General features: G+C 68.4%; 44 protein-coding genes. 35 read left to right on the forward strand and 9 right to left on the reverse strand.

Features of this window, described 5'->3' with window-relative positions:
• Nucleotides 1–186: 186 nt before the first annotated feature.
• Nucleotides 187–1,026, forward strand: a complete 840-nt coding sequence (gene pyrF, locus Tther_RS04085) for an orotidine-5'-phosphate decarboxylase (RefSeq protein ID WP_143901217.1) — start codon at nucleotides 187–189, stop codon at nucleotides 1,024–1,026.
• Between the two features lie 49 nt (nucleotides 1,027–1,075).
• Here pyrF and Tther_RS04090 read toward each other — a convergent pair whose 3' ends face one another.
• The 4 genes from Tther_RS04090 to sucC form a co-directional block, all read right to left on the reverse strand.
• Nucleotides 1,076–1,759 (reverse strand): FHA domain-containing protein, encoded by a 684-nt coding sequence (locus Tther_RS04090; RefSeq protein ID WP_143901219.1) that lies wholly within the window; start codon nucleotides 1,757–1,759, stop codon nucleotides 1,076–1,078.
• Nucleotides 1,747–2,508 (reverse strand): Stp1/IreP family PP2C-type Ser/Thr phosphatase, encoded by a 762-nt coding sequence (locus Tther_RS04095; protein ID WP_143901221.1) that lies wholly within the window; start codon nucleotides 2,506–2,508, stop codon nucleotides 1,747–1,749. Before Tther_RS04095 ends, Tther_RS04090 begins: the two co-directional genes overlap by 13 nt.
• 106 nt (nucleotides 2,509–2,614) lie before the next feature.
• Entirely contained in the window at nucleotides 2,615–3,508 is an 894-nt protein-coding gene (sucD, locus tag Tther_RS04100) for a succinate--CoA ligase subunit alpha (protein WP_143901223.1), read from the reverse strand.
• Nucleotides 3,509–3,535: 27 nt separating this feature from the next.
• Nucleotides 3,536–4,702, reverse strand: coding sequence for an ADP-forming succinate--CoA ligase subunit beta (gene sucC / locus Tther_RS04105; RefSeq protein WP_143901225.1), 1,167 nt, complete (start codon nucleotides 4,700–4,702; stop codon nucleotides 3,536–3,538).
• A 255-nt stretch (nucleotides 4,703–4,957) separates the two neighbouring features.
• Here sucC and argC point away from each other — a divergent pair, with 255 nt between their 5' ends.
• The gene (gene argC / locus Tther_RS04110; protein ID WP_143901227.1) at nucleotides 4,958–5,878 is read left to right on the forward strand and encodes an N-acetyl-gamma-glutamyl-phosphate reductase; all 921 of its coding nucleotides are present in this window, start codon (nucleotides 4,958–4,960) and stop codon (nucleotides 5,876–5,878) included.
• A 14-nt stretch (nucleotides 5,879–5,892) separates the two neighbouring features.
• On the opposite strand, the gene Tther_RS04115 is transcribed toward argC, so the two are convergent.
• Nucleotides 5,893–6,843, reverse strand: a complete 951-nt coding sequence (locus tag Tther_RS04115) for an alpha-E domain-containing protein (protein WP_143901229.1) — start codon at nucleotides 6,841–6,843, stop codon at nucleotides 5,893–5,895.
• Nucleotides 6,844–6,859: 16 nt separating this feature from the next.
• Nucleotides 6,860–8,308 (reverse strand): circularly permuted type 2 ATP-grasp protein, encoded by a 1,449-nt coding sequence (locus Tther_RS04120; RefSeq protein ID WP_143901231.1) that lies wholly within the window; start codon nucleotides 8,306–8,308, stop codon nucleotides 6,860–6,862.
• Between the two features lie 64 nt (nucleotides 8,309–8,372).
• Between Tther_RS04120 and Tther_RS04125 the strand changes: the two genes are divergently transcribed.
• From Tther_RS04125 to ggt, 3 genes are all read left to right on the forward strand, one after another.
• Nucleotides 8,373–9,119 (forward strand): proteasome-type protease, encoded by a 747-nt coding sequence (locus Tther_RS04125; RefSeq protein ID WP_143901233.1) that lies wholly within the window; start codon nucleotides 8,373–8,375, stop codon nucleotides 9,117–9,119.
• Nucleotides 9,120–9,364: 245 nt separating this feature from the next.
• Nucleotides 9,365–11,245 (forward strand): methyl-accepting chemotaxis protein, encoded by a 1,881-nt coding sequence (locus Tther_RS04130; protein ID WP_143901235.1) that lies wholly within the window; start codon nucleotides 9,365–9,367, stop codon nucleotides 11,243–11,245.
• Between the two features lie 105 nt (nucleotides 11,246–11,350).
• Nucleotides 11,351–13,192, forward strand: a complete 1,842-nt coding sequence (gene ggt / locus Tther_RS04135) for a gamma-glutamyltransferase (RefSeq protein ID WP_143901237.1) — start codon at nucleotides 11,351–11,353, stop codon at nucleotides 13,190–13,192.
• 19 nt (nucleotides 13,193–13,211) lie between these two features.
• Here ggt and Tther_RS04140 read toward each other — a convergent pair whose 3' ends face one another.
• Nucleotides 13,212–14,174 (reverse strand): MBL fold metallo-hydrolase, encoded by a 963-nt coding sequence (locus tag Tther_RS04140; protein WP_143901239.1) that lies wholly within the window; start codon nucleotides 14,172–14,174, stop codon nucleotides 13,212–13,214.
• A 118-nt stretch (nucleotides 14,175–14,292) separates the two neighbouring features.
• A complete protein-coding gene (locus Tther_RS04145) occupies nucleotides 14,293–15,987 on the reverse strand; it encodes an AMP-binding protein (RefSeq protein ID WP_143901241.1) in 1,695 nt (564 codons plus the stop codon).
• A 190-nt stretch (nucleotides 15,988–16,177) separates the two neighbouring features.
• Between Tther_RS04145 and Tther_RS04150 the strand changes: the two genes are divergently transcribed.
• The 8 genes from Tther_RS04150 (at nucleotide 16,178) to Tther_RS04185 (ending at nucleotide 24,556) form a co-directional block, all read left to right on the forward strand.
• Complete coding sequence (locus tag Tther_RS04150) at nucleotides 16,178–16,876, forward strand: GNAT family N-acetyltransferase (RefSeq protein ID WP_143901242.1); 699 nt, start codon at nucleotides 16,178–16,180, stop codon at nucleotides 16,874–16,876.
• Nucleotides 16,877–16,967: 91 nt separating this feature from the next.
• Nucleotides 16,968–17,828: a CorC family transporter gene (locus Tther_RS04155; RefSeq protein WP_246098905.1), complete on the forward strand. Its 861-nt coding sequence runs from the start codon at nucleotides 16,968–16,970 to the stop codon at nucleotides 17,826–17,828.
• Nucleotides 17,825–19,486, forward strand: a complete 1,662-nt coding sequence (lnt, locus tag Tther_RS04160; protein ID WP_143901246.1) for an apolipoprotein N-acyltransferase — start codon at nucleotides 17,825–17,827, stop codon at nucleotides 19,484–19,486. The genes Tther_RS04155 and lnt overlap by 4 nt, the downstream gene beginning before the upstream one ends.
• A 49-nt stretch (nucleotides 19,487–19,535) precedes the next feature.
• The gene (gene glyQ / locus Tther_RS04165; RefSeq protein WP_143901248.1) at nucleotides 19,536–20,459 is read left to right on the forward strand and encodes a glycine--tRNA ligase subunit alpha; all 924 of its coding nucleotides are present in this window, start codon (nucleotides 19,536–19,538) and stop codon (nucleotides 20,457–20,459) included.
• Nucleotides 20,456–22,582 (forward strand): glycine--tRNA ligase subunit beta, encoded by a 2,127-nt coding sequence (gene glyS / locus Tther_RS04170; RefSeq protein ID WP_143901250.1) that lies wholly within the window; start codon nucleotides 20,456–20,458, stop codon nucleotides 22,580–22,582. Before glyQ ends, glyS begins: the two co-directional genes overlap by 4 nt.
• Before the next feature lie 15 nt (nucleotides 22,583–22,597).
• The gene (gene gmhB / locus Tther_RS04175; protein ID WP_143901252.1) at nucleotides 22,598–23,188 is read left to right on the forward strand and encodes a D-glycero-beta-D-manno-heptose 1,7-bisphosphate 7-phosphatase; all 591 of its coding nucleotides are present in this window, start codon (nucleotides 22,598–22,600) and stop codon (nucleotides 23,186–23,188) included.
• Complete coding sequence (locus Tther_RS04180) at nucleotides 23,185–23,946, forward strand: lysophospholipid acyltransferase family protein (RefSeq protein ID WP_143901254.1); 762 nt, start codon at nucleotides 23,185–23,187, stop codon at nucleotides 23,944–23,946. Before gmhB ends, Tther_RS04180 begins: the two co-directional genes overlap by 4 nt.
• Nucleotides 23,915–24,556 (forward strand): M48 family metallopeptidase, encoded by a 642-nt coding sequence (locus Tther_RS04185; RefSeq protein WP_143901256.1) that lies wholly within the window; start codon nucleotides 23,915–23,917, stop codon nucleotides 24,554–24,556. Before Tther_RS04180 ends, Tther_RS04185 begins: the two co-directional genes overlap by 32 nt.
• 10 nt (nucleotides 24,557–24,566) lie before the next feature.
• Here the strand turns inward: Tther_RS04185 and Tther_RS04190 are convergent, their stop codons facing one another.
• Complete coding sequence (locus Tther_RS04190; RefSeq protein WP_143901258.1) at nucleotides 24,567–25,514, reverse strand: prenyltransferase; 948 nt, start codon at nucleotides 25,512–25,514, stop codon at nucleotides 24,567–24,569.
• A 136-nt stretch (nucleotides 25,515–25,650) separates the two neighbouring features.
• Between Tther_RS04190 and Tther_RS04195 the strand changes: the two genes are divergently transcribed.
• The 22 genes from Tther_RS04195 (at nucleotide 25,651) to Tther_RS04300 (ending at nucleotide 56,595) form a co-directional block, all read left to right on the forward strand.
• On the forward strand, nucleotides 25,651–26,073 hold the full coding sequence (locus Tther_RS04195) for a MerR family transcriptional regulator (RefSeq protein ID WP_143901261.1): 423 nt from the start codon (nucleotides 25,651–25,653) through the stop codon (nucleotides 26,071–26,073).
• 38 nt (nucleotides 26,074–26,111) lie between these two features.
• Nucleotides 26,112–27,293 carry an isovaleryl-CoA dehydrogenase gene (locus Tther_RS04200; protein ID WP_143901263.1) on the forward strand — a complete coding sequence of 394 codons (1,182 nt, stop codon included), beginning with the start codon at nucleotides 26,112–26,114 and terminating at the stop codon, nucleotides 27,291–27,293.
• Nucleotides 27,293–27,955 (forward strand): carbonate dehydratase, encoded by a 663-nt coding sequence (gene can, locus Tther_RS04205; RefSeq protein WP_143901265.1) that lies wholly within the window; start codon nucleotides 27,293–27,295, stop codon nucleotides 27,953–27,955. Before Tther_RS04200 ends, can begins: the two co-directional genes overlap by 1 nt.
• A 33-nt stretch (nucleotides 27,956–27,988) precedes the next feature.
• Nucleotides 27,989–29,878 carry a bifunctional isocitrate dehydrogenase kinase/phosphatase gene (gene aceK, locus Tther_RS04210; protein ID WP_143901267.1) on the forward strand — a complete coding sequence of 630 codons (1,890 nt, stop codon included), beginning with the start codon at nucleotides 27,989–27,991 and terminating at the stop codon, nucleotides 29,876–29,878.
• Nucleotides 29,875–31,062, forward strand: a complete 1,188-nt coding sequence (locus Tther_RS04215) for an acetyl-CoA C-acyltransferase (RefSeq protein WP_143901269.1) — start codon at nucleotides 29,875–29,877, stop codon at nucleotides 31,060–31,062. Before aceK ends, Tther_RS04215 begins: the two co-directional genes overlap by 4 nt.
• Nucleotides 31,063–31,104: 42 nt before the next feature.
• Complete coding sequence (locus Tther_RS04220; protein WP_143901271.1) at nucleotides 31,105–32,232, forward strand: acyl-CoA dehydrogenase family protein; 1,128 nt, start codon at nucleotides 31,105–31,107, stop codon at nucleotides 32,230–32,232.
• Between the two features lie 114 nt (nucleotides 32,233–32,346).
• Nucleotides 32,347–33,000, forward strand: coding sequence for a hypothetical protein (locus Tther_RS04225; protein WP_143901273.1), 654 nt, complete (start codon nucleotides 32,347–32,349; stop codon nucleotides 32,998–33,000).
• Nucleotides 32,987–34,741: a type I secretion system permease/ATPase gene (locus Tther_RS04230; protein WP_143901275.1), complete on the forward strand. Its 1,755-nt coding sequence runs from the start codon at nucleotides 32,987–32,989 to the stop codon at nucleotides 34,739–34,741. Before Tther_RS04225 ends, Tther_RS04230 begins: the two co-directional genes overlap by 14 nt.
• Entirely contained in the window at nucleotides 34,738–36,477 is a 1,740-nt protein-coding gene (locus Tther_RS04235; protein WP_143901277.1) for a type I secretion system permease/ATPase, read from the forward strand. The genes Tther_RS04230 and Tther_RS04235 overlap by 4 nt, the downstream gene beginning before the upstream one ends.
• A 3-nt stretch (nucleotides 36,478–36,480) precedes the next feature.
• Nucleotides 36,481–37,896: an HlyD family type I secretion periplasmic adaptor subunit gene (locus Tther_RS04240; protein ID WP_246098906.1), complete on the forward strand. Its 1,416-nt coding sequence runs from the start codon at nucleotides 36,481–36,483 to the stop codon at nucleotides 37,894–37,896.
• Between the two features lie 4 nt (nucleotides 37,897–37,900).
• The gene (locus Tther_RS04245; RefSeq protein ID WP_143901281.1) at nucleotides 37,901–39,310 is read left to right on the forward strand and encodes a TolC family outer membrane protein; all 1,410 of its coding nucleotides are present in this window, start codon (nucleotides 37,901–37,903) and stop codon (nucleotides 39,308–39,310) included.
• Nucleotides 39,311–39,339: 29 nt separating this feature from the next.
• Nucleotides 39,340–40,803, forward strand: coding sequence for a mannose-1-phosphate guanylyltransferase/mannose-6-phosphate isomerase (locus Tther_RS04250; protein WP_246098907.1), 1,464 nt, complete (start codon nucleotides 39,340–39,342; stop codon nucleotides 40,801–40,803).
• Nucleotides 40,804–40,840: 37 nt separating this feature from the next.
• Entirely contained in the window at nucleotides 40,841–41,995 is a 1,155-nt protein-coding gene (locus tag Tther_RS04255; protein ID WP_143901283.1) for a glycosyltransferase, read from the forward strand.
• A gap of 44 nt (nucleotides 41,996–42,039) precedes the next feature.
• A complete protein-coding gene (gene gmd / locus Tther_RS04260; protein WP_143901285.1) occupies nucleotides 42,040–43,092 on the forward strand; it encodes a GDP-mannose 4,6-dehydratase in 1,053 nt (350 codons plus the stop codon).
• A gap of 109 nt (nucleotides 43,093–43,201) precedes the next feature.
• Nucleotides 43,202–43,972 carry an ABC transporter permease gene (locus Tther_RS04265; protein WP_185975002.1) on the forward strand — a complete coding sequence of 257 codons (771 nt, stop codon included), beginning with the start codon at nucleotides 43,202–43,204 and terminating at the stop codon, nucleotides 43,970–43,972.
• Complete coding sequence (locus Tther_RS04270; RefSeq protein ID WP_185975003.1) at nucleotides 43,962–45,179, forward strand: ABC transporter ATP-binding protein; 1,218 nt, start codon at nucleotides 43,962–43,964, stop codon at nucleotides 45,177–45,179. Before Tther_RS04265 ends, Tther_RS04270 begins: the two co-directional genes overlap by 11 nt.
• Before the next feature lies 1 nt (nucleotide 45,180).
• Nucleotides 45,181–46,143, forward strand: a complete 963-nt coding sequence (locus tag Tther_RS04275; protein ID WP_143901291.1) for a class I SAM-dependent methyltransferase — start codon at nucleotides 45,181–45,183, stop codon at nucleotides 46,141–46,143.
• A gap of 46 nt (nucleotides 46,144–46,189) precedes the next feature.
• On the forward strand, nucleotides 46,190–48,406 hold the full coding sequence (locus Tther_RS04280) for a glycosyltransferase (protein WP_143901293.1): 2,217 nt from the start codon (nucleotides 46,190–46,192) through the stop codon (nucleotides 48,404–48,406).
• 16 nt (nucleotides 48,407–48,422) lie between these two features.
• Complete coding sequence (locus Tther_RS04285) at nucleotides 48,423–49,403, forward strand: acyltransferase family protein (RefSeq protein ID WP_143901295.1); 981 nt, start codon at nucleotides 48,423–48,425, stop codon at nucleotides 49,401–49,403.
• Nucleotides 49,404–49,429: 26 nt separating this feature from the next.
• A complete protein-coding gene (locus tag Tther_RS04290) occupies nucleotides 49,430–51,451 on the forward strand; it encodes a DUF4214 domain-containing protein (RefSeq protein ID WP_185975004.1) in 2,022 nt (673 codons plus the stop codon).
• Nucleotides 51,452–51,553: 102 nt separating this feature from the next.
• Nucleotides 51,554–53,407, forward strand: coding sequence for a DUF4214 domain-containing protein (locus Tther_RS04295; protein ID WP_143901299.1), 1,854 nt, complete (start codon nucleotides 51,554–51,556; stop codon nucleotides 53,405–53,407).
• Nucleotides 53,408–53,640: 233 nt separating this feature from the next.
• Nucleotides 53,641–56,595 carry a DUF4214 domain-containing protein gene (locus Tther_RS04300; RefSeq protein ID WP_185975005.1) on the forward strand — a complete coding sequence of 985 codons (2,955 nt, stop codon included), beginning with the start codon at nucleotides 53,641–53,643 and terminating at the stop codon, nucleotides 56,593–56,595.
• Nucleotides 56,596–56,869: the final 274 nt, after the last annotated feature.

Here is a 56,869-nt window from a genome sequence, read left to right on the forward strand (position 1 = left end):
TGACCCGGTTTGGCTTTCGGCGCACGTATGAGCTGTGCCTGCTGGCCCTTATGGTCGGCGGGTTGCTCGGCGGACTGGCCGACCGGTACGCGCTGGTGCTGACCGCGCGGCTGGCCGAGGGGTGGGCGGGTGGCGTCTCGGACATGCCCGCATGGTAGCGACAGCGCACCTCCCTACAATGCCGCCATGGACTTCATCGAGATGCTGCTTCGCGCCGAGCTCGGCCAGCGCTCGCGCCTGTGCGTGGGACTGGACCCGGAACCGTCTCGGCTGCCCGCGCGCTGGCGGGGTGATGCCGCGCGCCTGTACGACTTCTGTGCGGCCATCGTCGATGCCACGGCGGACCTGGTGTGCGCCTACAAGCCACAGATCGCCTACTTTGCCGCGCACCGGGCCGAGGACCAGCTCGAGCGCCTGATGGCGCACATCCGCGTCACCGCGCCGCAGGTGCCCATCATCCTGGACGCCAAGCGCGGCGACATCGGCAGCACGGCCGAGCAGTACGCCAAGGAGGCCTTTGAGCGCTACGGGGCCGACGCGGTCACGTTGTCGCCGTTCATGGGCTTTGATTCGGTCGAACCCTACCTGCGCTACCCGGGCAAAGGGGTGTTTCTGCTGTGCCGCACCAGCAACCCCGGCGGCGATGACTTGCAGGCGCGCCGGCTGGCCGACGTGCCCGGGCAGCCGCTGCTGTACGAGCACATCGCCGCGTTGGCGCAAGGGCCCTGGAACCGCAACGGCCAAATGGGGCTGGTGGTGGGCGCCACCTACCCGCAGGAAATCGAGCGCGTGCGCGAACTCGCCCCCACGGTGCCGCTGCTCATCCCCGGCGTCGGCGCCCAGGGCGGCGACGCCGCCACCGTGGTGCGCGCCGGCTGGCGCGGCGATGCCGATGGCCGCACCAGCGGGCCGGTGGTGGTCAATTCCTCCCGCGCCATCCTCTACGCCAGCAGCGGGGACGACTTTGCGGCCGCCGCGCGCGCCGAAGCCGAACGCACGCGGGCAGCGTTGTGGCCGCAGGGGTAGGGTGGCGTGGGCCTTGCCCCATGGCCGGGCAGCGCCCCAGGAAGGTTGTTCAGTCCGTTTCGAAGCGGATGCGCGTGCCGGCCAGTGCGATCACGTCGCCGGGCTGCAGCGCCTGCCCCTCGGCCGGCAGCGGGTGGTCATTGACCGTCACCGCCCCCGCACCCGCGACGCGCGCCAACCGGTAACCGTCCGCGGTGCGCTCGACGCTGGCCACCGCGACGCCCGGGCGGCCGATGGTGGTGGCGGCTTTGGTCAACACGAGCATGCGGCTGGCCGCCGGGCCATCGAGCACGCGCAGCCGCGCCGTGGCCACGCCCGACGGGGCGGGCGACGGGGCAGGCGACGGGGCAGGCGGCGGTGCAGGCGGCGGTGCAGGGGGCTGTGGCCCGCCTGCCGGAGGCGCTGCTGACATGGTGGTGCTGGCCACGGCCGGGGCTGCCGCATCCTCCACCACCACCCGCAACTGGTAGCGCGCGATCTCGATCAGGTCGTCCGGCCCCACCGGTGCCGACACCACGGCGCGGCCGTTGACGTAGGTGCCGTTGGTGCTGTTGAGGTCGAGCACCTGCACCCCGCCGTCGGGCGCCAGCACGAAGACCGCGTGCTCGCCGCTGACCGCCAGGTGTTCCATCACGATGTCGTTGTACGGACGTCGGCCCACCGTGGTGCGCGGTTGGGTCAGCGGCACGCGTTGCAGCTCGCGCCCGTCGCAGGCAATGATCAGCGTGGGCATGCGTCATCCTCTGGTGGGACAGCGGGCACGCAATGGATCAGCACCACCGCGATGTTGTCGTGCCCGCCCGCGGCGTTGGCGGCGTCGATGAGCGCCTGCACCGTCTGCGCCGGTGGCCCCGCGCGGCATAGGATGCGGGTGATTTCCGCGTCCGTCAGGCCGTCGTGCAGCCCGTCGGAGCACAGCAGGTAGGTGTCCCCCGGTGCGATGACGTGCTCGGTCAGCGTGATGTCCACCCAGGGCGCAACGCCCACCGCCCGGGTGACCAGGTTGCGGTGCTGGGCGGCGCGCGCCGCCGCCGCGCTCAACACGCCCGCGTCCACCTGCTCCTGCACCAGCGTGTGGTCGCGCGTAAGGCCGACCAGTTGCCCCTGGCGCAACCGGTACAGGCGCGAGTCGCCCACGTGCCCCACGGCCAGGCGGGCGCCGTCGATCAGCACCGCGACGACGGTCGTGGCCATGCCCCGGTAGGCGGGGTAGTGCCGCGCGTGGTCGTAGACGGTCTGGTTGGCCGCTTCGATGGCGCGCCGCAGCCGCTCGCCCAGCGCCGCGCCGGCCGGCCCGTCGTCGGCACGCAGCGAGGTCTGCACCGCCTCGCAGCACAGCCGGCTGGCCACCTCGCCCGCCTGGTAGCCGCCCATGCCGTCGGCCAGCACGGCCAGGCCGAGCTCGGCGTCGGTGAGCACGGCGTCTTCGTTGTTGGGGCGCAGCCGCCCCGTGTCGGTGGCCGCGGTGAACAGCAATCGCATGGCGTGGCGGTGGGCAACAAGCCCACGCAGTGTAGCGCCCCGCGGCCCGCCAAACGACACGGCCCCGCCGTGGCGGGGCCGTGCTGATGTCACGTTGCGCGGGGCGTCAGAGCAGGCTCTTGAGCAGCTTGCCCATCTCGGAGGGGTTGCGCGTGACCTTGAAGCCGCACTCCTCCATGATGGCGAGCTTGGCCTCGGCGGTGTCGGCGCCGCCGGAGATCAGCGCGCCGGCGTGGCCCATGCGCTTGCCGGGGGGCGCGGTGACGCCGGCGATGAAGCCGACCACCGGTTTTTTCATGTGCTCTTTGCACCAGCGCGCGGCCTCGGCCTCGTCCGGGCCGCCGATTTCGCCGATCATGATCACGGCGTCGGTGTCCGGGTCGTCGTTGAACATCTTCATCACGTCGATGTGCTTGAGGCCGTTGATCGGGTCGCCGCCGATGCCAACCGCCGAGGACTGGCCCAGCCCCAGCTCGGTGAGCTGCGCCACGGCCTCGTAGGTCAGGGTGCCGGAGCGCGAGACCACGCCGATGCGGCCCTTGCGGTGGATGTGGCCGGGCATGATGCCAATCTTGATTTCATCCGGCGTGATCAGGCCGGGGCAGTTGGGGCCCAGCAGCAGGGTCTTCTTGCCGCCGGCCGCCTCCTTGGCCTTCATCTTGTTGCGCACCATCAGCATGTCGCGCACGGGGATGCCTTCGGTGATGCAGACCACCAGGTCCAGGTCGGCTTCCACCGCCTCCCAGATGGCGTCGGCGGCACCGGCCGGCGGCACGTAGATGACGCTGACGGTGGCGCCGGTTTCGGCCGCGGCTTCCTTGACCGAGGCGTAGATGGGGATGTCAAAAATTTTCTCGCCGGCCTTTTTGGGGTTGACGCCCGCAACGAAGCAGTGCTTGCCGTTGGCGTATTCCTGGCACTTTTCGGTGTGGAACTGGCCCGTCTTGCCGGTGATGCCCTGGGTGATGACCTTGGTGTCTTTGTTGATCAGGATGGACATGGTGCGGTTTCCTCTCGGCGCAACGGATCAACGGCCGGCCACGGCGGCGACAACCTTTTGCGCCGCCTCGGCCATGGTGTCGGCACTGATGATGGGCAGGCCCGACTCGGCCAGCATCTTTTTGCCCAGGTCCTCGTTGGTGCCCTTCATGCGCACCACCAGCGGCACGTTCAGGTTGACGGCCTTGCACGCGGTGATGACGCCGGTGGCGATCACGTCGCAGCGCATGATGCCGCCAAAGATGTTGACCAGGATGGCCTTGACGTTGGGGTTCTTGAGCATGATCTTGAACGCCTCGGTCACCTTCTCGGCCGTGGCGCCGCCGCCGACGTCCAGGAAGTTGGCCGGCTCACCGCCAAACAGCTTGATCGTGTCCATGGTGGCCATGGCCAGGCCCGCGCCGTTGACCAGGCAGCCGATGTTGCCGTCCAGGCTGATGTAGGCCAGGTCGTATTTGGAGGCCTCCACCTCGGCCGGGTCTTCCTCGTCCAGATCGCGCAGGGCGACGATCTCGGGGTGGCGGAACAGTGCGTTGCTGTCGAAATTGAACTTGGCGTCCAGCGCGATCAGGTTGCCCTGGCTGTCGCGGTTGAGCGGGTTGATCTCGACCAGCGAGGCGTCGGTCTCCATGTAGCAGCGGTAGAGGTTTTTCAGCAGCGCCACCGCCTGGTCCACCGTGTGCCCGCTCATGCCGATGCCTTCGGCCAGCTCGCGCGCCTGCGCATCGGTCAGGCCCACCAGCGGATCGACGAAGACCTTGACGATCTTCTCGGGCGTGCGCGCGGCGACTTCCTCGATGTCCATGCCGCCTTCGCTGGAGGCGATGATGGCCACCTTCTGCGTCGCACGGTCGGTCACGACCGAGACGTAGTATTCTTTGCCGATGTCGGCGCCTTCTTCGATGTAGAGCCGGCGCACTTTTTGGCCTTGCGGGCCGGTTTGGTGCGTCACCAGCTGCATGCCCAGCATCTGGCTGGCCAGCTCGCGCACCTGCTCGATGCTCTTGGCCACCTTGACGCCGCCGCCCTTGCCGCGGCCACCGGCGTGGATCTGGGCCTTGACCACCCAGACCGGGCCGCCCAGCTTCTGGGCCGCTTCGACCGCTTCTTGCACCGTGAATGCCGCAATGCCGCGCGGCACGGGCACGCCAAACTGACGCAAGATCTCCTTGCCTTGATACTCGTGAATCTTCATGTGGTTCCTGTCTGAAGTGGCGTCTGACGGGAGGTCCGCCCGGCGGCAGACGCAACGGCCAAGCCGCCGCTGCCGCCGCGTGCACGAGTGCGCAGCGCCCCACGACAGGGCGCCGCGGCTGGCGGGCCAGCGCGGGACAGCGCGAACTGTATCATGGTGCGTCGCACAAACCTTGTGCAAAGCTGACGGACGCCGCGGCGGCGGTGTCCACATTGTGACGTTGTCAATGGGGTATAACCCCCACGGAGTATCGCCATGGCCCAGGTTTTCATCGACGGCGAAGCCGGCACCACCGGATTGCAAATCCGCGAACGCTTGGCCGGGCTGGATGGGGTGTCGCTGCTGTCGATCGACCCCGCGCGCCGCAAGGACCCGCTGGCCAAACGCGCCCTCATGGCGCAGGCCGACCTGGTCATCCTGTGCCTGCACGACGACGCGGCGCGCGAGTCGGTGGCCATGATCGAGTCGCTGCGCGCCGACACCGGGCGCGCACCGCGCATCATCGACGCCTCCACCGCGCACCGCGTGGCGCCGGGTTGGGTCTATGGCTTTGCCGAACTGGCGCCCGGCCAGGCCGAGGCCATCCGCAGCGCCGAGCGCGTCGCCAACCCCGGCTGCTACGCCACCGGCGCGATCGCGCTGATTCGCCCGCTGGTCGATGCGGGGTTGATCCCGCCCGACCACCCGCTGTGCCTGCCCAGCGTCAGCGGCTACACCGGGGGCGGGCGCACCATGATCGAGGCGTACGAATCCGGTCGCGCCCCCGCCTTCGAGCTGTATGCCCTGGGGCTGGAGCACAAGCACCTGCCGGAAATCATGGCCTACACGGGGCTGCGTCGGCGCCCGCTGTTCGTGCCGTCGGTGGGCAACTTCCCGCAGGGCATGCTGGTGCAGCTGCCGCTGCACCTGGACACGCTGCCCGGGCAGGTGCGCACTGCCGACCTGCACGAGGCGCTGGCCGCCCACTACGCCGGCAGTGCCTGGGTGTCGGTGGCGCCGCCCACCGCCGACGGCAAGCTCGACGCCGTGGCCCTGGCCGGCAGCGACCGGCTGGAGCTGCGCGTGTACGGCAACGAGCAGCACCGCCACGCCGTGCTCGTGGCCCGGCTGGACAACCTGGGCAAGGGCGCCAGCGGCGCCGCGGTGCAAAATCTCCGCTTGATGCTGGGGCTGTAAGGGCCGCCGTGGCGTTAGCCTGCGGCCGGGTCCTGGTGGCGCCAAAAGTACTGGCGCGCCAGTGCGTCGTGGAGCGCCGCCAGGTCGCGCTGGATGCCGTCCATGCGCGCGTGCAGGCCGCTTAGCGCCGCCTCGTCGCGCTCCAGCGCGCGCAGCCGGCGCCACAGCGTGCGCGCCACCGCCAGCGGTCCGTGGAAGTCCGGCAGCTGTGCCAGCCCGGTCTCGAGCTCGCCCAGGCAATGCGCCACCGCGCGCGGAAAGCGCGTGTCCAACGTCAAGTAGCCAAGCACCGCCTCCGGCTGGACCCGCACGCCGACATGCTGGCGGTACATCTGCAGCGCCGAGAGCGCGTGCAGCGTGCACAGCCACAGGCGCTCGCGGGCGATTTGGGCGCCGGCCGGGTCATCCGGCAGCCGCACCGCCGAGTTGACGTCCAGGATGCGCGTGGTCATGTCGGCGCGCTCCAGGTGGTGCCCCAGCGCGATGAACTGCCATGCCAGGTCGCGGCTCATCGAGCCCTCCAGCAGCCCGACCACCGACTGTTGGCGCTCGACCACACCGTTGAGCAGCTCCCAGCGCGCGCGGCGCCCGTCGCAGGCTGCCGACGCCTGCGCGCGCACCAACAGGTGCAGCGCGTTGATGCGCTCCCAGATTTCCATCGGCAGCACCTCGCGGAAGGTGCGGGCGTTCTCGCGCGCACGCTGCACGCTGGCCACGATCGAGCTGGGGTTGTGTTCGTCGGCGATGAGGAAGTGCATGATGGCGTCCTCCTCGGCCGTGTCGCGGTGCGCGGCGTAGCGTTCGTCCAGCCCGGCGGCTTTGAGCAGCACGTCCCAGCCAAATGCGGCGCCGCGCGGCAGGTCCAGCAGCATCTGTGTGACGCTGTTGATGAAGCGGGCGGTGTTTTCGGCGCGCTCCAGGTAGCGCGCCATCCAATAGAGGTTTTCTGCGACGCGGGACAGCATGGGATGCTCCTTGGGGTCAGGCCCCGGTGTCGACGATCCAGGTATCCTTGGCCCCGCCGCCCTGCGACGAGTTGACCACCAGCGAGCCGGCCTGCAGCGCCACGCGTGTCAGCCCGCCAGTGGTGACGTGCAGCTCACGGGCCTGTAGCACGAATGGGCGCAGGTCCACGTGGCGCGGCTCCAGGTGGTCGTCGATCCAGGTCGGCGCGGTCGACAGCGTCAGCGTTGGCTGCGCCATGTAGTTGCGCGGGTTGGCGCGGATCAGCTCCGCGAAGCGCGCGCGCTCGGCCGCACTGGCGCGCGGGCCGATCAGCATGCCGTAGCCGCCGGACTCGTTGGCGGGCTTGACCACCAGGTCGTCCAGGTGCGCCAACACGTATGCGCACTGCTGTGGGTCCATGCACAACCAGCTCGGCACGTTGGGCAGGATCGGCTCCTCGCCGAGGTAGTAGCGGATGATGTGCGGCACGTACGCATAGACCACCTTGTCGTCGGCCACGCCGGCACCCGGCGCGTTGGCGATGGCGACGTTGCCGGCGCGCCAGGCGCGCATCAAACCGGGGACGCCAAGCACCGAATCGGGGCGGAACACCTCCGGGTCGAGGAAGTCGTCGTCGATGCGGCGGTAGATCACGTCCACCCGGCGCAGCCCGGCCACCGTCTTCATGTAGACGCAGTCGTCGGCCTGCACCGACAGGTCGCTGCCCTCCACCAGCACCGCGCCCATCTTTTGCGCCAGGTAGGAGTGCTCGAAGTAGGCCGAGTTGTAGATGCCGGGCGTCAGCACCGCGATCACCGGCCGCTCGCCTTGGCGCGGCGACAGCGCCGCCAGTGTCTCATGCAGCCGTTCGGGGTAGTCGTCCACCGGCAGGATGTCGCTGGCGCGGAACAGCTCCGGGAACAGTCGCTTCATGAGCTGGCGGTTCTCGAGCATGTAGGACACGCCGGAGGGCACACGCAGGTTGTCCTCCAGCACGTAGACGGTGCCGTCGCGGTCGCGCACCAGATCGGTGCCACAGATGTGCGCCCACACCCCAAAAGGGGGCGAAAACCCCCGGCAGGCAGCGCGGAAGTTTTTCGAGCTGGCGAGCACCTCGGCCGGGAACACGCCGTCGCGCACCACCCGCTGGGCGTTGTAGAGGTCGTCGATGAACAGGTTGAGCGCGCGCAGCCGCTGCCGCAAACCGTTTTCGATGCGGCGCCATTCGCCCAGTGCCAGCACGCGTGGCACGATGTCGAAGGGCCAGGCGCGGTCGATGTTGCCGGCGTCGCTGTAGACCGTGAAGGTGATACCGGCGGCCATAATGGCCGCATCCACCGCCTGCCGCCGTGCTGCCAGCTCCGCTGGCGGCAGCCGTCCCAGATGTTCCAGCAGGGCGCGCGCCGCAGCCCGCGGTTGCCCGTCCGGGCCGATCAGCTCGTCATAGAATCCCGCCCCTTGATAGGGGTGCCACAGCTCATTCATGGTTCACCTCGTGGCCCGATCTTTGCAAGGACCGTGCCCGACCTATCCCGATCGAAAGGCAACGATGACCTACTGCGTGGGCATGCTCATGGACGCCGGCCTGGTGTTCCTGTCCGACACCCGCACCAACGCCGGCGTCGACCAGATCAACACCTTTCGCAAGATGGTGGTGTTCGATCACCCTGGCGAGCGCGTGATGGTGCTGCTGTCGGCCGGCAACCTGGCGGTGACGCAGGCGGTGGTGACGCTGCTGAGCGAGCGCATGGCGCAAGACGGCGACAGCTTGCTGCGCGCGCCCAACCTGTTCGAGGCGGCGCGCCACGTCGGCGATTGCGTGCGCGAGGTGCACCGGCGCGATGCCGAGGCGCTGCGCGCCTTCGGCATCGACTTCAACGTCAGCCTGATCTTTGGTGGCCAAATCGCCGGAGAGCCACCACGGCTGTTCAACGTGTACGCCGCCGGCAACTTCGTCGAGGCCACGCCCGATACGCCGTACTTCCAGATTGGCGAGTCCAAGTACGGCAAGCCGATCATCGACCGCATCTTTCGCCACCACACGCCGCTGGAGGAGGCGGCCAAGTGCGCGCTGATCTCGATGGACTCGACGCTGAAATCCAACCTGTCGGTGGGCATGCCGCTGGACCTGGCGATCTTGCCGCGCGACGAGTTGCGGCTGGCCTGCCATCACCGCATCGAAGTTGATGACCCGTACTTCCAGCGCCTGCGTCTCGCCTGGAGCGAGCGCATTCAGCAGGCCTTCAACGCGCTGCCTGGTCTGAACCAAGCCGACTGGTGCGACCGGCGTGGCTGAGCCGCCCGCCACCGTGCCCGGCCCCACGCCCTACAGGTTGGTACGCATCTTGCCGACGTGTGTCGGTTGGTACGCATCTTGCTGACGTGTGTTAGCAGGAGGTGCCCGATATGTCGTCCAACCCGCCCCTGGCGGTCCACCGCACAGCCCCGATCGCTCCGCACGAGCCACCGATTCCGGCCAGCTTGCCCCTGCCGCGCACGGCTTTTTCTGCCCACGGCATCATGGCGCCCGGCGTGCTTGTGATGCGCAACCTTCCCTTCGCGCCCAAGATGGCGCTGTTGGGCGCGCTGCTGTTGGCGGCGGTTGCGGCATTGGCGCTGGCGTACTACAGCACCATGCTGGGCAACATTGCCTTTTCGGCCAAGGAACGCGACGGCGTGCATGACCAGCAGCGCATATACCCGGCGCTGCTGGTCGCGCTGGATGTGCGCCGCGAGGCCACCGCCCATGCCGCCGGTGATGCCGCTGCAGACCCACAGGCTGCGCAGGCGCGGCTGCAGGCGGCCCTGCAGACGCTGGTGCAGCAGGCGGCCGTGCGTGATGGGGGCTCCCAGCGCGCGCTGCAGGCCGTGCAGCAGGCGGCCCAGACCCGTGCCAGCGACGCGGTCACGGCATTGGATGCGCACAGCGCCATGCTGCGCGCGCTGGTGGCGCTGGCCGCGCAGGTGTGCGACGACTCCAATCTCACGCTGGATCCGGGTGTGCACACCTACTACATCATGGATGCGGTGTGCTTTCGGTTGCCCGACACCATCGACCGTGCCGGCGCTACCCAGGCCCGCAGCCTGGCCATTTTGCGCGCGGGCGAGCGCACCCCGGCACTGGCAGAGCCGCTGGTGCGCGACGAGGCGCTGGTGACGTTCCACTTCGAGCAAATGCAGGCCGGGCTGGCCAAGACGATCGGTGCGCGGCCCGAGACGGCATCCACCATTGCGCTGCAGCAGGCGCTGGCACCGGTGCGCGCCTTCTACCAGCGCATCGGCCAGAACGTGCTGCACGCCGAGGCGCTCGATTCGTCCCAGGTCGGCGCACTTGCGCAGGCGGGCCACGCCGCCGTGCAGGCGCAGGCTGAGCTTGCGCAGCGGCTGCTGCCGCTGCTGGACGCGCTGCTGGCCGAGCGCCTCGACGGCATGAAGCGGGAGATGTGGATACGCACGGCCGTGATCGCGACCCTCGTGGTGGTTTCGCTGTACTTTGGCGTCGCGTTCTATCTCGTCAACCGCGGCGGCACGCGCGTGATTCAGGAGCACCTGGAACTGATGGCGCGCGGTGACCTGCGCGAGGCGCCCCCCAAGCCCTGGGGCAAGGACGAGCCGGCGCAGATCATCGTCAACCTGCGTGTGGCCTACGACGCGTTGCACGCCCTCATCCGCAAGGTGCGCCATGCCGCGCGCGACCTGGCCAGCGCCAGCGAAGAGATCGCGCACGCCTCGCGCGACCTGGGAGCCCGCACCGAACAGGCCGCGGCGACGCTGGAGGAGCAGGCCAGCGCGATGGAGCAGATCGGCTCGCAAGTGCAGGCCACCGCGCAGCGCGCGCACGAGGCCGCGCAGTTCGCGCAGACCAACGCGCGGGTGGCGGAGGACAGCCGCGGCGTGGTGGACTCGGTGGTGGGCACCATGCGCGACATCCAGTCCAGCAGCCAGAAGATCGCCGACATCACGCAGGTGATTGACAGCATCGCGTTTCAGACCAACATTCTGGCGCTCAATGCTGCGGTGGAGGCCGCCCGCGCCGGCGAGGCCGGCCGTGGCTTTGCGGTGGTGGCCGGCGAAGTGCGCTCGCTGGCGCAACGCAGCGCCGAGGCGGCGCGCCAGATCAAGGCGCTGATCGAGGAGAGCTCAGGCAAGGTGCAAGCCGGCGTGCAGGTGGTGGAGCAGGCCGGCACCACGATGGGGAGCCTGGTGCGCAACGCCGAGACGATCAACGGCTACATGGGCGAAATGGCCGCTGCGGCGCACGAGCAAAGCGACGGCGTGGCGCACAGCGTGCAGGCGATTCAGCACCTGGATGCCAGCACCCAGCAAAACGCGGCGTTGGTGGAGCAGACGTCGGCAGCGGCCGTCGCGCTGGAGCAGCAGGCCCAGCGGTTGATGGACGAGATCGGGCGCTTCAGGCTTTGACGCGACGGCAGTGCCAGCCCAGCATTGTCGCCACGCCGTGCCCGTGGCCCGGCTGGACAACCTGGGCAAGGGCGCCGGCGGCGCTGTTGTGTAGAGGTGTAGAGTATGCGTGTGATTTCCATCCCGCACACCACCCCCCGCCATACGTCGGCAGTCCCGCCCCAGGGGTGGCGGGCGCGCCTGCTGGCCGCCCTCGGCGGTCTGGCGCTTGCGGCCGGGCTGGTTGGCTGCGCCGGACCCACTCCGGCGTTCGACTACCGCATCCCCGCCCAGCCGGAAGCCGCGACGGGCACCAGCGCCAAGCCCGGCTGGGCCACGCAGCGCTTTGCGGTGGCCGCGGCCAACCCGCTGGCCACCGATGCGGGCTATCAGGTGCTCAAAGCCGGTGGCAGCGCGGTGGACGCCGCGGTGGCCGTGCAAATGGTGTTGACGCTGGTGGAGCCCCAGTCCAGCGGCATCGGGGGTGGGGCCTTCCTGTTGCACTGGGACGGGCGGCAGATCCAGGCCTACGACGGGCGCGAGACCGCCCCAGCAGCGGCCGATGAGCGTTTGTTCCTCCAGCCCGACGGCAAGCCGATGGCCTTCGACGACGCGGTGGTGGGCGGGCGCGCGGTGGGGGTGCCGGGCACGCTGCGCATGCTGGAGCTGGCGCACCGACGCCATGGCCGCCTACCCTGGGCCACGCTGTTCGAGCCCGCCATCCGGCTGGCGGAAGAGGGCTTCCCCATCGGTCCGCGCCTGCACGGCTTGCTGCGCCAAGAGGCGCACCTCAAGCGCGACCCGGTGGCGGCGCGCTATTTCTACCAACCCGATGGCCAGCCCTGGCCCGTGGGCACGCGTGTGCGCAACCCGGAGCTGGCGGCGGTGCTGCGCGACGTGGCCACACGGGGCGCGGATGCGTTCTACCGCGGCCCGATCGCGCGCGACATCGTGGCCAAGGTGCAGACCCACCCGACCAACCCCGGCCGCCTGAGCGCCGAGGATTTGGCCGCGTACCGTGCGCGCGAGCGCGAGGCGCTGTGCGCCGATTGGCGGCAGTACCGCCTGTGCGGCTTTCCGCCTCCGTCGTCGGGCCATCTGGCCATCGTGCAGATGCTGGGCATGCTCGAGCACACGCCCGTGTCCACCCCGCTGGCCGATGGCGTGCCGAGTGCGGACTTTTTGCACGCCTACACCGAGGCCGCGCGGCTGGCCTTCGCCGACCGGGCGCAGTACGTGGCCGATCCGGATTTCGTCGCGGCGCCGGGCGGCGACTGGCGCACCCTGATCGATCCCGCCTACCTGCGCCAGCGTGCGGGGCGGATCGGGGCACGGTCGATGGTGCGTGCCCAAGCGGGTCAGCCGGCGCCGCTGCGCGTGTCGCAGGCCGCGCAACCGGATCAGCCGGAGTACGGTACCTCGCACATCTCGATCGTCGATGCCGAGGGCCGCGCGCTGGCCATGACCACCACCATCGAAGACCAGTTTGGCGCGCGCCAAATGGTGCGCGGCTTTTTGCTCAACAACGAGCTCACCGACTTTTCGTTCGTGCCCACCGACGCGACGGGCGCACCGATCGCCAACCGTGTGCAGCCAGGCAAGCGCCCGCGCTCCAGCATGAGCCCAACCCTGGTGTTCGACCGCCGCGACGGCCGCCTGGTGATGAGTGCCGGCTCGCCCGGTGGCGCGCTCATCATCCACTACACCGCCAAGACGCTGCTGGGCACCCTGGCGTGGGGACTCAACGCCCAGCAGGCCATCGATCTGCCCAACTTTGGTTCCACCAACGGCCCCACCCTGCTGGAGAAGGGGCGCTTCCCCGCCAGCACGCTCGAGGCCCTGCGGGCGCGCGGGCACGAGGTGCGCGAGATGGACATGACCAGCGGCCTGCAGGCCCTCCAGCGCACCGGTACCGGCTGGTTCGGCGGGGCGGACCCGCGCCGCGAGGGCGTGGTGATGGGGGATTGAGGCGGGTGGTTGGCGGCCATCACCCGCCGTCCACCAGCCACTCCCCCTGGCGCCGCGCCGCGCCGCTGGCGCACAGGTCGTCGATCAGGTCCTGCAGCCAGGTGTCAAACGGTTCGGCCCCACCGTGGCGGGCGTGCAGGTGTACCAGATACGGGACACCGCGCGCCCATTCGTGCAGGTCGGCCAGCGGCTGCCGCTGCCACTCCAGCAGCTTGAACTTGAGCAGCACCTTGAGTCCGTAGCGCCGGTGCCGCGCGGGGTCGGCTTGAAATTGCGCCAGTCGCTGGCGCGCCAGCGCCAGCGCGGCGGCCACCTCGGGCGCCGGCTGGGTGGCGTCGGCGTGGTCGGCATCCCCAAACGGGCTGCCGTGGCCGGGGATCACCACCGCCGGCGCCAGCCGCTCGATCAGCGCCAGCGTGGCCCCCACGGCGTCGAAGCCGGGCTCGCCCGCCAGCTCCGGGAATACCACGCCAAACCCATGCTGCCACAGCGCATCGCCACTGATCAGGGTGCGCGAGGCTGGCTCGAACAGCATCACCGCGTCGGGGTCGTGCCCGGGCGCCGCGTGCACCTGCCAATCGCGCCCACCCAGGGGCACCATGTCGCCGGGCGTGAGCAGCGCATCGTGGCGAAAGCGCGCGCAGCGCTGGCCGGTGGCGCGGTAGCTCAGGCGGTCCTCGTCCCAGGCCTGCACGGCGTCGGCCTGGCCCGGCGGGATGGCGGTGTGCAGGCCGGGGTAGCGCGCCTGCAGCGCGGCGTTGCCGCCGCAGTGGTCGCTGTGCAGGTGGGTGTTGAGCAGCCGCTGCAGCGGCCGCCCGCCCAGGGCGTGTTCCACCAAGGCCAGTGTCTGCGCCGCATGCGCCACATAGCCGCTGTCCACCAGGGCGGTGCCGTCGGGGCCGTCGAACAACACGTTGTTGGCCGACAGCCAGCCGCGCTCGAACACGCGCACGCCGGGCGGCAGGCGCGTCGGATGTTTCATCTCGAACGCGCGGGCAAGCCGTCGCTGTCGGCACCCAAACCGAGCATGGGGGTCATCAAGTGGTCTCCTCGTGTCCGTCGCGGGTTGACCAACCGCGGGCTTGCGTTGCGGCCGCTCGTCAGGCCTTGCCGCGCAGTTCGCGGCGCAGGATCTTGCCGACGTTGCTCTTGGGCAGCTCCTCGCGGAACTCGATGTACTTGGGCCGCTTGTAGCCGGTCAGGTTGTCGTGGCAGAAGCGCATCACCTGCTCTTCGGTCAGCGTCGGGTCGCTGCGCACCACGTAGAGCTTGACCGCCTCGCCGGAGTGCGGATCGGGCACACCCACCGCGGCGCACTCCAGCACCCCCGGGCAGGTGGACACCACGTTGTCGATCTCGGTCGGGTAGACGTTGAAGCCCGAGACGATGATCATGTCCTTTTTGCGATCGACGATGCGGATGTAACCACGCTCGTCCATGATGCCGATGTCGCCGGTGCGCATGTAGCCGTCGGGGGTGAAGACCTTGGCCGTTTCCTCGGGCTTGTTGTAGTAGCCCTGCATCACGTTGGGCCCGCGGATGCAGATTTCGCCCGTTTCACCGGGTGCCAGGTCGCGCCCCTCATCGTCTTTGATGGCAATCTCCACACTGGGCAGTGGCAGACCGATGGTGCCGGTGAATGCGGTGTTGGTCACCGGGTTGTTGGTGCCGATGGCGCAGGTCTCGCTCATGCCCCAGCCTTCGATCATGGCACAGCCGGTGACCTTTTGCCACTGGCGCGCCGTGCCTTCCGAGGCGGCCATTCCGCCCGCCTGCGACAACACGAGCGAGGAAAAATCCAGCTGCCGAAAGCGCGCATTGGCCAGCAGTCCGTTGAACAGCGTGTTGACCGCCGGCAGCACGTGGAACGGCCGGCTCTTGAGCACCTCGACGAACTTGGGGATGTCGCGCGGGTTGGGGATGAGCGTGGCGTGCCCGCCCTGGCGCATGACCAGCAGCATGAGCGTCAGCGCAAAGATGTGGTAGAGCGGCAGCGCCATGATGTGGTTGGTGCGCCGCGGATCGCCCACCTTGTCCAGCGCCGGGGCAAACCACGCCTCGGCCTGCAGGATGGCGGCGATGATGTTACCGTGGGTGAGCACCGCCCCTTTGGACAGCCCGGTGGTGCCACCGGTGTACTGCAAAAAGGCGATGCTGTTGCGGTCCACCGTTGCGGGCTTGAGCGTGAGGGCCTGGCCGGCTTCGAGCGCGCGGCGAAACGGCACGATGGTGCGCACCCCGTGCGGCCCCTGCAGCGGCAGTTTGAAGGCGGGCACCAGCTTGGCCACATGGCGCACCAAAAAGGTCATCCAACGCCCGTACCACGGCCCCAGCAAATCGCCAAAGCTCGCCACCACCACATGGCGCACGGGCGTGTGGTCGATGACTTCCTCCAGCGTGTGGGCGAAGTTTTCCAGGATGACGATCGCCTCGGCCCCCGAGTCGGTGAGCTGGTGCTCCAGCTCGCGCGCGGTGTAGAGCGGGTTGACGTTGACGCAGGTGTAGCCAGCGCGCAAGACGGCGGCCATGGTGACCAGAAACTGCGGCAAATTGGGCAGCATGATGGCCACGCGCGCACCGGCGGGCAACCCCAGCGACTGCAGGTAAGCCCCCAGCGCCGCGCTGTAGCGGTCGAGCTGGCCATACGTCATCCAGCGGTCCATGCAGACCGACGCCGGGTCCTGGGGATGGCGGCGAAACGCCTGCTCCAGCAGTTGCACCAGCGAGGGGTACTGGGTCGGGTCGATGTCGGCGGGCACGCCGGGTGGGTAGCTCGAGAGCCAGATTCGTTCCATGGCAAGGTCGCAGTGGGCAAGGCCACCCATTGTCGGGCAGGCCGTCGCGCGTCCGCTCAGGGGATGCCCCTAGAAGCTGTCGCGCACGGCACAATTGACGCCCCCTTGGGGCCGCGCGGCGGTCGCTTCGGCGGTGGGGGCCATTCGGGAAAACCCTGACAAGCGGCGGCCATTCCCGTATCATCCCGTCATGATCGCGCCCGCTGCGTCCCCCAGCACCGTGGCGCCCCCGCGTGGGGCGCGCGTGCCGGTGCGCGACCTGCCCGCCGCCACCGAGCCCGGACCGGCGCGCCGGCGCGCGCGGGCCCCCATCCGCACCCTGGACGCCAGCCACCGCGACGCCATCCTGCGCCATTTGCTGGCCCTGGGCGAGCGCGACCGCTACCTGCGCTTTGGCTACGCGGCGCAGGACGAGCACATCCGGCGCTATGTGGAGGGGCTGCGCTTCGGCCTGGATGAGGTGTTTGGCATCTTCAACCGCCGGCTCGAGCTCATTGCCATGGCGCATCTGGCCTACCTGGTCTCGCCCGAGCGGGGCAGCGACAGCGCCGAATTCGGGGTCAGCGTCAGCGCGCACGCGCGCGGCCGCGGCTACGGGCATCAGCTGTTTGCGCGCGCTCTGGCGCATGCCCGCAACCATGGGGTGCGCTACCTCTACATCCACGCGCTGAGCGAAAACGGCCCCATGTTGCGCATCGCGCGCAGCGCCGGCGCCACCGTGGTGCAGCACGCGGGCGAGAGCGAGTGCCATCTGGAGGTGCCACCGGCGGATTTCGAATCCCACCTCAGCGAGTTCTGGGAGGAGGAGGTGGCGCGCACCGATTACTGGATCAAGGCCCTGCGCCGCTGGGGCCGGCGGCTGCTGGATCTGTTGCGCTGGCGCCGCTGAACGCGCGGCCGCCGATGGCGGATGGCCGCGCATGGCACGGCCGGCGCTGCCCTGTTGTATCCTCCCCTTGTCGCAACCCTTGCCCACACCCGTGGCCGATCCTTCCCCTACGCCATCGCCGCACACCAGCGTGCGGCCCGAAGACAAACGAACCCTGCTGCAGCGGCTGGTGGAGTTTCTCCACCCCGGGCCCGACTCCAAAGACGAGCTGATGGAGGCGCTGGCCGACGCCGAGGACAATGCCGTCATCGACGCCGAATCGCGCGCGATGCTCGAAGGGGTCATCCGCATCGCGGACATGACCGCGGGTGACGTGATGGTGGCTGCCCCGCGCATGGATGCGCTCGACATCCAGGCGCCCTACGCCGAGCTGCTCAACACCGTGATCGACACCGGCCATTCGCGCTTTCCGGTGTACGAGGGCGAGCGCGACAACATCATCGGGATTTTGTTGGCCAAGGATTTGCTCAAGCTGCAGCGCGCGCCCGAGCTCAACATCCGCACGCTGCTGCGGCCGGCCGTGTTCGTGCCCGAGAGCAAGGGCCTCAACGACCTGCTGCGGGAGTTTCGCGGCAACCGCAACCACCTGGCCATCGTCATCGACGAGTTTGGCCGCGTGGCCGGCCTGATCACCATCGAGGACGTGCTGGAGGAAATCGTCGGCGAGATCGAAGACGAGTTCGACGACGAAAGCGACACCGGTGACATTTTTGCGCTCGCCGACGGCACCTGGCGTGTCAGCGGCGACACACCCATCGAGCGCGTCAACGACTGGTTCCAGGTCGCGCTGCCCTGCGAAGACTTCGACACCATCGGCGGCTACATCGCCCATGCCATGGGCCATGTGCCGCGGCGTGGGGAGTCCTTCGAGGTCGCCGGCCTAGTGTTTCGCGTGCAGCACGCGCGCGCCGGTGCGGTGCGCTGGTTCAAGGTGACGCGCGCGCCGGCATGAAGGCGTGGGCGCGCCCCGCCGCACGCGCGGCCTGGGTCCAGGGCGGTGGCCCGCTGGCGCTCGTGGCGCTGGCGGGTTGGGGGCACGCCGCGGCGCTGGCGTGGCCCTGGCCCTGGACGCTGGCGCCGTGGTTGCGCCCCGGCCAACCCGTGGCGTGGCTGCACGGTCTGAGTCTGGCGCTGTTGGTGTGGGCGCTGGCGCGCGCGCCCTCGGCCACCGCGGCGGCCGCCCGGGCGGCGGTCTATGCCACCGCCTGGCTGGCCGGCACCTTCTGGTGGCTGTTCGTCTCCATGCACACCTACGGCGGGCTGGCCGCGCCGCTGGCGGCGGCGGCGGTGCTGGCGCTGGCGGCCTTTTTGGCGCTGGACTACGCCGTGGCCGCCGGCCTGTGGTGGCGCTGGCGCGCCGCGGCGCCCGTCGCGCGGGTGCTGGCCTTTGCCGCGCTGTGGACGCTGGCGGAGCTGGCGCGCGGTGTGCTCTGGACCGGTTTTCCCTGGGGGGCTGGGGGCTATGCGCAAATCGACGCCCTGGGCTGGCTGGCACCCTGGGTGGGGGTGTATGGCATGGGGGCGGTGGCGGCGGCCCTGGCCGCGGCCCTGGCCGTGGGTGGCCAGCGGGGGCGCGTGGCTGCGGCGGGTTTGGCGCTGGCCGTGTGGGCCGTCCCGGGCAGCGGGGCGTGGCTGGCCGAGCGCTTGCCCGACCCCACCCAGCCGGCGGGCACGCTGCCCGTGCGGCTGCTGCAGGGGGCGATTGCACAGGACCTGAAATTCGACCCCGAGGCCGGGGTGCCGCTGGCGCTGGGCTGGTACGGCCAGGCGCTGGTGCGCGCCAGCGCGGACCCTGCGCTGGCCGGTGGTCTGGTGGTGGCGCCGGAGACCGCGATTCCGCTGCTGCCGCAAGACATCGATGCCGACTACTGGCGTGCCCTGGCGCAGGCGGTCCGCGCCGGCCGGGTGGCGGTGCTGCTGGGCGTGCCGTTGGGCAGCTTCGAGCGGGGCTACACCAATTCGGTGGTGGGGTGGCGGCCGCCGCCAAGCGGCGAGGCGGCCCCGTCAGAGCCGGACGCTGACCCGTTTGGTGCGCTCAGCGTCTACCGCTACGACAAGCAGCACCTGGTGCCCTTTGGCGAGTTCATCCCGCCCGGCTTTCGCTGGTTCACCGATCTCATGCACATCCCGCTTGGCGACTTTGCGCGCGGCGCCTTGCCGCAGCCGCCGTTTGAGTGGGCCGGCCAGCGCATCGCGCCCCACGTCTGCTACGAAGACCTGTTTGGCGAGGAGTTGGCCGCGGGCTTTCGCGATGCCGATCGGGCGCCGACGGTGCTGGTCAACGTCAGCAATGTCGCCTGGTTTGGCGATACGGTGGCCATCGACCAGCACCGCCACATCTCGCGCCTGCGCGCGCTGGAGCTGGGGCGCCCCTTGGTGCGTGCCACCAACACCGGCGCGACGGCCGCCATCGACCACCGTGGCCGCGTGGTGGCCGAGCTGCCGCGCTGGCAACGCGGCGCACTCGACGCCACCGTGCAGCCGCGCACCGGGATGACACCCTACGCCGCCTGGGTGTCGCGCTGGGGGCTGTGGCCGCTGGCGGGCGTTTGCCTGGCGCTGCTGGTGTGGTTGCGCCCGCGGCGCAGCCATCGCCGTCTTGCGCGCTAAAGCGCCGCGGTCCTATCGGCGCCTAATGCCCACCTAAAATCCACCCACCATGCTCACCTTCCAACAAATCATCCTCAAGCTCCAGTCGTACTGGGATGCCCAGGGCTGTGCCCTGCTGCAGCCCTACGACATGGAAGTGGGGGCCGGCACCAGCCACACGGCCACCTTTTTGCGTGCCATCGGCCCCGAGCCGTGGAAAGCGGCCTACGTGCAGCCCAGCCGCCGTCCCAAGGATGGGCGCTACGGCGAAAACCCCAACCGCCTGCAGCACTACTACCAGTACCAGGTGGTGCTCAAACCCGCGCCCAGCAACATCCTGGAGCTCTACCTGGGCAGCCTGCAGGCGCTGGGCTTCGACCTGAAAAAGAACGACATCCGCTTCGTCGAGGACGACTGGGAGAACCCGACCCTGGGCGCCTGGGGCCTGGGCTGGGAAGTCTGGCTCAACGGCATGGAGGTGACGCAGTTCACCTACTTCCAGCAAGTCGGCGGCATCGACTGCAAACCCATCACGGGTGAAATCACCTACGGCCTGGAGCGCCTGGCCATGTACCTGCAGGGCGTGGAAAACGTCTACGACCTGACCTACGCCCCCGGCCTGACCTACGGCGACGTGTTCCACCAGAACGAGGTGGAGCAATCGGCCTACAACTTCGAGCACTCCGACGCCGACTTTCTGTTCACCGCATTTGCCGCGCACGAGCGGCAGGCCAAGCACCTGATGGAGCAGCAGCTCGCCCTGCCGGCGTACGAACAGGTGCTCAAGGCCGCGCACACCTTCAACCTGCTGGATGCGCGTGGTGCCATCAGCGTGACCGAGCGTGCCGCCTACATCGGCCGCATCCGCAACCTGGCGCGCAGTGTGGCGCAAAGCTACCTGGACAGCCGCGCACGCCTGGGTTTTCCCATGGCCCCGCGCGCCTGGGCCGATGAGGTGTTGGGCCAGATGCAACCCAAGAAGGTGGCCGCATGACGAACCACACCGCCAGCCTGTTGGTGGAGCTCTTCGTCGAGGAGCTGCCCCCCAAAGCCCTGCGTACGCTGGGCGAATCCTTTGCCCGCGTGCTGGCCGACCAGCTGCGCGAGCAGGGCCTGGTCGAGGCCGATGCCGTGTTGACCCCGTACGCCAGCCCGCGCCGGCTGGCCGCGCACCTGAGCGCCGTGCGCGCCCGGGCCGATGACCGCGCGGTCCAGCTCAAGCTGATGCCGGTGGCCGTGGGGCTGGACGCGCAGGGTCAACCGACGCCGGCGCTGCTCAAAAAGCTCGCATCCCTGGGCGTGGACACGGCCGATACCACCGCCGTGCTGGCGCGCCTGCGCCGCCAGCCCGACGGCAAGGCCGAGTCGCTCTATTGGGACAGTGTGGTGGCGGGCGCCACCTTGCAGGCCGGCCTGCAAAAGGCGCTCGATGAGGCGCTGCGCCGCCTGCCCATCCCCAAGGTCATGACCTACCAGCTGGCGGATGGCTGGAGCAGCGTGCACTTCGTGCGTCCGGCCCATGCGTTGGTCGCCTTGCACGGCGACCAGGTGGTGCCGGTGCAGGCCCTGGGGCTGACCGCCGGCCGCCACACCCACGGCCACCGTTTCGAGGCGGTGGGCGACCCGATCGAACTGCCGCACGCCGACGCCTACGCGGACGTGCTGCGGCGCGAGGGGGCCGTCATCGCCAGCTTTGCCGAGCGGCGCGCCGAGATCGCGCGCCAGTTGGCCGAGGCCGCGGGCCGCGTCGGCGGCGGCTGCCGTCCCATCGAGGACGAGGCGCTGCTCGACGAGGTCACCGCGCTGGTCGAGCGCCCGAACGTGCTGGTGTGCCAGTTCGACCCGGCGTTTTTGGAAGTGCCGCAGGAGTGCCTGATCCTGACGATGAAGGCCAACCAGAAGTACTTCCCGCTGCTCGATGCGCAGGGGCGGCTGACCAACCGCTTCCTGGTGGTGAGCAACATCACGCCCGACGACCCCAGCGCCGTGGTCACCGGCAACGAGCGTGTGGTGCGCCCGCGCCTGGCCGACGCCCGGTTCTTCTACGACCAGGACCGCAAGCGCCCGCTGGAGTCGCGCGTGCTGGGGCTGGCCAAGGTGGTCTACCACAACCAGCTCGGCACCCAGGGCGAGCGGGTCGAGCGCGTTGCGGCGATCGCGCGCGCCATCGCCGCGCGTCTGGGCGACGAGGCGCTGGTGCGCTTGGCCGACCGCGCCGCGCTGCTGGCCAAGGCCGACTTGCTGACCGACATGGTGGGCGAGTTCCCCGAGCTGCAGGGCACGATGGGGCGCTACTACGCCCTGCACGATGGCGAGGACGCGCGCGTGGCCGACGCCATCGAAGACCACTACAAACCCCGCTTTGCCGGCGACGAGCTGCCGCGCAACCCCGTAGGGCTGTGCGTGGCGCTGGCCGACAAGCTGGAGACGCTGGTGGGCCTGTTTGGCATCGGCAGCCTGCCCACCGGCGACAAGGACCCGTATGCGCTGCGCCGCCACGCGCTCGGTGTGGTGCGCATGCTCATCGAGCGCGACCTGCCGCTGGAGCTGCCTGCCCTCATCGACGCGGCGGTGCCGGTGTTTGGCGAGCGCATCCGCGACCCGCGCGAGGCGCTCACCGCCTTCATCTACGACCGGCTGGCGGTCAACCTGCGCGAGCAGGGCTACCGCGCGCAGGAGGTGGACGCGGTGCTGTCGCTGCGCCCGGCGCAGCTGCGCGAAGTCCCGCGCCGGCTGGTGGCGGTGCGTGCCTTTGCCGACTTGCCCGAAGCACCGGCGCTGGCTGCGGCCAACAAGCGCGTGGGCAACATCTTGCGCAAGGCCGACGGCACGGTGCCGGCCGCGGTGGACCCGGCGCTTTTGCGCGAGCCGGCCGAGCAGGCCCTGCACCAGGCGCTGTTGGCGGTGCAACCCGCCGCCGACGCCGCGTACGAGGCGGGCGACTACACCGGCAGCCTGCAGCGGCTGGCTGCGCTCAAAGCGCCGGTGGATGCGTTCTTCGACGGCGTCATGGTCAACGCCGACGACGCCGCGCTGCGTGCCAACCGGCTGGGGTTGCTCACGCTGCTGCACCGCGCCATGAACCGCGTCGCCGACCTTGCGCGCCTGGCGGCTTGAGCGGGGAGAGTGGCCATGCCCGCGCGCGATCTCAAGCTGGTGGTCATCGACCGCGACGGCACCCTCAACCGCGATCCGGAAGACTTTTTGCACGGTCCGCAGGACTGGCAGCCGCTGCCCGGCGCGCTGGAGGCGGTGGCGCGGCTCAACCAGGCGGGGTGGCGCGTGGTCATCGCGTCCAACCAATCCGGGCTGGGGCGCGGCTTGTTCGACGTCGAAACCCTCAACGCGGTGCACGCGCGCATGCACAAAGCCCTCGCGCAAGCGGGCGGGCGCATCGAGGCGGTGTTTTTCTGCCCCCACGCCCCAGAGGACGCGTGCGACTGCCGCAAGCCTGCGCCGGGGCTGTTGTTGCAGATCGCGCAGCGCTACGGCGTGCCCCCGTCCCAGCTGGTGGTGGTGGGGGACTCGGTGCGCGACGTTGGCGCGGGCGTGGCCGCCGGTTGTGACACCCATCTGGTGCTCACTGGCCAATCGGCCGTGCACCGCAACGGCACCCGCCCGCCAGACCTGCCGCCCGGCGTGACCGTGCACGACGATTTGCTGGCGTTTGCCGATGCGCTCATCGCCCGCGATGCGGCGGGGACAGCGCAGGAGCGGTCATGAACGCGCTGCGCTCCTGGCTGCACCTGCTGTTCATGGGGGTGACCGTGGTGCCCTGGGCCACGGCGGCGGTCGTGATGTCGCCGTTCGTCTCGGCCAACCGGCTGTACTGGTTTTGCATCGGCTGGGTGCGGCTGCAGGTATGGGCCGCGCGTTGGATGCTGGGCATCCGCAACGAGGTCATCGGCTGGGAAAACCTGCCGCTGGGCGAGACCGCACCGGCCATTTTGTTGGCCAAGCACCAATCCACCTGGGAGACGTTTTGTCTGCCCGCCATCATGCCGCACCCACTGGCCTTCGTGTTCAAGAAGGAGCTGCTCTACATCCCCTTTTTCGGCTGGGCCTTGGGCCGGCTGGACATGGTGCACATCGACCGCGGCAAGCGCGCCCAGGCGTTCCAGCGCGTGGTGGAGCAGGGGCGGCGGTTGCTGGCGCGGGGGGTGTGGGTGATCATGTTTCCCGAGGGCACGCGGGTGGCGCGCGGGGCGCGCGGCCATTACAAAAGCGGTGGCACGCGGCTTGCGGTGCAAACCGGCGCGCCCGTCATCCCGATTGCCGTCACCTCGGGGCGCTGCTGGCCGCGCCGCGCGATCGTCAAGCGCCCCGGGACGGTGGTGTTTTCGATCGGCCGGCCGATTCCCAGCGTGGGCCGCGACCCGGACGAGCTGATGCGCGAGGTCGAAGACTGGATCGAGGCCGAAATGCGCCGCCTGGACCCGGAGGCCTACCGTGACGTTCCCAGCGCCACCCACGCCGGCTGATGGTCGGGGGTCGGCGCCCGGGGTGCCGGCGGCAGCCGGGGCGGCGTCGTGGCGCCATCCGCGTGCCAATGCCGAGGCGACGTTGCGCGGCGTGCGTGTCGCCTACGAATTTCGACGCAGCGCCCGGCGCACCATTGGCCTGCTCGTCGGCCCCGACGGCTTGAGCGTGCGCGCCCCGCGGGGCGCGGTGTGGGCCGACATCGAGCGCTTTTTGCACCACAAAGCCGACTGGGTGCTGGCCCAGCTGCAGCGCCAGAGCCTGCGCACCCGGCCCGACTGGCCCGCGCCCACGCCGGCGCTGCTTGCCCACGCGCGCGCCACCTTTGCCGCGCGCATCGCCCATTTTGCCCCCCAGCTTGGCGTGCAGCCGGCGGCGCTGCGCGTGTCGTCGGCGCGCACGCGCTGGGGCAGCGCCAGCACGCGCGGCACCATCGCCCTGAACTGGCGCCTGGTGTGTGTGCCGCCGGCGCTGCTGGACTACGTGGTCGTGCACGAGCTGGCGCACCTGCGCGAGATGCACCATGGCGCGGCCTTCTGGGCGCTGGTGCAGGCGGTGCTGCCGGACTATGCCGAGCGGCGTGCGGCGCTGCGCCGCTACGCGCTGCGGTAACGGCCTGCGGTCAGCGTTGCGCCGCGATGGCCGCGAACGCGCCCGTCAGCGCCACCGCGTGCAGCAAGGCCGCGGCGATGGTCAGGCCGATGGCGGGCCGCAGCGCGGCGACGGCATCGCGCCGCCGCACCTGCCGCCACAGCACCGCGGCTGCAGCCAGCGACAGCGGCAGCGATGCCAGCCCCCACCACCCGGTGGGCGGTGTGATTTGTGCCCACACCGACACGGCCAGTGCGGCGTGCGCCACCAGCGCGATGGTGGTGTACAGGGCCGCTGCCATGACCGGCCCCAAGCGCACCGCCAGCGTGCGTTTGCCCACCTGGGCGTCCCACGGCGCGTCGGGCAAACCGTTGATGAGCAGGATGTTGGCCACCAGCAGGGCGAAGGGCAGCGCCGACACCAGCGGCACGGGCTGCCATTGGCCGGCCTGGCTGTGGTAGGCGCCCACCACCACCAGCCACCACGCGGCGGCCACCACCAGCTCGCCCAACCCGCGCGTCATCAGGCGCAGCGGCGGGGCGGAATAGGCCCAGCCCAGCAGCAGGCCCGCCGCGCCGATGACCAGCAGACCGCTGCCCGCGCCCAGGGCCAGCCACAGCCCGCCGGCCACCACCAGCGCTGCCAGGCCGCTGGCCAGGCGGCGCGCATCCGCGGCGCTGGCCGCACCCTGTTGGATCACGCGTGAGCCGCCGGTAAACGGCGACAGCGGCGCCGGGTTGAGCGCGTCGGCGCCGTTCAAGGCATCGTGGTAGTCGTTCCAGGCGTTGGCGGCGGCATGGGCCAACACCGCCAGCACCAGCGCCACGGTGGCGCGCAGCGCATCGAAGCCGCAGCCGCAGGCCGCTGCCATGGCCAGGCCCAGCAGCACGCCCGCCACCGTCACCCACAAAAAACCCGGCCGGCTCAGGCGCCAGGCGGCGGCAACCGATAATGCATCAGGCGGGGTCTGTGTCAGCATGGCCCCACTATAGCGCCGCGGCGTTGCGCGCGGGGCTGGCCGCGCGGGTGCATCTGCCGTAACATTGCGCACATTGACGTTTACGTCAACGTAAATTGACTGTGACGGTTCCCTTCTGAACCTTTCCTCCATCCCCATGGCGAGCAGCACCACCTACACCATCAGCGATCTGGCGCGGGAGTTCGACCTCACCACGCGCGCCATCCGCTTCTACGAAGACATGGGCCTGCTGCAGCCGCGCCGCGCCGGCCCGGGTGGGCGCAGCCGCATTTATTCGGCGCGCGACCGCACGCGCCTCAAGCTGGTCTTGCGCGCCAAGCGCCTGGGCCTGAGCCTGTCGGAGGCCAAAGAACTCATCGACATGTACGACAGCCCGCGTGACACCGGCCCGCAGCTGCGCAAGTTTTTGCAGGTGCTGGCGGCGCATCGGCGCCAGATCGAGGAGCAAATGGCCGATTTGCAGGCCACGCTCGACGAGATCAAAGCGCACGAAAAAGAAGCGCGCGCGCTGCTGGCCCGCTTGGACGAGGGGGCGCACGCGGTGCAAAACCCGGCATAATTGACGTTTACGTAAACGTCAAATGTAGGAGGCGACCCATGACCCATTTGCCCGGTCTTGACTTTCAGCTCGGTGACGAGATCGACGCGCTGCGCGACGCCGTGCGCAGCTTCGCCGAGGCGGAGATCGCGCCGCGCGCGGCCGAGATCGACCGCACCGACCAGTTTCCCATGGACCTGTGGCCCAAGATGGGCGAGTTGGGCGTGCTCGGCATCACCGTGGAGGAGGACTACGGCGGCGCGGCCATGGGCTACCTGGCCCACATGATCGCGATGGAGGAAATCAGCCGCGCCAGCGCGTCGGTGGGCCTGTCCTACGGCGCGCACTCCAACCTGTGCGTCAACCAGATCCGCCGCAACGGCACCGAGGCGCAAAAGCGCAAATACCTGCCCAAGCTCATCAGCGGCGAGCACGTGGGCGCGCTGGCGATGAGCGAGCCTGGCGCCGGCTCGGACGTGGTGAGCATGAAGCTGCGTGCCGAGGACAAGGGCGGCTACTACGTGCTCAATGGCAGCAAGATGTGGATCACCAACGGGCCGGATGCCGACACCCTGGTGGTCTACGCCAAGACCGAGCCCGAGCTGGGCGCGCGCGGCATCACCGCGTTCCTCATCGAAAAGGGCATGAAGGGCTTTTCGGTGGCGCAAAAGCTCGACAAACTGGGCATGCGCGGCAGCCACACCGGCGAGCTGGTGTTTGACAACGTCGAGGTGCCTGCCGACAACATCCTGGGCGGCCTCAACAACGGCGTCAAGGTGCTCATGAGCGGGCTGGACTACGAGCGGGCGGTGCTGGCCGCCGGGCCGGTGGGCATCATGCAGGCGGTCATGGACAACGTCATCCCCTACATCCACGACCGCAAGCAGTTTGGCCAAAGCATCGGCGAATTCCAGCTCATCCAGGGCAAGGTGGCCGACATGTACACCACGCTGCAGGCGGCGCGCTCGTTCCTCTACACCGTGGGCAAGAACCTGGACCGCCTGGGCGCGGCGCACGTGCGCCAGGTGCGCAAGGACTGCGCCAGCGTCATCCTGTGGTGCGCCGAGCAGGCCACCAAGATGGCCGGCGAGGGCATCCAGATTTTTGGCGGCAACGGCTACATCAACGAGTACCCGCTGGGCCGGCTCTGGCGTGACGCCAAGCTCTACGAGATTGGCGCGGGCACCAGCGAAATCCGCCGCATGCTGATCGGGCGCGAGCTGTTTGCGGAGACCCTGTAATGCCGCTGCGCCATCTGCTCGCGCACAACCGCGAGTGGGCCGCGCGCATGGAAGCGGAGCGCCCGGGGTTTTTCTCGGCGCTGGCGCGCCAGCAGTCGCCGCGTTACATGTGGATCGGCTGCTCCGACAGCCGCGTGCCTGCCAACCAGATCACCGGCTTGGAGCCGGGCGAGGTGTTCGTGCACCGCAACGTGGCCAACGTGGTGGTGCCCACCGACCTCAACTGCCTCTCCACCCTGCAGTACGCGGTCGACATGCTGCACGTCGAGCACGTGATGGTCGTGGGCCACTACGGCTGCGGCGGTGTGCAGGCGGCGCTGGACGGGCTGCGCGTGGGGCTGGCCGACAATTGGTTGCGCCACGTGCGCGACGTGGCCGACCGCTACGCGCGCCTGCTGCAGGCGCTGCCGGCGCCGGCGCGGCTGGACGTGCTGTGCGAGCTCAACGTCATCGAGCAGGTGCGGCACGTGGCGCAGTCCACGGTGCTGCAAGATGCCTGGGCGCGCGGGCAGGCGGTGACCGTGCACGGCTGGGTGTACGGACTGCGCGACGGCTTGCTGCAGGACTTGCAGACCTCGGTGCGGGGCGTGCACGAGGTGGAATCGGTCTACCACGCGGCGCGCGAGGCTCTGCTGCGCCGCTGTGGTCTCGATCTGTCATGATTGGGGGGCTGCTGTTTTCCGCCCGCTGACGCCATGTTGCCCCGTCGCCTCGACTCCTCCATCGCCTACGACATCGCGCGCGCGATGATCGATGGCTTCAACCGCCACTACCGGCTCTTTCGCACCGAGTCGGCCCGCGCCAAGCACCGCTTCGAGACCGCCGATTGGGCGGGCCAGCAGCGCGCCCAGCGCGAGCGCATCGAGTTCTACGACCTGCGCGTCAAGGAGTGCGTCACGCGCTTGGAGCGGGAGTTTCGCGCCTCGCAGCAGCCCATGGAGGTGTGGCAGCAGGTCAAGCTGCTCTACATCGGCATGCTGGTGGACCACCGCCAGCCCGAGCTGGCCGAGACCTTCTTCAACTCGGTCACCACCAAAATCCTGCACCGCAGCTACTTCCAAAACGACTTCATCTTCGTGCGCCCGGCCATCAGCACCGAGTACATCGAGCCCGAGGACCCCAGCGCGCACACCACCTACCGCTGCTACTACCCCAAGTCCATCGACGAGCTGCCGGCCACGCTGACGCGCCTGATCGAGGATTTTGGGCTGCGTGTGCCGTTCGAGGATTTGGCGCGCGACATCGGCGATGTGCTGGCGGCGCTGCTGCCGCTCTTTGACCACCGGCGGCTGCGCGCCAACTTCCAGATCCAGGTGCTCGACAGCCTGTTCTACCGCAACAAGGGGGCGTACGCGGTGGGCAAGCTCATCAACGGGTTTCAGGAGGTGCCGTTTGCGCTGCCCATCCTGCACGGGGCGTCCGGGCGGCTCGTCATCGACGCGCTGCTGCACGGCGAGGACGACTTGCTGATGGTGTTCAGCTTTGCGCGGGCGTACTTCATGGTGGACATGGAGGTCCCCAGCGCCTACGTGCAGTTTTTGCGCAGCATGATGCCGCGCAAGCCGCGCGCCGAGTTCTACAACGCGCTCGGGCTGGCCAAACAGGGCAAGACGCTCTTCTACCGCGACTTCCTCTACCACATGCGGCACAGCACCGACCAGTTTCGCATCGCCCCCGGCATCAAGGGCATGGTCATGCTGGTGTTCGACCTGCCCAGCTTTCCGTTTGTCTTCAAGGTCATCAAAGACCGCTTCCCGCCGCAAAAAGAGATCACGCCCGAGCAGGTGCGCGCCAAATACCAGCTCGTCAAACAGCACGACCGCGTCGGGCGCATGGCCGACACGCTCGAGTTCAGCGGCGTGGGCTTTCCGCGCGAGCGCTTCACCGACGAGCTGATCGAGGAAATCCAGCAGTACGCGCCCAGCCAGATCGAAATCGGCGACCGCAACGGCGACGGCAACGTCGAGGTCTTCCTCAAGCACGTCTACATCGAGCGGCGCATGATCCCGCTCAACATCTACCTGCAGGAGTGCTTCGACGTCCTGAGCAAGGACCCGGACAACGCCACAGCCCGCCAGCAGCTCGAGCACGCCGTCATCGAATACGGCAACGCCATCAAGGACCTGGTGGCGGCCAACATCTTCCCGGGCGACATGCTGTGGAAGAACTTTGGCATCACGCGCCACGGCAAGGTGGTGTTCTACGACTACGACGAGATCGAATACGTCACCGACTGCAACTTCCGCCGCGTGCCACCGCCGCGCGACGAGGACGATGAGCTCAGCGGCGAAATCTGGTACTCGGTGGGGCCGCGCGACGTCTTCCCCGAAACCTTTGGCCCGTTTTTGCTGGGCAACCCCTTGGTGCGCGAGGTGTTCATGCGCCACCATGCGGATTTGCTCGACGTGGCCTTCTGGCAGGGCCACAAAGAGCGCATCCTGGCCGGTCACGTGCACGACGTCTTCCCGTACGAGCAGTCGCGGCGCTTTTGCACGCAGCGCGTCGTGCCCCTGTCCCCGACGGCCGAGGCGGCCCCTGCCGCTGCGGCCGATTCCCTCCCCCAACCCGCTGGAGTCATGGCATGAGTCAAACCGATCCGATCGTCATCGTGGGTGCCGCGCGCACCCCTATGGGCAGCTTCCAGGGTGATTTCTCGGCGCTGGCGGCGCACGACCTGGGCGCGGCCGCCATCCGCGCCGCGGTCGAGCGCGCCGGCATCGCGCCCGAACAGGTCGACGAGGTGCTGATGGGCAACTGCCTCATGGCCGGGCAGGGTCAGGCGCCGGCGCGCCAGGCCGCGCTCAAGGCTGGCTTGCCCAAGAGCGCTGGCGCCGTCACGCTGTCCAAAATGTGCGGCTCGGGCATGCGCGCTGCCATGTTCGCGCACGACATGCTGGTTGCCGGCACCGCCGACGTCATGGTCGCCGGCGGCATGGAGAGCATGACCAACGCGCCGTACCTGCTGCTCAAGGGCCGCGGCGGCTACCGCATGGGCCACGACCGCGTCTTCGACCACATGATGCTCGACGGGCTGGAAGACGCCTACGAGCCCGGGCGCAGCATGGGCACCTTTGGCGAGGAGTGTGCCGCCAAATACCAGTTCACGCGCGAGCAGCAAGACGCCTTCGCCACCGAAAGCGTCAAGCGGGCGCAGCGCGCCGTCGCCGATGGCAGCTTTGCCGCCGAAATCACCCCCGTCACCGTCAAGGAGCGCAGCGGCGAGCGGGTGGTGGCCAGCGACGAAGGCCCGGCCAAGATCAAGCTCGACAAAATCCCCGCGCTCAAGCCGGCGTTCAAGAAGGACGGCACCATCACCGCGGCGTCGAGCTCGTCGATCAACGACGGTGCGGCGGCGCTGGTGCTGATGCGCGCCTCCACCGCCGAGCGGCTGGGTTGCCGGCCGCTGGCGCGCATCCTCGGCCACGCGGTGCACGCGCAAGAGCCCAACTGGTTCACCACCGCGCCGGTGGGCGCGACCCGCAAGCTGCTGGCCAAAGTGGGCTGGCAGGTGTCCGACGTGCAGCTGTGGGAGGTCAACGAAGCCTTTGCCGTGGTGCCGATGGCGCTCATGACCGAGCTGGGCGTGTCGCACGACATCGTCAATGTCAACGGCGGGGCCTGCGCGCTGGGCCATCCGATCGGCGCCAGCGGCGCGCGCATCATGGTGACCCTGATGCACGCGCTCAAGGCGCGCGGCCTCAAGCGCGGCGTGGCCACGCTGTGCATCGGCGGCGGCGAAGCCACGGCCGTGGCGCTCGAAATGCTCTGACGCCGCCGCTGCCCGCGAGCGCTGCAACCACCAGGCCCTGCCATGCTGCTGACCGACGACCAACACATGATTCGCGACGCGGTGCGCGCCTTTGCCCGCGAGCAGCTCTGGCCCCACGCCGCGCGCTGGGACCGCGAGCACACCTTCCCGCGCGAGGCGCACCAGGGCCTGGCGGCCCTGGGCTGCTATGGCGTGTGCGTGCCGGTGGACTACGGTGGGGCGGGCCTGGACTACCTGAGCCTGGCCGTGGTGCTGGAAGAAATCGCCGCCGGTGACGGCGGCACCAGCACCGCAATCAGCGTCAACAACTGCCCCGTGTGCGCCATTTTGCTGCGCTACGGCAGCGAAGCGCAAAAGCTGCGCTGGCTGGTGCCGCTGGCGCGCGGGCAGATGCTGGGCGCCTTTTGCCTGACCGAGCCGCACGTCGGCTCGGACGCAGCAAGCCTGCGCACCACGGCCCGGCGCGAGGGCGATGCCTACGTGCTCGATGGCGTCAAGCAGTTCATCACCAGCGGCAAAAACGGCCAGGTGGCCATCGTCATCGCGGTCACCGACAAAGCCGCCGGCAAGCGTGGCATGAGTGCGTTCATCGTCCCCACCGACACGCCCGGCTACCACGTCGAGCGCTTGGAGGACAAGGTGGGCCAGCACTCCAGCGACACCGCCCAAATCCGCCTGGAGGGTTGCCGCATCCCGCTGGACCACCGCATCGGCGAGGAGGGCGAAGGCTACAAGATCGCCCTGTCGGCGCTCGAAGGCGGGCGCATCGGCATCGCCGCGCAAAGCATCGGCATGGCGCGCAGCGCGCTGGAGGTGGCCATCGACTACGCCAAGCAGCGCGAGAGCTTTGGCAAGCCCATCTTCGAGCACCAGGCGGTGGGTTTCCGGCTGGCCGAGGCGGCCGCCAAACTGGAGGCCGCGCGCCAGCTCACCTGGCACGCCGCCGCCCTGCGCGACGCTGGCCAGCCCTGTCTGAAAGAGGCCGCCATGGCCAAGCTCATCGCCAGCGAAACCGCCGAATGGGTCTGCTCGGCGGCCATCCAAACGCTGGGCGGCTACGGCTACGTCAGCGACTTCCCGGTCGAGCGCATCTGGCGCGACGTGCGCGTGTGCCAGATCTACGAGGGCACCAGCGACGTGCAAAAAATCCTCATCCAGCGCGCGCTATAGGGGGCAGGGCCCCTGTGCGCGTATGGGGGGTTATCGGCACTGCAGGAGTGATAGTCGAGGTCAACGGCGGCCGCGTCCGAAATTTCATATAGGACGTGCTATGCTCGCGTCCCCATGACCCATCGCCTGCATGTCGTGGTCCCGCTGACCACCGACGACCCCGAACACCGCCGCCGCTTGACCGAGCTGCAGGCGGTTTTCGCGCAGGCGTGCAACCTGCTGGCGCCGCAGGTGCGGCAGCACCGGTGCTGGAACCGGGTGGCGCTGCACCACCTGGCCTATCGCCAGCTGCGCCAAGCCTTGCCGCAGCTGGGCTCGCAAATGGCGTGCAACGCGATCTACTCGGTGTGCCGCACGGCGCGCCTCGTCTATCAGCACCCGAACAGCCCGTTTGCGCTGGCGCGCTGGGGCGAGCGCCCGCTGCCGCTGCTGCGGTTTGCGCCCGACTGCCCGGTGTACTTCGACCGCCACACGCTCAGCGTGCGGCCCCAGGGGCTGTCCCTGTTCACGCTGGACGGTCGCATGCGGTTCGACCTATCGTTGCCCGCCCAGCTCCTGCAGGCCATTGCCACCATGCGTTTGCGCGAGGTGGTGCTCAACCGCAGCGCTGACGGCGGGTTTCGGCTCGCGTTTTCCCTCAGCGCCGCCGCTGGGGATGCGCCGACCGAAGACGAGGCACAGCTCTGGGTCGACGCCGGCGCGCCAGTGGCGCCGTCGCTTCAATTGCCATCGTACCTTGACGTGGAAGTTTCCCATGAATCCGTCTAACCCAGCCGCCGTGGCCCACCCCGGCGAGCTCCAAGATGCGCTGCGGCCGCTGTGGCCCGTGGTGCGTCGCGCGTGGCTGTACGCGGCCGTGGCATCGCTGTTGGTGCTGGCGCCCACGTTCTACATGTTCGAGGTGTACGGGCGCGTGCTCAACAGCCGCAACCACAACACGCTGCTGATGCTCACCCTGGGCGTCGTGCTGGCCTACGCCGTCATGGAGCTGCTCGAATGGTCCCGCGCCGAAATCCTGCGCGAGGTGGGGGCCTGGTTCGATCGGCGCATGGCCCCCCGCATCGTCGATGCCATCCACGAATTCAACCTGCGCCGCCTGGGCTCGGCCAACGTACAGCCGATGGCCGACCTGCGCATCGTGCGCGACTTCTTCCACCATCCGGTGGTGGCCGCCGCTATGGAGGCGCCAGTGGCGCTGGTCTTTTTGCTGGTGTTGTTTGGGATTCATCCGGTGCTGGGGTGGGCGGCCCTGCTGGGGGCACTCATCCAGGCGGGCCTGGCCTGGTGGAACGAGCGCCTGACCCAACCGCCCCTGAGTGCCGCCAACCGCAGCGGCATCGCTGCGCAGCAAAGCGCCGAGGGCATGCTGCGCAATGCCGAGGTGGTGCACGCCATGGGCATGCTGCGCAGCCTACGCCAGCGCTGGTGGACGCTGCAGCAAGAGATGCTGCAGCACCAGGCCGTCGCCTCCAACCGCGCGGGCGCGTTCTCGGCCGTCACCAAGTGGATCCAAATCGTGTGGTCGTCCCTGTTGCTGGGGCTGGGCGCCTGGTTGGTGCTGGAAAACACGCTGCCCGGCGGGGCGGGGATGATGATCGTCGGCTCGGTGCTGGGTGGCCGCGTGCTGGCACCGATGGTGCAGCTCATCACCCAATGGCGTGCCGTCGTTGGCGTGCGCGATGCCTGGGGTCGCCTGCACCAGATGCTGTCCCAAATGCCCCCGGCCGCACCGGCCATGGCACTGCCCACGCCGCGTGGACACCTTGTCGCCGAAGGCCTGATCATCGCCCCGCCGGGGGGACAGCAGGCGTTGCTGCGCAACGTTGTCTTCGAGCTCAAGCCTGGCGAAGTGATGGCGGTCGTCGGCCCTTCCGGGGCGGGCAAGACCACGCTGGCGCGTGCCCTGGTGGGCTTGTGGCCCTCGATGGCGGGCAAAGTGCGCCTTGACGGCGCCGACGTCTATGCCTGGCGCAAAGACGATCTCGGCCCGCACATCGGCTACCTCCCGCAGGGTGTCGAGCTGCTGGAGGGCACGATTGCCGACAACATCGCGCGCTTTGGTCACGTGGATGCGCGCCGGGTGCGCGAGGCCGCCGAGCTCGTCGATCTGCACACCCTCATCGAAACCCTGCCCAACGGCTATGACACCGACATCGGCGCCGACGGCTTGGTGCTCTCGGGCGGTCAGCGCCAACGCGTCGGCCTGGCGCGCGCCCTGTACGGCGACCCGGTTCTGGTCGTCCTTGACGAGCCCAATGCCAGCCTCGACGAGGCAGGCGACCAGGCGCTGGCGCGCGCCATCCAGACCCTCAAGGCGCGCGGCACCACCTTCGTCGTCATCACCCACCGCACCAGCATCTTGCCGGTGGTGGACAAGATGCTGGTCCTGGTCGATGGCGCGGTGCGCGCCTTTGGCCCGCGCGACGACGTGCTTGCCGCGCTTCGTGGCGCGCCGCCTGCGGGTGGCGCCCCCGTACCCAGCACCGCAACGGCAGGAGCCGCCGCATGACCTCTCAAGCCCCTACCACCCCTCCCGCGAGCGAGCTGCGCCAGACGCTGTGGGCGTTTCGGCGCGAGTTCTACGCCGTCGGCTGGTTCAGCCTCGTGGCCAACGTGCTCATGCTCACGCCCACGCTGTACATGCTCCAAATCTACGACCGTGTGCTCGTGGGGCGCAGCGAACTGACGCTGCTGGCCGTCAGCGTGCTGGCCCTGGTGCTCCTGGGCATCATGGCCGTGGCCGAGTGGATGCGCTCGCGCGTGCTGGTGCGCGCCGGCATGCGCATCGATGATGTGCTCAGCCGCCGGGTGTTCCAAGCGTCTTTCGACGCCAGCCTCAGCCCGCTGGACCGCACGCAGACCCGGGCTCTGGCCGATTTGACCGAGCTGCGTCAGTTCATCACGGGCAACGGCATCTTTGCGTTTTTCGACCTGCCCTGGGTGCCCATCTACATCGGGGTGTTGTTCCTCATGCACCCGTGGCTGGGTGTCCTCGCGGTGATGTTTGCCATCGTTCAGGGTGGCTTGGCGTGGTGGGGGCACCACCGCGCGCTGTCGCCCACCCAGGCCCTACAGCGCTTGCAGGCCGACGAAAACCGCTTCCTGCAGGCCAAGCTGCGCAACGCCGAGGTCGTGCAGGCGATGGGCATGCTGCCTGGCCTCAAGCAGCGCTGGCAGCAGCGGCACGAGGAGGTGCTCGACCAACACGCCCGCGTGCAGGCCCGCGCCCACCAGGTCACGGCCTGGAGCAAATTTATCCGTTACTGCCAGCAATCCTTCATGCTCGGGGCGGGGGCGCTGCTGGCCATCGACGGTCAAATCACCCCCGGCGCCATGATCGCCGCCAACGTCCTGGCCTCGCGCGCGCTCGCCCCCATCGACCTGCTGGTGGGCACCTGGAAGGCGTTTCTCAGCGCGCGCGGCGCCTACCAGCGGCTCGAGCAGCTGCTGCAACGCTACCCCGCCGCGTCGCAGGCGCTGCGCCGCCTTGCGCCCCAGGGGCAGCTCGAGCTGCGTGCGGTGGTGGCCACCGCCGCCGGTCGCCAGCAGCCCATCCTGCACGGGATCGACCTGCAGTGCGCGCCCGGCACCGTCACGGTCGTCATGGGGCCGTCGGGGTCCGGCAAGTCCACGCTGGCGCGCGTGATGGTGGGCATCTGGCCTGCCGAACACGGCCAGATCCTGCTCGACAACGCCCCGCTGCACCACTGGGACCGCGACGAACTCGGGCCCCACATCGGTTATTTGCCGCAGGACATCGAACTGTTTGACGGCACGATCGCGCAAAACATCGCGCGCATGGCCGAACCCGATGCCGCCGCCGTCGTGGCCGCCGCGCGCCGCACCGGCTTGCACGAAACCATCCTGCGCTTTCCCAAGGGCTACGACACCCCCATGGGGGAGGCGGGCGGACTGCTCTCCGGGGGCCAGCGGCAACGCATCGCGCTGGCGCGCGCGCTCTACGGCGACCCGCGCCTTGTCGTGCTTGATGAGCCCAACGCCAACCTTGACGAGGTCGGTGAAGCCGCCCTGCAGCGCGCGCTGCAGGAGCTCAAAGCCAACGGCCGCACCGTCGTCGTCGTTTCCCACCGGCCCGGCGTGCTGGCCGCCGCCGATCGCGTTGTGCTCATGCGCGACGGGCGCATCGAGCGTCAGGGCCCGCGTGACGAGGTGCTGGCCCAGCTGGCCATTGCCCGCCAAGCCGCGCCTGCAGCCCCTCTGGCGGCCCGGCCCGCTACCGCCTAACCCGTGCCGACGCAACCCCCACCGAACACCATCACGCTGCAAACCATGACCAACAACGCCATCTCACCCGTGACCCCCGTGGCCGCCGCTGCCGCGGTTGCTGCGGACGCCGAAGCGCCGTCCGCGTCGGTGGCCCCGCGTCCCGCCAGCCGCGCTGCCCGTTGGGGGGCGCTTGGCCTGGCCGTGGGCTTTGGCGCCTTTTTGCTCTGGGCGGCGCTGGCCCCGCTGGACGAGGGCGTGCCAGCCCACGGCAGCGTGGCCATCGACACCAAGCGCAAGCCCGTGCAACACCTCAGCGGCGGCATCGTCAAAGCCGTGCATGTCCGCGAAGGCCAGCAGGTGCAAGAGGGCGAGCTGCTGGTGCAGCTCGACGACCAGATCGCCCGCGCCAACTACGAGGCCGTGCGTCAGCGCTACCTAGGCCTGCGCGCCATGCAGGGCCGGCTGCTCGCCGAGCAAAGCGGCGCAGCCACCATCACCTGGCACCCTGACCTGCTGGCCGCCCAGCAGGACCCCTGGATCGCCGCGCAAATGCAGGCCCAGCAGCAGCTGATGCAGTCGCGCCGCCAGGGCTTGCAAGCCGAAATCGCCGCGTTGCAGCAAGCCATCGAAGGCCAACAGGCTACCGTGCAGGCGCAGCGTTTGGTTCTGCCGGCGCGCCAGCAACAACTGGCCCTGTTGCAAGAAGACTTGCACAACATCTCCGCCCTGGCTGCCGAAGGCTATGCCCCGCGCGTACGCCAAAACGATCTGCAACGCCAAGTCGCCGAGCTGCAAGCGCAAATCACCGAACTCACGGGTGGCATCGAGCGCGGCCAGCGCGCCATCGCCGAGCTGCACCAGCGCATCAGCGCGCGCCAGCAGGACTACCGCAAGGAAATCGAAACCGAGCTCACCCGTGTCAATCTGGACGTGCAAGCCGACGCCGAGCGCTACCGTGCCGCGCGGGCCGAGCTCGAGCGCACGCAAATCCACGCGCCGGCAGCGGGCCAGGTCGTCGGCCTTGCGGTGCAAGCTGCAGGCGCTGTGATCCAGCCCGGGCAAAAGCTCATGGACATCGTTCCGCAAGACGAGCCCCTGCTGCTCGAAGCGCGTCTGGAGCCGCACCTCATCAGCAAGGTGCACCCGGGCCTGCACACCGATGTGCGCTTCCCCGCCTTTGCCCACGACCCGCAGCTCGTCATCCAAGGCGAAGTGGTGTCCGTCTCCGGTGACCTGCTGGCCGACCCGCACAGCGGTCAACCCTTCTACCTCATGCGCGTGGCGCTCACCGAGGAGGGGCGTCGTACCCTGGGTGCGCGCCAGTTGCAGCCCGGCATGCCGGCCGAAGTCATCGTCAAGACCGGCGAGCGCTCGTTGCTGACCTATCTGGCAGGCCCGCTCGTGCGGCGCGTGGCCGCCAGCCTCAAGGAAGAGTGAAGACATGGCCCAGTCCGTGCAAACTGTCCACGCTGCCGCCGCCAGCCTGCGGCGCCGGCTGACCGCCTGGGGCGCGGCGGGCGCCCTGTGCGCGTCGGCCGCACTCGCCCAACCGGTCCAGCAGGCCCCATCCGCTGCGCCATTGGACGTGGTGCAAGCCTACCAGCTAGCGCGCGACCACGACGCCCGCGTGCGCGCAGCCCGTGCCGCCGCCCAAGCCCAGCGCGAGCGCCTGCCGCAGGCCCAGGCGCAGCTGCGGCCCCAGCTTGCGCTGGGCGCCAGCCGGCTGCACAACGACCTGACCCGCACCAGTGCCAACCTGTTCGGCCAGCCGGTGACTCAGGACGAGCGCTATTGGAGCGAAAACGCCACGCTCTCCCTGCGCCAGCCCCTGTACCGCCCGGCACTCACCGCTGGCGTGGCGGTGGCGCAGGCCCAGGTGGCCGATGCCGATGCCGTGCTCGCCGTCGAAGAAAACCAACTCGCGGCGCGCGTCGCCCAAGCCTATCTGGAGGTGCTGCAGGCCCAGGACCAACTCGAGCTCGTGCAGGTGCAGCAGCGGGTTGCCCAGATCCAGCTCGACGCGGCGCGCCAAGCGCTCGAGCGCGGCACCGGCACGCGCACCGATGTCGATGACATCGCCGCCCGCCTGGACCTCTTGGGCGCCGACGCCTTGCGAGCCCAGCAACAAATCGAACAGGCCCGGCGCCAACTGCAGGCCATCACCGGCCCCTTCGACCGTCCCCTGGCGCCCATGGACCACGAGCGTATCGAGTTGGCCCCGCTGCAGCCGCCTGACTTACAAGCCTGGCTGGACCGGGCCGAAGCCGCCAGCCCCGAGCTCGCCGCCTTGCGCGCCCGTGCCGACGCCGCCCAGCGCGAAATCGACCGCGCCTCTGCCGGCCACCTGCCCACGCTGGACCTCATCTTCCAACTCACCCGCAGCGCCAGCGAAAACGTCACCAGCCCCAGCTCACGCTACACCAACCGCGCCGTTGGCGTCCAGTTCAATATGCCGCTCTACAGCGGGGGCTACATCGACTCGGCGGTGCGCCAGGCGGTGGCCGAATACACCCGCGCGCAAGAAACGCTCGAATCCACCCGGCGCGACCTGTTCGTGCGCGTGGCAGAGCAGCACCAGGCGGTCATTCAGGGACAACAGCGTGTCCAGGCCCTGCGCCGCGCCGTGGAGTCGGCCCGCACCGCGGTGCGCTCCAGCGAAGCATCACTGCGTGCCGGCGTGCGCACCGTGCTCGATGTGCTCGACGCCCAACAGCGCCTCAGCAACGCCGAGCGCGAGCTGCGCCTGGCGCGCTACCAAACCCTGCTGGCACGCCTGCGCCTGTCGGTGTTGGCCGGCGATACGGGCGAGGCCGAACTGCAAACCCTCCAGGCACAATTGCTGCAGCCCTAACGCGGCCACCACCCTTCGTCACCGTGCCCATGTCCCACCCCATGCTGTTCCCCATCGTCCTGTCGGGCGGCGCCGGCACCCGGCTCTGGCCCGTCTCGCGCGAGGTGCACCCCAAGCCGTTCATGACCCTGCCGGATGGGCAAACCCTGTTGCACAAAACCTACCGGCGCGCGCTCAGCCTGCCCGGGGTGCAGGAGGTCATCACCGTCACCAACCGCGACCACTATTTCCGCACCAAAGACGAATACATGGCCGTCCAGTCGCCCCTGCCGGCCAGCTACCTGCTCGAGCCCCAAGGCCGCAACACCGCCCCGGCCATCGCCCTGGCGGCGTTGTACTGCCAGCACCACTTCGGGCCCCAGGCCCTCATGCTCGTGCTGCCGGCCGACCACCTCATCACCCGGCATGACGCCTTCGTGCAAGCCGTGCAGGCAGCCACGGGGCTGGCGCAGCACGGTTACTTGGTCACCTTTGGCATCACCCCCACCGCGCCGGAGACGGGCTACGGCTACATCCAGGTGGGCGAACCGCTCGGGCAAGGCTTTGCGGTGCGTCGCTTCGTCGAAAAACCCGACGCCGCCACCGCCGCCAGCTACCTGGCCAGCGGCGGCTATTGTTGGAACGCCGGCATGTTTTGCTTTCAGGCCGGCGTCATGCTGTCAGCCCTGCAAACGGCCAGCCCCGAGGTATGGGCCGCGGCCAGCCGCTGCTGGGAGCACACGCGCGCGCACCTGCCCCCGGGCCCCGGCATGGTCGAGCTCGACGCGGCCAGCTTTGCCGACATGCCCGACATCTCCATCGACTACGCCGTCATGGAAAAAGCCCCCCAGGTGGCCGTGCTGCCCTGCGACCTGGGCTGGAGCGACATCGGCTCCTGGAACGCCTTGTGCCAGCTCGTGCCACCGGACGACCACGGCAACCGCCACATCGGTGACGCCGTCCTGGTGGACAGCCGCGACACCTTTATCCAAAGCGAGCACCACCTCGTGGCCGCCGTGGGCGTGCATGACCTCATCATCGTCGACACGGCAGATGCCGTGCTCGTCGCGCACAAAGACAAAACCCAGGACGTGCGCAAAGTGGTGCAGCGGCTCAAACAGTCCGGGCACGAAACCTACCGCCTGCACCGCACGGTCACGCGGCCGTGGGGCACCTACACCGTGCTCGAAGAAGGGCCACGCTTCAAAATCAAGCGTATCGAAGTCCGTCCCGGCGCCTCGCTCAGCCTGCAAATGCACCACCACCGCAGCGAGCACTGGGTCGTCGTCAGCGGCATCGCCAAAGTCGTCAATGGCGACAGCGAGCGCTTGGTCAACACCAACGAATCCACCTACATCCCCGCCGGCCAAAAGCACCGGCTGGAAAACCCCGGCAAGCTCGACCTCGTCATGATCGAAGTGCAGTGCGGCGACTACCTGGGCGAAGACGACATCGTGCGCTTTGACGACCGCTACGGGCGCACAGTGCAGACCGAACCCGGCACGACCCGCTAACCCCCAGCCCGTGGCGGTCAACCCACGGGCTGCGCCCATGCCAACCATGCCTGCCGACATTCGGCCCCTGCACCTCGGCAAATACCTGCCCCCGCCCGATGCCGGGGTCGAGGCCCACGTGGACCTGCTGCTGCGCGGGCTGCAACCCCTCATGCCCTGCACCCTGGTGGCAGGCGACAGCCCCACGGGCGCCCCGTGCCCCACGGTCCCCTACCGCGTGCTGCGCGCGCGCAACGGGGGGCAGTTCGCCTCAGCGTTTCTCACGCCCGGGGTCATCCCCCTGGCGCTGCGCGAGCTGCGCAGCGGCCGCTGCAACCTGCTGCACCTGCACCTGCCCAACCCATGGGCCGATCTGCTTGCGCTGCTGGCCCCGCGCCACATTCCGGTGGTGGCCACCTGGCACAGCGACATCGTGCGCCAGCGCCTGATCATGCCCATCTACCGCCACATCCAACGCGCCACCTTGCAGCGGGTGCAGCGCGTCATCGTGGCCACGCCCGGCCATGTCACCGGCAGTCACCAATTGCGCGGTGGTGGCGCCGAGCAAAAAATTCTCCACATCCCTTACGGGTTGGACCTGGACGCGCTAACGCCCGCGCACGCCGATGCCAACGTCACCGCGGCCCTCAGAGCCTTCGCCGCCGGCCGGCCCATGGTGCTCACCATTGGCCGTCACGTCTATTACAAAGGGTACGAGCACCTCATTCGGGCATTTGGCCGCATGCAACAGACAGCGGTGCTGGTCATGGTGGGGCAGGGGCCTTTGACCGCCGAGCTGCGCGCCCTGGCCCAACAGCAGGGCGTCTCAGACCGCATCCGCTTTATGGGGGCCATACCGCGGCCGGCCCTGCTCGCTGCCCTGCATGCGTGCGACATCTTCACGCTACCCTCGGTCGAGCCATCCGAAGCCTTTGGCCTGGCCAGCGCCGAAGCCATGGCCTTTGGCAAGCCCACCGTGGTCTGTCAACTGGGCAACGGCGTCAACGTCCTCAACCGGGACGGCGTCACCAGTCTTGCCGTCCCACCCCGGGATCCAGACGCATTGGCGGCGGCGCTCGACCGGCTGGTCGCTAACCCCGCACTGCGGCGCACCATGGGCGCTGCCGCCCGGCAACACATTCAACAACACTACAGTGCGGCCGCCATGGTCGCGGCCACCGCCGCGCTCTACCGGCAACTGGTGCACGGCTAAGCGCCCGGCGTTCGTGCCAGTGGGCTACCCTATACTTACGCCCCATGCCAAAAGCCATCGTTACCGGGATCACCGGCCAAGACGGCGCATACCTTGCGCAGCTGCTGCTCCAAAAAGGCTACCAAGTCTTCGGCACCTATCGGCGCAGCAGCGCGCCCAATTTTTGGCGCATACGCGAGCTCGGCATCCAGCACCACCCGCAGCTGCGCCTCGTCGAATACGACCTCACCGACCCCGGCGCCGCGGTCAGCCTGCTGCAATCGTGCGAGCCTGACGAAGTCTACAACCTGGCGGCGCAAAGCTTCGTCGGTGTCTCCTTCCAGCAGCCCACCACCACCTCCCAAATCACGGGCATGGGTCCGCTGCACCTGCTCGAAGCCATCCGGCTCGTCAACTCGCGCATTCGGTTTTACCAAGCCAGCACGTCCGAAATGTTCGGCAAAGTCCAAGCGGTGCCGCAGACCGAAGACACCCCCTTCTATCCCCGCAGCCCGTATGGCGTTGCCAAGCTGTTTGCGCACTGGATGACCATCAACTACCGCGAGAGCTACGGGATTTTTGGCGCCAGCGGCATTCTGTTCAACCACGAGAGTCCCCTGCGCGGCTTGGAATTCGTCACCCGCAAAATCACCGACGCCGTCGCCCGCATTCGACTCGGCCTGCAGGAGTGTGTGGAGCTGGGCAACCTGGACGCCAAGCGCGACTGGGGCTACGCGCCGGAGTATGTCGAGGGCATGTGGCGCATGCTGCAAGCCGACCAGCCCGATACCTACGTGCTGGCCACCGGCACCACCACCTCGGTGCGTGACTTTGTCCGCATGGCCTTTCAGGCCGCTGGCATCGAGCTGCAATTCCAAGGCCAGGCGGAGCACGAAACCGCCATCGACCTGGCCACTGGCAAAACCGTGGTCCGGGTCAACCCCAAGTTCTACCGGCCTGCCGAGGTGGATCTGTTGATTGGCGACAGCACCCGCGCCCGCACTCGGCTGGGCTGGGCGCCACGCACGTCCGTCGAGGATTTGTGCCGCATGATGGTTCAAGCCGACCTGCGGCGCCTGCAGCACCCGCAAGGCGCTGGCGACATGGGCCGCACCTGACCGTTGCGCGGCCCCTCCAGGCATAGGCGGTGCACCACCTGGCCGATGCGTTTTCATGCTCGACAGTGCATCCCGTTCCCTTTCACGCAGGCGCCAAACGTGGCGCTTCGTGTGGCTGCTCGCGCGCCAGCGCATCGTGGACGCCTACCGTGGTTCGGGGCTGGGCGCGCTGTGGTCGGTGTTGCCGCAACTGACCCAAATCACCGTACTCGCCCTCATACTGGGCACCGTCATGCAACACCGCCTGGGCGCATCGGCCGGCGGCGCCAGCGTCCCTTACGTCGTTTACATGCTGCCCGGGGTCTTGCTGTGGCAACTGTTTCACGACACGCTGGTCAACGTTGCCGATGCCTTGCCCGCGCAGCGCCTCATCCTCAAAAAAAACCCAGTTGATCTGGCCCTCATCGCGCTGTATGTGCCCTTGGCGCAAAGCGTGCCTTTTGGTGTCGGCTTGGCGCTGCTGTGGGCCTTGGTCAGTCTGCTGTGGCAGCCCATCGCGTGGGGCGTCATCGGCGTCACCCTGGTGGCGGCGTTGTGTTTGGTCGCGCTGGCCTACCTCATTGGGCTGACCTGGGGCATGGTGGGGGTGCTCGTGCCGGACGTGCGGCTGGCCTTGCCCGCTTTGCTCCAGGTCGGCTTTTGGCTCACACCCATCGTGTACCCCGCGCACATCATCCCACCTGCACTGCGCGCCTGGGTCGAATGGCTGCACCCCTGGTACGGGTGTTTTGCGCCAGTGCAGGTGGCCTGGACCGGTCTTGCCCCGGCGGTGTCCGCTGGGGCGGCGTGGTGCATGCCCGCCGCCTTGGCGCTGCTGCACGGCGCGCTGTTGATGCGCATGCTGCGCCATGGGCGCAAGGTGGTGCTCGATGCGCTCTGACGCGCTGCTCAGCGTCAGGGGGCTGAGCAAAAGCTTCCACACCCACGAAAGCCGCTGGCGCGCCGTTGCCCGGCTGCTCGGCGTTGCCAACGGCAGCGAGCAGGGCAAACAGGTCTTGCGCGACATCACCTTCGACCTCCTGCCCGGCCAAGCGCTGGCCATCGTCGGCCGCAACGGCAGCGGCAAATCCACCCTGCTCAAGCTCATCACGGGCAGCCTGCTGCCTGACAGCGGCAGCATCTCCTGCTGTGGCCGCATCAGCGCCATTTTGGAGCTCGGCGCCGGCTTCGACCTCCATGCCACGGGGCGCCAAAACATGGCCATGCAAGCCGCCTTGTGGGGCGTGCCCGCCGACGTGTTGGCCGCCCAAGCCCAGGCCATCATCGATTACAGCGAGCTCGGCCCCGCCATCGACGAGGCGGTGCGCACCTACTCCTCGGGCATGCTGCTGCGCCTGGCTTTTGCCATTGCCATTCATGCCCAGGCCGAGCTGCTCATCGTCGACGAAGCCCTGGCCGTGGGCGATGCGCGCTTTCAGCAAAAATGCATGGCGTCCATTCGCGCCCACTTGGCGCGCGGCGGCGGTTTGCTGTTCGTCTCGCACGACCTCAACAGCGTCAAAACCCTGTGCGATCACGCCATCCTGCTCGACGGGGGCGTCATCGTCCAACAGGGCCACCCCGCCAGCGTGTGCGATGCCTACCTCAGCCGCCTGCTGGGCCAGCAAGCCCCCACCAGTGGCCCCACCAGCGCCGCGCCGGGCGCCCAAGCCAGCATCACCCGGCTGCTTGTCAACGGACAGCCGCAACGCGACGTTGCGCTCAAAAGCGGCGACTGGCTGGAAATTGCCATGGAACTGCACGCCCACGCCCCGGTGGACAACCTGGCCGCTGGCTTCATGCTGCACGATGCCCGCGGGCAAGACCTCTTTGGCGTCAACACCCAGCTCAGCGGGCAAACCATCCGCTTTACCCAGCCTGGTCAGCAATGCTGCGTCACGCTGCGCATGCAAGCCTTGCTGGGCCCTGGGCACTACACCATCACCGTCGCCGTCCACGACGCCGACGATTACACTCGAAACGTCATTTTTTGGGGCTTCGGCGCCATCGCGCTCGAAATCCTGGACCCCCAAGGCGGCAGCGTCGGCCACTGCAAACTGCCGCACCAGCTCAGCGTCACCCCTGCGGGGCACCCGCCTTCCGACTAGCATGATCACCAACGCCCTCTATCGCCTCTACGGTCTGATCATCCGCATCCCGGCCGTCGGGCCTTGGCTCGACCGCTGGCTGCGCTCGCGCCGCGGCTGGGTTTACCGCGTGCGCAACCTTGCCCTGCGGCTGGAGCGGCGCCTGTCGGGCCCCGGGGCCGCCCACACATCCAACGTCCACCACACGCTGCAAGACCTGGGCTGGATGATCGAGGGCCTGCGCCAGGGCCTGGCCGATGTCCAGCGCCGCCAGCTGCAATGGCAAACCGGTGGCGCTGCCGAATGGCAAGCGCGTCTGGATCAACACCAGCACGCGCTCAACCTCAAAGTCGATGCCGCCCTGGAGGCGCTGACGCAGCGCGTGGAACGCGCTGAGCGCCAACTGGGGCAAGCCAGGGTGCAGGCCAACGCGGCGGCGCCCCAGCCGCGCATCCTCAATCCCGGCAAACTGGCCGCGCACAGCACGCGGCCGCAGGGGGTGTGGTTGGAAGTGGGCTGCGGCCCGCACCCCGATCCGGACCGCATCAACATCGACCTGCGTGCCCTGCCCGGGGTGGACATCGTCGCCGGTGCCGATGGTCTGCCCCTGGCCGACGCCAGCGTCTGGGACCTGCGCGCCGCGCATTTGGTCGAGCACTTCACCGCCCAGCATTTCGTGGACCGCATCTTGCCCGAGTGGTGGCGCGTCCTGGCCCCGGGTGGCATCTTGCGCCTCATCACCCCAGACCTGCAAGCCATGCTGGCGGCGCACCAGCGTGGCCAGATGTCCGAAACCGACCTCGTCCACGTCCTCTACGGCGGGCAGGACTACGAGGGCGACTTTCATTACCACGCCTACAGCACCCAATCGCTCAGCCACCTGTTGGCGGCGTTCGGGTTCACGGACATCCACACCGTCGCCGCAGGGCGCCGCAACGGCCTGTGCCTGGAGTTCGAGCTAACCGCCCGCAAACCCCTGGCCTGACGCCCAAGGCCGCACGGCCGTCATCTTGCCCGGTTACATCCGTCCCATGCATCAACCTATGCGCGTCAGCGTCGTCATTTGCACCTACAACCGCGCCGCCAGCCTGCCGCGCACACTGCAGGCGCTGGACTACCTGCGCTATCCCCTGCGCGAAACCATCGTCGTCGTCGGCCCCTGCACCGACAACACCCTTGACGTGCTGGCGCCCTGGGCCGATCGTGTGCGCGTGCTGCGCTGCCCAGAGGCCAACCTCTCCATGGCACGCAACATCGGCACCGCCGCTGCTGCGGGCGACATCATCGCCTTCACCGACGACGACGGCCTGCCCGAGGCCAACTGGCTCGACACCCTGGTCAGCGCCTTTGCCGCCGACCCGGGGTTGGGCGGCGCCGGCGGCCTGGTGCGTGACCATACCGGCTGGGCCTACCAAACCCGCCACATCCGCTGCAACCGCTGGGGCGAAGCGCAATTTTTCGACGCTCCCCCGCCGGCCGAAGCGCCGGACTGGTTCATCAGCCTCATCGGCGTCAACAGCGCGTTTCGGCGCAGCGCGCTGCAAGACATTGGCGGCTTTGACGAGGAATACGCCTACTTCCTCGACGAAACCGACGTCTGCCTGCGCCTGCTGGAAAAAGGCTGGCGCATCCGCGTGCTGGACAACGCCGAAGTCCACCACGCCTACGCCCCCAGCCACCTGCGCACCGTCGAGCGCGTGCCCACCACCCTGTACCTGACCGCGCGCAGCAAAATCTACTACGCGCTGCGCCACCTGTCGGCACAGCACAACCCCCTGACCATCATCGACCGCCAACGCCGCGACCTACTGGCTTCGGTGGGCTACCTGCAAAGCGCCGGCAAAATCGACCAGGACGCGGCGCAACGGCTGCAGGATGACATCTGGCGCGCCAGCGCCCACGCCGCGCGCGATGCCTGCGCCCACCCCAACGGCCGCACCGTCCAGCTGCCACCCGCCGTGACCGCGTCGTGGCAGGCCGCCGCCCCCCCGTGGGCCCCGGGGCCCAAGGCACGCGTGCTGCTCATCAGCCGCAATTACCCACCCCAGCCGCTGGGTGGCATTGCCCGCTACACCCAAACCCTGGCCCATGCCTTGGCCGCCCAAGGGCACGAGGTGCACGTACTGGCCGAAACCCCCGACACCCCCTGGGTCGAATTCGACAACGGCGTCTGGGTCCACCGCATCGCCTGCGCCGCCGCCCCTGCCGCGCCGCTGCCAGATCGCCCCCCGTTGCCCGACGTCCTGCGCCGCTGGACGCACGCCGTTGCCAGCTACGCCAACGAACTGCGTGACCGCCTGGGGGTGGACACCGCCATCGCCGCCCTGTGGGATGTAGAAGGCTACGAACTCGCCCGCCAACCCGGCTGGCGCCTCTACACCTACTTGGTCACCAGCTACGCCCTCAACCTGCCCCACAAACCCGACTGGCAGCAAAACCCCCACTACCTGCGTCACCACGTGCAGCCCGTCATCGATGCCGAAGGCTGGCTGCTGCGCAACAGCACCGCCTTGCTGGCCAGCACCCACCAGGTCTGGCGCGACGTGCAAGCCGCCTACGCGTCGCTCGATGGCGTCGCGGTGCATCACCTGCCGTTTGGCATCGCGGACGACCCCGCCATGGCCGCCGACAGCACGCCCGCCCCCAGCGCTGGCAACCCCAGCGGCGCCTGCACCGTGCTCTTTGTGGGCCGCTTTGAGCGGCGCAAGGGCATCGACCTCGTGTTGCAGGCCATCGCGGCGCTGGCGCCCGACTATCCCCAGGTGCACTGGCGCCTGGTGGGCAACGACCGCTTGCCCGACCCCGAACACCCCGGCACCACCCACCGCCAGCGCTTCGAGCGCGCCCACGGCGGTCAACCCTGGTTTGCGCGCGTGCAGTTTGACGGCGAAATCGACGACGCCGCACTGCTGGCCGCCTACCGCGCGTGCGACCTCCTGGTTGCGCCCAGCCGCTACGAATCCTTCGGCCTGATCTACCTCGAGGCCATGCGCGCCGGCAAACCCTGCATCGGCGGCGCCGACGGCGGCGGTGGCGAAATCATCAACCCCGACGTGGGCCTGGCCGTCCCCACCGACGACGCCCAACCCCTCATCGACGCGCTGCGCGCCCTGCTGGACGACCCGCAACGCCGCGCCACCATGGGCCAAGCGGCGCGCCGCGCCTATTTGCGCCACTACACCGACAGCGCATTTGCCGCGCGCACCCTGGCCGTGCTGGGCGTAGCAGCCCCCACCCAGGCACAGTAAGCGAGGGGGCAAGGCCATGTTCGGGGCGCTGCGCCTGATCTTGGCCCTCATGGTGGCGCTCAGCCACGCGGGCGTTTCCTGGGCCGGGTACCACCTGGGTGTGCCAGCCGTCGTCGTCTTTTTGCTGCTCAGCGGCTACGTGGTGGCCGCCATGCTGCAACCGCGCCCGCCATGGGCGCGCTTTTGGGCCGAACGCGCCGTGCGTCTGCTGCCCCCGTACTACACCGCCTGGCTGGTCGGCGTGCTGCTGTGGTGGCTGGGCGTGGACAGCCCCTTTTTGCAAGGCGCCCACCAGCCCGGCTTGTGGTTGGCGGGGCTGCTCGTCATCCCCCTCAATTACGCCACGCTGTGGCCGGCGCTGGACACCTTCACCCCCGTGCCCCCGGCATGGTCGCTGGGGTTGGAAATCCAGTTCTACCTGCTTGCACCGTGGTTACTGGCCGCACCGCGGCGCCTGTGGGGTGCCACCATCCTCACCGCCGGGGTAGGCGCCCTGGCCCAGCTCGGCGCACTGCCCAGCGATGCCTTGGGCTACCGCCTGCTGGTGGGCAACCTCTACATCTTTCTCAGCGGCGCCATGCTCTGGCACGCAGGGCAGGGCAGTGTGCCCCACCGCCGCGCACTCATGGCCCTGTGGTTGTGGGTGGCCCTGGTCGGTGCCGTGACCGGTGCCATGGGCCGCTGGGGGCAACCTTTTGTGCTGGAGGTCACGGCAGGCTACCTGGTCGGCCTGCCCCTGGTCGCTGCGCTGGCACGCCGCCCCCGCACCATGTGGGACGACCGCTTGGCCGACCTTGCCTATCCGCTCTTCCTCATCCACTTTGCGGTGCTGTGGGGCCTGCAGCTTGCGGGCCACCCACCCAGCCCCACGGCCCCGGCGTTTTTGCTGCGTTACGTGCTGCTGGCCCTGGCAGCCGCCTGGCTGGTGCACCGCGTTGCCCAACGTCCATGGCGCGGCCTGCGGCACCGGTTGCGTTACCCACCACCCATACGTTGAGCGTCACACCAAGGTTGAGCATGAACATGGTCACTTCCCCCCAACATCGGCTGCAGCTCATCGAGCTCTACATCGGCTACTTCAACCGCGCGCCCGAGCAGGCGGGGTTGGACTATTGGGTCGCGCAACTGGACAGCGCTCTCTCGCGCGGCGTCAGCCAATCCGCCGCGCTGGCCAACATCGCCAACCAGTTCTACCAGGCCGGGCTGCAGTTTGGGCTGTTTCAAGCCAGCGACAGCACCGAAACCCTCATCCGCACCGTCTACCGCAACGTGCTGGGGCGCGACGAAGTGGACCCCGCCGGCCTGTCCTATTGGAGCCAGCGGCTCGACAGCGGCCACACCACGCGCGGCGAATTTGTGCTGGCGGTCATTCAGGGGGCCAAGGACTATGTGGCGGCAGCGCCGGCCAGCGACCCCTACCACTGGGTAGGCGACTACCTTGCCAACCGCGCCGCCGTCGGCGAATACTTTGCCAGCACCAGCGGGGGGCTAACGGGTCAAGACGCCATCCAACAGGGTCGGGCCATCATCGAATCGTTGGTCACCCGCGATGCGGTGCAGGCCGGCCAAACCGCGCTGGACGCCCTTACCGACGCGGTACGCCAGCGCCAATCCGCGGCATTTGAGGTGTCGACCACCATCCCGGGTACAGAACCGGTGCTGCCCCGCACCGCCGCTCCCGTCACCTGGCTGGACGCCCAAGACGGCGGCCAATCGTATGAATGGAGCGGCAAGACCGTCACCGTGTCCTTCCCCGACACCATCCCGGCCGAACACGCGGCCGAACCCGATTTTGCGGCTGGCTGGGCACCGGTCCCTCCGGCGTGGCGCAGCGCCTGGCTGGATGCCATGCAGCGTGCGGTGGCGCCCATTGGCCTGACGCTGCAACCCGCCCCCGGCGGCACGGGGGACATTCAGGTTGTCCTGGGCAATTTGCCTGACGGTGTTGCCGGCTGGGCAAGTTACCCGGGGCCTGACATCGGCGGCGACATCCAAATCGACCGCGACTTTGCCCAATCCCAAATGCGCACCGCTGCACTGCCAACCAACGGGTTATGGCAGGTACTGGTGCACGAGCTGGGGCACGCCCTCGGGCTCAAGCATCCGTTTGAGGGTTCGCCCCTCATGCCCGGTGCCTTGGACAGCCGGCACTTGACCATCATGAGCTACACCGACGCCCCTGACGTGTGGCCAACCATGCAATGGCGCTACACCCCCAGCAGCGGCATCCGAGAATACTCTGCGGAATACGTCACGGGCTACCGCGCCGACTGGGCACTGGTCGATCAGGCGGCCCTTGCCGCCATGTACGGCCTCAACCCCGCCTACCAAGCCGGGGACACCATCCACCGCCTGGGTGCCCCGTCCCCCCAAACCTGGCTGTACCGCACGGTCAGCGACGCCAGCGGCAACGACACCCTGGACCTGCGGGACCTTACCTACCCCAGCCGCATCGACATGCGCCCCGGCACCCTGTCCGACGTGGACGTACGCACCCCGCAGGACTGGAAGCAGGCCTTCACCGCGCAGGCCGTGGCCTACTACCAACAAATGGGCATCTACAACGCCAGCGTGCACGACTGGATCGTGAGCAACGTCAGCGCCACCATCGACCGCAACGACGTCCTGCCCCGTTTGTGGAACGGCATCAACGCCCTGGCCATTGCCGACGGCACCGTCATCGAAAACCTCATCCTGGGCCCAGCCAACGACACCGTGCGCGACAACGCCGTCAACAACCTCATCCAAACCGGCGCCGGCAACGACACCATCTACCTGGGTGGCGGTGGCTGGGACCGCATCGACGGCGGCGCGGGTGTGGACGTTGTCGTGCTGCCCAACCTGCAACAAGCCAGCATCACCACCCTGCCCGGCAGCCAAGGCGCCATTGTTACCGCCGCTACCTACGGCGCCGTTGTGCAAAACGTGGAATACCTGGCCGCCCCCAACGGCGCATGGTTCGCCCTGGACGCCACGCTGGTGGGCGTGCCGCCCCGGGTGCCGGCGTGGAGCGGTTGGTCGCTGGACGACACCGTGGCCGCGTAGCGCACAAGCGACAACGCTGCGCTGGCGCCTGGGAGGACCCCATAATTGCCTGGGGCACTGTGGGCGGTGCCCCGCCGTTTGCCATAACCAAGGAGGAAAACCATGCCCATCACCAACGACCAGCGCCTCAAACTCATCGAGCTCTACATCGGCTACTTCAACCGCGCACCCGAGCAGGCAGGGCTGGACTACTGGAGCGCGCAACTCGACAGCGCGCTCTCACGGGGCGCAAGTGAGCAAACCGCGCTGGCCAACATCGCCAACCAGTTCTACCAGGCCGGGCTGCAGTTTGGGCTGTTTCAAGCCAGCGACAGCACCGAAACCCTCATCCGCACCGTCTACCGCAACGTGCTGGGGCGCGACGAAGTGGACCCCGCCGGCCTGTCCTATTGGAGCCAGCGGCTCGACAGCGGCCAAACCACGCGCGGCGAATTTGTGCTCGCCCTCATCCAGGGCGCCAAGGACTACGTGGCCGCGGCCCCGGCCAACGACCCCTACCGCTGGGTGGGCGACTACCTCAGCACACGCACCGCCGTGGGCGACATGTTCGCGCGTAACTCCGCCAATCTCTCTGGTGAGCAAGCCATCCTCCAAGGCCAGGCCATCATCAGCAACTACGTCACTCCAGAAAAAGTCAAGCAAAGCCAGGTGGACCTGCAAGCCATCTACCAGGCCATCATGGCAGGTTTGACCGGCACCCCGCAGCAGCCCAACACGCCGTCCAACCCCACCGACCCCACCAACCTGATGGCTGGTACCCCCGGCGACGATACCTTGGTGGGCACCGCGGGCAACGACTACATCCAAGGTCTTGCTGGTAACGACCTGCTGCGCGGTGGCGCTGGCGCCGACAAAGTGGACGGCGGCAGCGGCAACGACCAGCTGTATGGGGACGACGGTGATGATCACCTGTTGGGGGGTGAGGGTGCGGATAAGCTCTACGGCGGCAACGGTGACGATCTGCTCGAAGGTGGCGAAGGCGCGGACCAACTGCGCGGCGAAGCCGGCACCGACACGCTGTACGGCGACGCGGGCAACGACAGCCTGTACGGCGGCGATGGTGACGACATTCTGCACGGCGGCGACGGCGACGACTACCTGGATGGCGGCCTGGGTACCGACCGCCTCTACGGTGGGGACGGCGACGACCGGCTGTTCGATACCGTTTGGAACGACCTGCAAGGCGGCTACTTCGATGGTGGCATGGGCAATGACACCATCGGCTTCAACGCCGGCGGCGTGGCCAAAGGCGGCGACGGCAACGACCGCATCACGGTAGAGGGCAAAGACACCAGCCTGACCACCGGCATCGAAGCTGGCGAAGGCGCTGACACCATCACGCTCAACGACTTGCGTTCCCCGGTGGTCATCGACCTGACCGAACAGACCCCTGCGCGCGACATCATCCGGTTCAACTACCCCGTCGGCAAAATCCCCGCCCAACCGCTTATTGCTGTCAAAGGCTTTGCCCCCGGCAGTGACGTGTTTGACCTAGCCTCCTTCTACACCTGGGCCGCTGGGTCTGGCACCGCGATCTCGGATTTGAGTGCTGGCACGATCCGCAGCACCGACGGCACCATCACGCGCAGCTACGTCCAGTTTCTGGAAAGCCCCGCGGAACCCTACCAAACCTACCTGTCCCCGCCGCGCACCAAAGACGACTACGGCAAGGGCTTCTTTGTCATCACCGGTGCGGCAGCCGCCGGTGCCGACCGTGCCAGCGTGGCCGCGTTTTTGGACGCTTACGGCGACAACGCCACGTACCAGATGGGCAGGTCGCACTACTTCCTCATCAACGTGGGCAACAACGACATGGCGCTGTACAGGTTTACCGACGACACAGGCGCCAACAACCGTATCGTCGCCGACGAGGTCATCCCCCAAGCCATCTTTGTGGGGGTGCGCACCGAACAGCTGACCGAGGCGCAAGTCATCGCCAGCTTCTACAGCGTGTGACGGTGCGACGGGCGCGGTCGCGCCCAAGTGTCGCGTGCACACAACAAAAGCGGGGGTGGCGGGCCACCCCCGCGCCGTTCATACCCGAAAAACGGCCGCCGGGGGTTTCCCCCGCGCCGACAGATGGTTGGCGAGGCGCAACTTTGGCTATACTGCTACGGCGACAGTGCGCGACAGCAGCCATGCGTGTTGCGCGTACGGTGTTCGTAGCAGCAACTTTTACGGAGAGTCAAATGGCTTCATTCATCACCGCGCAACAACGAGAAGCGCTCATCGAGCTGTACATCGGCTACTTCAACCGTGCGCCCGAGGCTGCCGGCCTCAACTACTGGGCGGGTGAGTTGCTGGCCGCGCTCAACGCCGGCCAGACCGAGCAGCAAGCCCTGGCCGGCATTGCCAACCGCTTCTACGACGCGGGCGTGCAGTTTGGCGTGTTCAGCAACGCCATGACGGTGGAGCAGTTCATCCGTACCGTGTACCAGAACGTGCTGGGCCGTGACGAGGTGGACGCCGCCGGCATGACCTACTGGACGCAAAAGCTGACCAGCGGGGAAGTCTCGCGTGGTCAGTTTGTCCGCCAAGTCATTCAAGAGGCCAAAGACTACGTCGCCGCTGCCCCGGCCAATGATCCGTATAAGTGGGTGGGCACCTACCTGGAAAACCGCAAGGCCGTGGGTGAGTGGTTTGCCAACAACAGCACTGGCCTGACCGGTCAAGCCGCCATCGACCAAGGCACCGCCATCATCGCCAACAGCGTGACCAAAGCCACGGCGCAAGCGGGTCAAACCGCTTCGCAGGCGGTAGCGGCTGCCCAGGCTGCCCAAACGGCGCAACAAGGCCAAACCTTCACGCTCACTACGGGTGTGGACAACATCGCTGGCACCGGTAGCAACGACACCATCAACGCCGTGCAGACCAGCACCTCCGGCTCGGTCTTCGGTGGTCTGGACGTCGTCGATGGCGCGGGCGGCAACGACACGCTGAACGTGCAGGATACCGCCACGGCTGCCAGTGCCGCCTTCTCCTTCAATGGCGCGACCATTAAGAACGTTGAGACCCTGGCGCTGACCACTTCCGGTTATCTGAAGAATCTGGATCTGAGTGGCTTCACCGGTCTCAAAACTGTTTCGCTCCTCGCTAACAGCACCAATGCGTCTGCTGATAACACTGGCCTGAAGCTCGGTAGCATCGATACCGTGGCCGTTACGGCGCAAGCAGGCAATGTATCCATTGCTTCCGGCGGCAAGGCCATCAACATCACCGCGGCAGGCGCGGCCACCATCGGCGTGGGCGCGACCGGTGTCGGCAATCAAAACACCAGTGCCACCAGCCTGACCTTGAAAACCGGCAGCGGCACCGTCAACGCTTACGGCTCGGCCCTGACCGATGTCACCGTGCTGGGGGGTGGCACCGTCACCATTCAAAACAGCGACTCTTCGGGCGGCAATAACAACGGCACCACTCTCAAGAGCGTCACGCTCAAGAACGATGCGGGTGCGACGGTGGACGGCAAGGCCATCGAAACCCTGACCCTCAGCGGCCAAGGCGCAGGCGGCACGGCGCGCACGATCACGGTGAACAACAGCACCAGCAACCACGCGCTGACCGTCAACGTGGACGGCACGGGCTACAAGACCGATGGTACCGAAACGCAAACCATCGTTGTGGATGCCGCCGCAAAAACCATCACCGTCAACGCTACTGGCAGCAAGAGCAGCCTGGCATTGACCGGCTCCAACGTCGTGACCACGCTGAACATCACCGGTTCGGCCGCGCTCAAGCAAAAGGTTGACGATCGTGGCACCCTGACGACCATCGACGGCTCGGCCGCCACCGGCAACTTGACCTTGGGCGACCTGAACGCCGCCACCGTCAACGTCAAGACCGGTTCGGGCAACGACAGCTTTGCCATCCAGGCCACCAGCAAAGTGAGCGTGGATGCCGGCGCGGGCAACGACACCGTCACGCTCAAATCGGCCGTGGCTGCGGGCTCCACCATCAACTTGGGCGCGGGCAACGACAAGCTGCTGCTTGCCACCGGTGGTTCCGTGGCAGTTTCTAGCAGCACCTTGATCGACGGCGGTGATGGCACCGACTCCGTGTCGGCCAACCTGCTCAACGCCGGTAACGCCGCCCAGTTCAAGAACTTCGAACTGGTCAACCTCGACAGCACCACCGGCTTCGACTTGGCGCTGCTGGGCACCAACAACACCATCACCGGCCTGACGATGAGCAGCGCCAGCACCACCGCGACCTACCAGAACGTCACCAAGTCGATGGGGCTGACCATTGATTTCGTTGGCAACAACAGCAGCGTGACCAACACCCTGTCGATGACAGGCGTGAGCGGCACCGATGACAGTTACACCATCACTTTCGCTGGCAACAACAGCGGCACCGCGCCGACCAGTGCCAACGTGCGTGCCGGCACCGTGGTGACCTCCTGTATCGAGAACTACAACATCGTTTCGGGTGGCACCAACGCCTGGAACGAGATCACCCTCGGCACCAACTCCGCTGCCAAGACGGTGACGATCACCGGTGCTTCGAATCTGAATCTGGCCTTTGCCTCCGGCTTCGGCTCGATCATCTCGTCCAACACCGGTGTGTCGCTGATCGACGGCTCCGCTGCGACTGGCAAACTGTCTATCGATACCACGAACGTGACGGCCGCCACCGCCGGCCTCACGGTCAAGGGTGGCTCGGCTGCCGACACCATCACCCTGGCGCAGAAGGCGACGGTGGATGCTGGCGCTGGCGACGATACGATCACGGCGGCGGCGGCGGGTGGCACGATCACCACTGGCGCCGGCGCTGACACAGTTAATGTGAAGGTCGCCGTTGCAGCTTCTACCAGCGCTCCGGTGATCACCACCATCACCGACTTCACGGTGGGTACTGACAAGATCACCTTCAAGGATCAAGGCACGGAAACTTTCACCGCCACGAAGGTGGATGTGAGCACTGCAACCGCGCTGTTTGACGGCACGGCGAACGCCCTCGACCTGGCTGCCACGGCCAACGCCGGAACCAACGCCGCGATCACGTGGTTCCAGTACGCGGGTGACACCTACATCGTGCAGGATCTCAGCGCGGCTAACACCTTTGCAGCCACAGACATCGTGGTCAAGCTGAGCGGCCTCGTTGATCTGTCAGGTCTGAGCGTCCATGACTTCAACTTCGCCTAATCTCCTCCGGAGACAAGCACCCGCCCTCGGGTAGGTGCTTGAGGTGATCGAAACCCTGTCCTTCTCACGAGGGGCGGGGTTTTTTCCATGTTTCAGCACAACAGCGGGATTAAAAATGGGACGAGTAAAAGGATCCATCAATAAAAGGGATTGTGCAACCTCTTTTCTGTAAATTTCCGGTTGGGTGGTCATGACAACCGGGTTACAGGTTGAAGTTGAGATAGACCTTGCCGGTCAGCCACTCGTCGTCGAGTTCGGCGAGCATTGCGGAAAC

The sequence above is a fragment of the Tepidimonas thermarum genome (assembly GCF_007556705.1).
In the GTDB taxonomy this organism is placed as follows: domain Bacteria; phylum Pseudomonadota; class Gammaproteobacteria; order Burkholderiales; family Burkholderiaceae_C; genus Tepidimonas; species Tepidimonas thermarum.

Coding starts and splice junctions, on each gene's coding strand:
- Tther_RS04145 (WP_143901241.1), bottom strand. CDS start 15,987: ATGGAACGAATCTGGCTCTCGAGCTACCCACCCGGCGTGCCCGCCGAC.
- glyS (WP_143901250.1), top strand. CDS start 20,456: ATGACGAACCACACCGCCAGCCTGTTGGTGGAGCTCTTCGTCGAGGAG.
- Tther_RS04295 (WP_143901299.1), top strand. CDS start 51,554: ATGCCCATCACCAACGACCAGCGCCTCAAACTCATCGAGCTCTACATC.
- gmd (WP_143901285.1), top strand. CDS start 42,040: ATGCCAAAAGCCATCGTTACCGGGATCACCGGCCAAGACGGCGCATAC.
- Tther_RS04285 (WP_143901295.1), top strand. CDS start 48,423: ATGTTCGGGGCGCTGCGCCTGATCTTGGCCCTCATGGTGGCGCTCAGC.
- Tther_RS04125 (WP_143901233.1), top strand. CDS start 8,373: ATGACCTACTGCGTGGGCATGCTCATGGACGCCGGCCTGGTGTTCCTG.
- Tther_RS04225 (WP_143901273.1), top strand. CDS start 32,347: ATGACCCATCGCCTGCATGTCGTGGTCCCGCTGACCACCGACGACCCC.
- Tther_RS04300 (WP_185975005.1), top strand. CDS start 53,641: ATGGCTTCATTCATCACCGCGCAACAACGAGAAGCGCTCATCGAGCTG.
- Tther_RS04215 (WP_143901269.1), top strand. CDS start 29,875: ATGAGTCAAACCGATCCGATCGTCATCGTGGGTGCCGCGCGCACCCCT.
- can (WP_143901265.1), top strand. CDS start 27,293: ATGCCGCTGCGCCATCTGCTCGCGCACAACCGCGAGTGGGCCGCGCGC.
- Tther_RS04090 (WP_143901219.1), bottom strand. CDS start 1,759: ATGCCCACGCTGATCATTGCCTGCGACGGGCGCGAGCTGCAACGCGTG.
- Tther_RS04095 (WP_143901221.1), bottom strand. CDS start 2,508: ATGCGATTGCTGTTCACCGCGGCCACCGACACGGGGCGGCTGCGCCCC.
- glyQ (WP_143901248.1), top strand. CDS start 19,536: ATGCTCACCTTCCAACAAATCATCCTCAAGCTCCAGTCGTACTGGGAT.
- Tther_RS04140 (WP_143901239.1), bottom strand. CDS start 14,174: ATGAAACATCCGACGCGCCTGCCGCCCGGCGTGCGCGTGTTCGAGCGC.
- lnt (WP_143901246.1), top strand. CDS start 17,825: ATGAAGGCGTGGGCGCGCCCCGCCGCACGCGCGGCCTGGGTCCAGGGC.
- argC (WP_143901227.1), top strand. CDS start 4,958: ATGGCCCAGGTTTTCATCGACGGCGAAGCCGGCACCACCGGATTGCAA.
- Tther_RS04230 (WP_143901275.1), top strand. CDS start 32,987: ATGAATCCGTCTAACCCAGCCGCCGTGGCCCACCCCGGCGAGCTCCAA.
- Tther_RS04275 (WP_143901291.1), top strand. CDS start 45,181: ATGATCACCAACGCCCTCTATCGCCTCTACGGTCTGATCATCCGCATC.
- Tther_RS04180 (WP_143901254.1), top strand. CDS start 23,185: ATGAACGCGCTGCGCTCCTGGCTGCACCTGCTGTTCATGGGGGTGACC.
- Tther_RS04270 (WP_185975003.1), top strand. CDS start 43,962: ATGCGCTCTGACGCGCTGCTCAGCGTCAGGGGGCTGAGCAAAAGCTTC.
- Tther_RS04245 (WP_143901281.1), top strand. CDS start 37,901: ATGGCCCAGTCCGTGCAAACTGTCCACGCTGCCGCCGCCAGCCTGCGG.
- Tther_RS04200 (WP_143901263.1), top strand. CDS start 26,112: ATGACCCATTTGCCCGGTCTTGACTTTCAGCTCGGTGACGAGATCGAC.
- Tther_RS04290 (WP_185975004.1), top strand. CDS start 49,430: ATGGTCACTTCCCCCCAACATCGGCTGCAGCTCATCGAGCTCTACATC.
- Tther_RS04220 (WP_143901271.1), top strand. CDS start 31,105: ATGCTGCTGACCGACGACCAACACATGATTCGCGACGCGGTGCGCGCC.
- Tther_RS04115 (WP_143901229.1), bottom strand. CDS start 6,843: ATGCTGTCCCGCGTCGCAGAAAACCTCTATTGGATGGCGCGCTACCTG.
- ggt (WP_143901237.1), top strand. CDS start 11,351: ATGCGTGTGATTTCCATCCCGCACACCACCCCCCGCCATACGTCGGCA.
- Tther_RS04250 (WP_246098907.1), top strand. CDS start 39,340: ATGTCCCACCCCATGCTGTTCCCCATCGTCCTGTCGGGCGGCGCCGGC.
- Tther_RS04120 (WP_143901231.1), bottom strand. CDS start 8,308: ATGAATGAGCTGTGGCACCCCTATCAAGGGGCGGGATTCTATGACGAG.
- Tther_RS04190 (WP_143901258.1), bottom strand. CDS start 25,514: ATGCTGACACAGACCCCGCCTGATGCATTATCGGTTGCCGCCGCCTGG.
- Tther_RS04195 (WP_143901261.1), top strand. CDS start 25,651: ATGGCGAGCAGCACCACCTACACCATCAGCGATCTGGCGCGGGAGTTC.
- sucD (WP_143901223.1), bottom strand. CDS start 3,508: ATGTCCATCCTGATCAACAAAGACACCAAGGTCATCACCCAGGGCATC.
- Tther_RS04255 (WP_143901283.1), top strand. CDS start 40,841: ATGCCAACCATGCCTGCCGACATTCGGCCCCTGCACCTCGGCAAATAC.
- sucC (WP_143901225.1), bottom strand. CDS start 4,702: ATGAAGATTCACGAGTATCAAGGCAAGGAGATCTTGCGTCAGTTTGGC.
- aceK (WP_143901267.1), top strand. CDS start 27,989: ATGTTGCCCCGTCGCCTCGACTCCTCCATCGCCTACGACATCGCGCGC.
- Tther_RS04280 (WP_143901293.1), top strand. CDS start 46,190: ATGCATCAACCTATGCGCGTCAGCGTCGTCATTTGCACCTACAACCGC.
- Tther_RS04150 (WP_143901242.1), top strand. CDS start 16,178: ATGATCGCGCCCGCTGCGTCCCCCAGCACCGTGGCGCCCCCGCGTGGG.
- Tther_RS04130 (WP_143901235.1), top strand. CDS start 9,365: ATGCGCAACCTTCCCTTCGCGCCCAAGATGGCGCTGTTGGGCGCGCTG.
- Tther_RS04235 (WP_143901277.1), top strand. CDS start 34,738: ATGACCTCTCAAGCCCCTACCACCCCTCCCGCGAGCGAGCTGCGCCAG.
- gmhB (WP_143901252.1), top strand. CDS start 22,598: ATGCCCGCGCGCGATCTCAAGCTGGTGGTCATCGACCGCGACGGCACC.
- pyrF (WP_143901217.1), top strand. CDS start 187: ATGGACTTCATCGAGATGCTGCTTCGCGCCGAGCTCGGCCAGCGCTCG.